This window comes from Mesorhizobium sp. SARCC-RB16n (assembly GCF_008520305.1).
Classification (GTDB): Bacteria; Pseudomonadota; Alphaproteobacteria; order Rhizobiales; family Rhizobiaceae; genus Mesorhizobium.
On the sequence record NZ_ML703283.1, the window covers coordinates 1 to 55,207 of the forward strand.

Below are 55,207 nucleotides of genomic sequence, written 5' to 3' on the forward strand. Positions count from 1 at the left end.
GCTCACAACAGGTTGACACAGGAAGTCTCATGCGCGTGCCTCCTTCTCGCGGATGGCCGCCAGGATGCGACTTGGCGTTGCCGGCACCTTGGTGACCAGCACGCCGGTGGCGTGGCGGACGGCGTTGAGGATCGCCGGCGCCGTCGGGATCAGCACGTGCTCGCCCAGGCCCTTGGCGCCGAATGGGCCCTCGGGATCGGGCACCTCGATAAGGATAGTCTCGATCGGCGGCACATCGCCAATGGTCGGGATGAGATAGTCGTGCAGGTTCTCGGTGCGGCCGGGGATGTATTCTTCCATCAACGCCATGCCGATGCCTTGCGCGATGCCGCCTTCGATCTGACCCTCGACCAGCAGCGGATTGATCGCCTTGCCGACGTCATGCGCGGCGATGATCTTGATCAGCTTGATCGTGCCGAGCCTGAGGTCGACCTCGAGCTCGGCGATCTGCGCGCCATAGCCATAGACCGCATAGGGCTTGCCCTGGCCCTTGGCATCGAGCGGCAGCGTTGGCGGATCGTATGTCTCCTCGGCGCGGAAGACGAAGCCGCCGGCGTCCGCATCGAGCGAGACCAGATCGATACGGCGCGTCGCCTCGCCTTCGCGGATGACGATCGCCGATCCATCCAGGCGAAGGGAAGCCTTGTCCGAGACATTGGCAAAGCGCAGGATTTTTTCGCGCAGGGCGCGGCCCGCCTTCTCGGCCGCCTTGCCGGTCACGAAAGTCTGTCGCGAGGCCGAAGTCTTGCCGGCGTCGGGACTGATCGCCGTATCGGCGCTCTTCAGCCGGAATTTTTCCAGCGGCAGGCCGAGCGCGTCGGCGCAGATCTGCGTGATGACGGTGTTGGACCCCTGGCCGATATCGACGGCGCCCTGGTGCAGGATGACCGTGCCGTCAGCCGCGATGCCGACCCTAATGGTCGACGGATTGGGGAGCGAGGTGTTGCCGCAGCCATACCAGCACGAAGCGACGCCGACGCCGCGCTTTCTATCGATACTGGCGCTGTTGAAAGCATCCGCATCGGCCATCGTCCGCACCCAATGCGGCCGCAGGGCTTCGAGGCATTCGGCGATGCCGACGCCAGACTCCAGACGCTGCCCGGTAACCGTTTCGGATCCGTTCCGAAGGCAGTTCTTCAAGCGAAACTCGAGCCGATCCATGCCAAGCTTGCCCGCGAGCTCGTCATAAAGCGTCTCTTGCATGATCGTTGCCTGCGGCACACCGAAACCGCGAAAGGCACCGGCGATCGGCCCATGGGTGTGGATTGCACGGCCCTCGGCGCGGTAGTTGGGCGTCACATAGGGCCCGGAGGCATGCACGGGCACGCGGTTGGCCACCGTTGGCCCCCAGCTGGCATAGGCGCCGGTGTTGAAATCACCTTCGAAGATCATGCCGATGACATGGCCCTCGGCATCCGCGCCGATGGTGGCCTTCATCTGCGTCGGATGGCGCTTTGTGGTCGACATCATGGATTCGTTGCGGGTGTAGGCAAGGGCCGCGGGCCGCCCGGTCTTCAGCGCCACCAGGCCGATGAGAGGCTGCAGGGAAACGTCGAGCTTGGACCCGAAGCCGCCGCCGGTCGCGGTCGGCACGATGCGCACCTTGTCGACGGTGAGGCCGAGCACTTTTGCCGTATCGTCACGGTCCATGTAGGGCGCTTGCGTGCAGGCGACGACGACAAGCGTGTCGCCGTCGAGATATGCATAGCCGGCTTCCGGTTCGATATAGGCGTGCTCGACATAGGAGGTATCGATCGCGCCGCTCGCGGTAAAAGCCGCACCGGCAAGTGCCGACTCGGGATCGCCGCGTTCGACGAAGCCCTTGGTCAACAAATTGGCCGGGCGATTTTCATGGATCAGCGCGGCACCTTCGGCCTGTGCGTCGCAGGGCTGCAGAACATGCGGCAGTTCGGTCCAGCGGATGGGGAAATCCGACAGATCCAGGTCGAGGATCGCCTCGCGCTCGCCGGCGACCAGGGCGACAGCTTCGCCGCGAAGCCGGGCAAAGCCCTCGGCCAGCGCCGGCTGGTCGGCAAACGGGCCGATCACGCCAAAACAGTTTTTTCCCGGGATGTCGGCGGCCGTGAAAACGCCCAAGATACCGGGATGGTTGCTTGCCCAGCTATCGATGTCGCCGAAGGCGAAGCCGGCATGATAATGCGGCGAGCGGATCACCAGCACGGCAAGCGCATCGGCCGGAAAGGAATCGCCGCCGAATTTCTCGGCCCCGGTCACCTTTGGCACACCGTCGAGCCGGACCGGTGACGCGCCGATGGCGTGGCCGGACCGGGGCAGGCGGAAATCCAGGCTCGCGGCCTGGAGAGAAGCCTCCATCACCGCCGCGATGATCTTCCGGTACCCGGTGCAGCGGCAGAGAATCCCACCCAGCGCATCCTGCACCTCGATCTCGGTCGGCCTGGGTTTCGTGTCCAGCAGCGCGGTTGCCGAGACCAGCAGCGCCGGCGTGCAGATGCCGCATTGCGCGGCACCATGCGCCAGGAACGAGGCCTGCAGCGCCGACAGCCGGCCATTGGCGAGGCCCTCGACCGTTGTCACCGCGGTGCCGGCGGCTGAGGCCGCCGGCATCAGGCAAGCGCAGATGGGGTCGCCGTCGACCAGCACCGTGCAGGCGCCGCAATCGCCGGCGTCGCAGCCGACCTTTGTGCCGGTGAGCCGCAATTCGTCACGCAGCACCGAGGACAGCCGGCGCAGCGGCGGCACGTTGACCGAGACGGCGGCGCCATTGACCGCAAAGGCGATATCGGCGCGATCCATGCTCATGCGGCCACCTTGTCGCCTGTCGGCTTTCCCGCGGCCTCAAGTACGGCGCGAGCAGCGATTTCGCGCACCGCCTCGAGCCTGTATTCGGCGCTGCCGCGCACATCGGCGATCGGCGACAGCTCGGCCATCGACGCCGACCTGACCGCGTCAACAAGCCCGGCGTCCACGACAAGCCCGCGCAACGCCGCCTCGACACCGGCAAGCCGCTTGGCGACAGCCGAACACGATCCAACGGCAATCGCTGCCTCGGTGACAATGCCGTTTTCCACCACCAGACGCGCCGCCACCATGGCGATGGAAATGACGAGATAGCGCCGGGCGCCGAGCTTTACGAAGGCCGACATGCCTCTCGGTTTCGGCACACGGATGGCCGTCACCATCTCGCCAGGCTGCAATGCCGTGCGGCGGTTGCCGAGTACGAAGTCCGACAAGGGCAAATGGCGCGTCGCCGCTGCCGAGCGCAACTCGACCTCGGCGTCGAGCACGAGCAGCCCCGGCACGCCGTCGGCGGCCGGTGAAGCGTTGCAGAGATTGCCGGCGACCGAGGCGACGTTCTGGATCTGCGCCGAGCCGACCTCGCGCGCTGCCTGTTTCAGGGCATCGAAGGCCGCGGGCAACGGATAGCGAATGACATCGGTCCATGTTGTGCGCGCGCCGATGACCCAATGACTGCCGGTCTCGGCGATGCCGCGCAGCGCTGTCAGGCCGTTGATGTCGAGGACATTGTCGCGAAACGGCTTGCTGCCCTGCGCCGGATAGAAGTCCGTGCCGCCCGCAAGGATACGCCAAGTGCCCCCGCCAAGCAGCGCGAGCGCCTCGTCGACCGTGGTGGGTTTCGCGTAACGGATCACGCCTGCCTTCCCAACAAAACGGGCCTTCCCAACATGATGGGCCATCCCCGAGATTGGCCCTCCCAAGGCGTTTTGCCCGGAGATATCTTGCCGGTTTTCGATCCGGCAAATTCATTCGTATGCAAATGATATCAAGACGGTGGAAATTGTCAAAGCCAGAGTTTACGCCGGCACTCATCTGACTGGCATCGCCACGCATTTGTTATGCCGCTGGAGGTTGACGCGGCCCGCCATCTGGTCAAGTTTCTCCCCTCCGGTCGCGCCAGCGGCTTTTTCTTTCGCCCGGTCCCTTATTCGGAGCCCGAGCCCTAGCCTGACAGGAAGGAAACCCCATGGCCGACGAAGCGCTCGTTGTCATCGACCTGCAGAACGATTTTTGCCCGGGCGGCGCGCTGGCCGTTGCCGGCGGCGACGAGATCGTGCCACTGATCAATGACATGATCCGGCGAACCGACCATGTCGTGCTGACGCAGGACTGGCACCCCGCCGGCCATTCCAGCTTTGCCTCCAGCCATCCCGGCGCGCAGCCCTATTCGACAATTGAGATGCCCTACGGCCCGCAGACGCTGTGGCCGGACCATTGCATTCAGGGCAGTCTCGGCTCGGATTTCCATTCCGGCCTGGCCTGGACCAAGGCCGAGCTCGTCATCCGCAAGGGCTTTCGGCCCGCCATCGACAGCTACTCCGCTTTTTTCGAGAACGATCACGCGACGCCCACGGGGCTCGCCGGCTATCTCCGGGAGCGCGATATCGACACGCTGACCCTGGTCGGCCTGGCGACCGATTTCTGCGTCGCCTTTTCGGCGCTGGACGCAGTCAGCCAGGGTTTCAAAACCACCGTCCGGTTTGATGCCTGCCGCGGCATCGACCTCAACGGATCGCTCGAGACAATGCTGGCGAAAATGCGCGATGCCGGCGTGATGCTCCAAGATCACACGTCGGACTGACCGCACCGTGGGGAGCACAAGGGGATACATGCCGATAGCGATCGGCGCGGCCGGCGCGATCATCGTCGCAATGCTGTTTCCGGCACAGGCCTTCGCGGCCGAGGAGCATGGCCTGCCGGGCGCCACGATGTCGCTCTGGTGGGCGCTGCCTTTTGCCGGCCTGCTTTTGTCGATCGCCACCGGTCCGCTGCTGTTCCACCATGTCTGGGAACACCACTACGGCAAGATTGCTGCCTTGTGGGCGGCGCTGGTGATCGTGCCGCTCGCCATTGCCTTCGGTGCCCCGGCGGCAACCGAGGCGGTGCTGCACGCCCTGCTCACCGAATACATGTCGTTCATTGTGCTGCTGTTTGCGCTCTACACGATTTCAGGCGGCATCCTGCTTGCCGGCAACATCCACGGCACACCGCTGGTCAATGCCGGACTGCTGATCGTGGGCGCGCTGCTTGCCTCGGTGATCGGCACGACCGGCGCCTCGATGATCCTGATCCGGCCGATCCTGCGCGCCAACGACAACAGGCCTTTCAATGCCCATGTCGTCATCTTCTTCATTTTCCTGGTGTCCAACATTGGCGGCTCGCTGACGCCGCTCGGCGACCCGCCGCTGTTCGTCGGCTTCCTGCGCGGCGTCGATTTCTTCTGGACGACCACCAACCTCTGGCGCGAGACGCTGTTCGTCGCCGCCGTCGTGTTGGCGGTGTTCCTGGCGATCGAGGTCATCCTGCACCGGCGCGAGGCTGGCGCGCCGAAGATCAAGGATCCAACCCCGGATACGAAGGTGCGCTTGCGCGGCCTGGCCAATCTCCCGCTGCTGGTCGGCGTGATCGGCGCCATCCTGCTGTCGGCGGCGTGGAAGCCGGGCGTGAGCTTTTCCGTGTTCGGCGTCAGTCTTGAGCTGCAGAACCTGGTACGCGACGCGATCATCCTCGCGCTGGCCCTGCTATCGCTTCCCCTCTCTTACAAGAGCCACCGCCAGGCGAACGGTTTCAACTGGGGTCCGATCGCGGAAGTGGCCAAATTGTTCGCCAGCATCTTCATCTGCATTGTTCCGGTCGTCGCCATTTTGAGGGCCGGCCATGACGGCGCGCTGGCGCCGCTGGTCGCGCTCGTCACCTCGGCGCAAGGCACGCCCAACGACCTCGCCTACTTCTGGCTGACCGGGGCGTTGTCGTCCTTCCTCGACAATGCGCCGACCTATCTGGTGTTTTTCGAGCTGGCAGGCGGCGACCCTCAGCACCTGATGACGGAGTTCGCCTCGACGCTTGCCGCGATCTCGGCGGGCGCCGTGTTCATGGGCGCCAACACCTATATCGGCAACGCCCCTAACTTCATGGTCTATGCGATTGCCAGGCATCGCGGCGTCAAGATGCCGGGCTTCTTCGGCTACATGCTGTGGTCCGGGCTGGTGCTGGTCCCGACCTTCTTGATCGCCGGGTTTTTGTTTTTCCGTTGATCAACCGACGCCGACATAGCGCCGAACCGCGGACGGGTCCGCGCGCAGGGCCTCGACATCGACCGTTTCGCGGTTGCGGCCGTTCTCGATGAAGCAAACCCGGTCGGCCACCGACAGCACCGCATCGACGCGCTGCTCGACCAGGATGGTGGAGACCCCCATCTCGCGCAGCTTCGACACCGTCTCGCGGATCTTGGCGATCATCGACGGCATCAGCCCTTCGGTCGGCTCGTCGAGCAAAAGCACCTGCGGCTCGAGGCAGAGCGCACGCGCCATGGCCAGCATCTGCTGCTCGCCGCCGGACAAGGTGCCCGAGCGCTGCCGCAGCCGCTGGCGCAGCAGCGGGAAGAGGCCGAGCACGTTTTCGCGCGTCGCCTTGCCCTTGCCGCGCGCCATCAGGCCGATTTCGATGTTTTCGGCCACCGTCATCTCGGCGAACAATCGCCTTCCCTGCGGCACATAAGCGATGCCGGCCTTCGGCACTTCATGCGCCGGCAGGCCGGTCAGTTCCCGGCCGGCGAGCCGGATCGAGCCGGCACTGGCCCGAACCAGGCCCATGATCGCTTTCAGCGTCGTCGTCTTGCCGGCGCCGTTGCGGCCGAACAGGCACAGCACCTCGCCCTCGTTCAGCACGAGGTCGAGCCCATAGAGCACCTGGACCTGGCCGTAGAAGCAGTCCAGTCCTGAGATCGCCAGTGCTTCAGTCATGGGGCGGTCCCCAGATAGGCGTCCTGCACCGCGGCGTCTTCCCGGATCGCTTCGGGCGTGCCCTCGGCCAGGATCCTGCCGGCGTTGAAGACGGTGATGCGGTCGGCAAGTTGCATGACGACCGGCATGTTGTGCTCGATCAGGAGCACGGTGGCGTTCTTGGCGATGTCGCGCACGAGTTCGATGAAATTGTCGATCTCGCTGTCGGCCAGACCTTGCGTCGGCTCGTCGAGGATCAGAAGGCGCGGCTTCAGCGCCAGCCCCATTGCCACTTCGAGCAATCGTTGATGCCCGTAGGACAATTGCCCGGCCGGCATATGGGCGCGGTCGGCCAGCCCTGTACGTTCGAGCGCCGTCATGACGCCGGCACGCAGCGCACCCATCGAGCGGCTATCGCTCAGCGTGAGCTGCGCCGGCAGCGCGACATTGTCATAGGCGCTGAGATTGGCAAAGACGCTGGTGATCTGGAAGGTGTAGGCGATGCCCCGGCGGACCCTGGCATAGGTCGGCAGACCGGTGATGTCGGCACCGTCGAAGACGATCGCTCCCGAAGATGGCTGGATGCGGCCGCTGACCAGGCTGACGAAGGTGGTCTTGCCGGCGCCGTTCGGGCCGATGACGGCGCGTATCTCGCCGGGCATCAAGGTAAAATCGACATTGTCGACGGCGCGCAGGCCGCCGAAGCTGCACGACAGGCCCTTGGTGGTCAGCAGCGGCGTCATGGCAGCCATCCGAGCCAGCGCTGGCGGACGGTGCCGAGAATGCCTTTCGGGAAGAACAGCACCAGCAGGATGAGCGCCACGCCGACAATCAGCAGATAGGCCGATGTGTAGCCGCTGGTGACGTCGATGACGTAGTACATGAACAGCGTGCCGAGCAGCGGCCCGAGCGTTGTGGCCGCGCCACCGAGCAGCACCCACAGCAGCGGCAGGATGGAATATTGCACCGATGCGAAGCTCGAGCCGACATAGCCGAACAGCAGCGCGTAGGCGGCGCCGGACGTCGCGCAGATCGTGCCGGAGACGATAACAGCGGCAAGCTTGTTGGAGAAGGTGTCGTAGCCCAGCATCTTCGTGCGTTCCTCATTCTCCCTGATCGCGACCAGCACGCGGCCATATCTGGAGCGGACGACGGCAAGCGTGATCAGCAGCACGAGCGAGAACAGCCCGAGTGCCGCCATGTAGCGCACGGTCGGATTGGTGAGATCGAGCGAGGTCGCGCCGAAAGTGAGGACACGCGTCGGCTGCGGCACGACCATGCCCTGGTCGCCCCCGGTCCAGGCCGCAAAATAGAGGATGGCAAGGTAAACCACCTGGGCAAACATCATGGTGACGATCATGAAGGCGACACCCGTGGTGCGCAGCGCCAGGAGACCGATGATCAGCGAAAGAACGGCGCCACAGCCAAGGCCCGCAGCGAATGCCGCAGGCACGCTCCAGCCGAGCTGGATGACGGCAAGCCCGGCGCCATAAAGGCCTGCGCCAAAGAACATGGCATGGCCGAGGCTGAGCAGGCCGACATAGCCGAACAGCATGTTGTAGCCCATGGCGAAGACCGCCAGCACCATGATGCGGGCGAGCAGGCCGTGATAATAGTCCGGCAGCAGGAAGCTAAGCACGAAGAGCAGGGCAATCACGCCGAGATGCAGCGCATAGGCCTTTGCCGGCGAAGCTTCGCTCATCGCGATGCCGTCCCGAACAGGCCTTGCGGACGGAACACCAGCACCATGGCGACCAGCAGCGTGGCGATGATCTTGGCCAGCGTCGGCGAGAAGAACATCGAGATGATGCCGTCGGACAGGCCGATCAGCACGGCGGCGACGACGGTGCCGCGCAGCGAGCCGAGGCCGCCGATGATGACGACGATGAAGGAGAGCAGCAGCGGGTCCTGCCCCATCAGGTAATGCGCCTGGCTGATCGGCACGATCAGCACCGCGGCGATGGCCGCCAGCATGGCGCCGAGCGCGAAGACGCCGCCATAGACACGGCCGACCGGGATGCCGAAGGCCTGCGCCGTCTCGCTGTCATACTGCGTGGCACGCATGATCAGGCCGATCCTGGTGCGCGTCAGCACCAGCCATGTCGCGATCAACAGGAGAGCGGATGCGGCGATGATCGACAGCTTGTAGCCGGAATAGCCGAACCACGGCAAAAGGATGCGATAGCTGAACGGCGGCTCGACCGGCCGCGCTTCCGGACCATAGAAGGTCAACGCCAGCTGCTGGATGATGTAGAGCATGCCGATGGTGGCGACGATGGTGGCTTCAGGGTTGTAGTTGAGCCGGCGCAGCACCAGCCGTTCGGCGACCAGCGCGATGGCGCCGACGATCAGCGGCGCAATCACCAGCGCCGCCAGGAAGCCGAGCGCGGGGTGGCCGCCTATTGCCGATGTGATCGCCCAGGCAAGCACGGCGCCGAGCATGAAGAACTCGCCATGCGCGACATTGACGACACGCATGACGCCAAACACCAACGACAGGCCAAGCGCGGTCAGCGCCAGCACGGCTGACGTGACGAGGCCTTCGAGGGCGGCGAGGAGGAGATGGGGGCCGAAGTGCATGGGTTATACGCCCGATAGGGTGACGCGAAGCGCCCCCCTCTGTCCTGCCGGACATCTCCCCCTCAAGGGGGGTGAGAAGTGGTCCGCGCAGCGGACGGAAAACCAATTGCTTGGCTTTCCGAACGACGAACGCCCGGAGCGATAGCGCAGGGCCGGGTCCGGCAGGACAGAGGGGGGTGGCTTGGCGCTCACGCTTGCTGGTTAGCCAAACTCAAAGCGCCTGCGTCGTGTAATCCCCTTCGGCCTCGTAAAGCCCTTCCTCGATCTTGGTCTTGTGGACGACCTTCAGCTTGCCGCCCTCGACCTTGGAGATGTTCTGGATGCCGAAGCACTGGTGGATCTTGCCGTTGAAGGTCTTCGGTCCCTGCGGATGCTCCGGCCCTTCGGCGAACTCTTTCAGCGCTTCAGTCGCCTCGACCAGCTTGGCGCGGTCTTCCGGTCCCTTGTAGCCGGCGTCTTCCATCGCCTTCTTGACGACGTAGAGCGTTTCCCAGCAGCCGAACATGTGCGCGGCCGTCGAGACGTCCTTGGGGTCGCCGACGGCGGCGCCATTGTCGTCGATGCCGACGGAGGCGCGATAGGCTTTCTGCGCTTCGGTGTCATCGGGCTGGGCATAGCGGGGCGAGCCTTCCCAGAAATGGCTGCCGTCGAGGAATTCCAGCCCGGGGCTGTTGATGTCGACGGCTTCCAGCGAATCGATGAAGCCGAACAGTTGCGGCCGGTTGGAGCCGTAGAACTCGCCGAGTTCCTTGACGAAGGTGAGCACCGCCGGGCCGACCATGACGTGATAGATCACCTCGGTCTCGGGCGGGATCTGCGGGAAGTATTTGGTGAAGGACGATTCCGTCGGCGGAATGGCGATCTGCGCGATCACCTCGGCCCCTTGCGCCTTCAGCGCCGGCGGCAGGTAGTCGCGATGGTCGTAGCCGAAGGCGAAATCGGGGAAGATCTGCGTCACCTTCTTGCCGGCATTGGCCGCGATCCACGGCGCCATCGACTGGATCTGGCTTTTCACGTCGGTGATGCCGGGCTGGAAGACATAGCGGTTGAGCTTGGTCGAGGCGACGTGATGGCCTTCGCTGACGACGAAATAGGGCATCTTGGCTTCGCCGGCCGCGGGAGCAGAGCCGATCACGACATGCGAGAACAGCGTGCCGAAGACGATGTCGGTCTTGTGCTGGGTGGCGAACTTGCCGACCACTTCGGCGCCGCGGCCCGGATCGGTACCGTCATCCTCGATGATGACCTCGACCTGACGGCCATTGATGCCGCCCGCGGCGTTGATCGCCTTGATCGCGGCGGCGGTGGTCTTCTCGTACCAGCGGCCATAGGCGGCGCCGATGCCGGTGCGGTGCGACTGGAAACCGATCTTGATCGGCGCGGAGCTTTGCGCCTGGGAATAGCGGACGAAGCCGGGCGCCACGGCGAGACCGGCGCCGGCGGCGAGACCCTTGAGCGCGGTGCGGCGGGTAAGTGTGGTTTTGGAGAGGTCGAAAAATCCGTTCTTGTCAGTCACGTTCGTTCCCCTGTTTGTGCGTTTTGACCAACGATAAGGCGGCTCGAACATCCTCGGCAAGAGGATGCAAAATTGCATGTGTACAAACTAAATCACCAAAGGGCTGGCCTGGCAAGCGAGCTTTCCGTCAGGGCAAGCTTGTCTCATCCGACCGTCGGCGTGGCAAGCAGCCAGAGACCGAAAATGGTGTAGGCGATCATCAAGACGGTGAGCGGAAACTGGCTGAGCGCGGCGCGGGCGGGTTGGGGATGCAGGCGCCAGGCAAAGCCGTGGGCGACGAGAACCGCCAGGACATGGCCAAGGATGATCGCGCCGGCCTGGACGTTCCACAGCCACCACGCGGAGACCGCGCCGGCGACGACGCCGGCCTCGACCTGCATGTCGGCGGTGCCGAACAGGTTCCAACCCAGCGCGAACGGATCGGACAGGGAGACCAAAGCATATTGGCCGTCGACCAGCAGTGCCGTCAGATAATGCGCGACATGATAGGCGAGCGCGATCGGCACGATCGACCACACCAGCAGTCCCGCCGCCTGGGCGAGAGGCCGATCGCTGCCGGCAAGGCGCTGGCCGAGGATCACCGCAAGCAGGAACACTGCCGCGAGCAGCACGAATGTCAGGACAAGGCCAAGGCTGCTGCTGCCGATCACCGCCGTGCGGCCCGGGAAATCCAGTGGGTTGATGCCGAACAGGCCGAGCCAGAAGAAGGTCTTCGACAGGCCGTCGAAGGAGACCGAGGACAGAGCGAGCAGCAGGAAGGCGATACCGCTTGTCGGCAGGGGTTCAGCCGCCAGCAGCTTGGCGCCCGGCCAGCACAGCGCAAGACGGTCATGGCCGTCGCGCGCGATCGGCGCGAAGCGCGCCACCATCGAGAAGAAGATGCCGAGGAATTCACCGCTGCGGCTCCACTTGTCGTAGCCGAACACCAGCATGGCGAGGAAGCTGAACAGCCAATAGAGACCAGCGGCCCATGCGAGCCGCGCCGAATCGTCGGGCGCCGGATCGATGAGTTCGAACCAGGCAAAGGCGAAGAAGAACACGACGGCCGGCCAGCGACCAAGCCATTGCGGAAGTTGCCAGGCCGCTTCATCGCTTCTGCCGGTCAGGCGCGACAGCAGACGCCACGGGCCGTACCAGGGGTTGAGCCAAGACCAGAGATCGCCGAACACGCCTTGCAGCAGCGTCAGGCCTGCCCATAGCAGCGTCCAGATCACCAACGGCAGCGGGTTGGAGAGGGGGTCGCGGCTGCCAAGGACGCCGGAGGCGAGGAGAATTGCAAAGCCGGCAAAAGATATCAGGCTGACGGCGGTGCGGGCGGCGTCGCTGAAGGCGAATAGCGGTAAGCGCCGACGCCAAAAACGGTCAATCCAATCCGCCGGCAGCAGCGCCAGCACGAGAAAACTGACAGCCACGGCGAACGCGCCGCCGATCAGGTAATAGCCGGTGGGGAGAAGGAGGACATGGCCACGGTCGGAGGCGTGGGCGAAGGCGGGAGTGGGTGAGGCGAACCAGAGGGCGGCAAGCGGGAAGGCTAACGACAGACGGCAGCGCTCTACGGCGCCCCCCTCTGTCCTGCCGGACATCTCCCCCACGAGGGGGGAGATTGGCTGCCCGTGTCGTCGGCTTTTTTCTTGCAACGTCGAAGATTGGCGAAAGCGGAGGTGAAGTCCAATCTCCCCCCTCGTGGGGGAGATGTCCGGCAGGACAGAGGGGGGCGCGACGGAACTCGAACTGTCCAAGAGTCCGCCCCTCAGCCTCAAACCTTGACCAGTTGCTCCACGCGATCCTTTTGCCCGAATATCCTCAAATACCGCTCGATCTCCTTGGCATCGCCGGTAGCCTTGGCCGGGTTGTCGGAAAGCTTGACCGCCGGCCTGCCGTTGGCCTCGGTGACCTTGCAGACCAGCGATATGGCGTCGAGGCTGTTGGTTTGCGTCGGCGCGCAGCCTTCGAAATCATTGGTCAGATTGGTGCCCCAGCCGAAGGACATGCGCACCTTGCTCTTGAAGTGGCGGTAGGTCTCCTCGATGGTTTCGACCTCGAGCCCGTCGGAGAAGATCAGCAGCTTCTGCTTGGGGTCCTTGCCCTTCTCGCGCCACCACGACAGGATCTTTTCGCCGCCTTCGATGGGCGGGGCGCTGTCGGGACGGAAGCCGGTCCAGTCGGCGACCCAGTCCGGCGCGTCGCGCAGGAAGGAGGCGGTGCCGAAAGCGTCGGGCAGCACGATCAGCAAATTGCCGCCATAGTAGCGCTGCCAGTCCTGCAGCACCTTGTAGGGCGACTGCTTCAGCTCTTTTTCCGAATTGGCCAGTGCCGCGAACACCATCGGCAGCTCATGCGCGTTGGTGCCGAGCGCTTCGAGGTCGTTGTCCATGGCCAGCAGCACATTGGAGGTGCCGGTAAAGGCCTCGCCGATGCCTTCCTTCAGCGCCTCCACGCACCAGCGCTGCCACAGGAAGGAATGGCGCCGGCGGGTGCCGAAGTCGGAAATGCGGATGCCGGGCAGCGCCTTCAGCCGTTCGGTCTTGGCCCACATCTTGGCCTTGGCGCGGGCATAGAGCACGTCGAGCGTGAAGGGCCCGAACGATCGCAAAGCGGCGCGCGAGCGCAGTTCGTTGATGATGGCAAGCGCCGGGATTTCCCACAGCGTCGTGTACATCCAGGGGCCGGGGAAAGTCAGTTCGTATTGTCCGTCATGCCTGGAGAGCTCATAGTCGGGCAGCCGAAAACCTTCCAGCCAGGCGAGGAACTCCGGCTCGAAAATCTGCTTGCGGCCGTAGAAATTGTTGCCGCCCAGCCAGATCATCTCCTTCTTGGAGAAGCGCAGCGTGCGGGCATGGTCGAGTTGTTCGCGCAACTCGCCTTCGTCGATCTCGTCGGCGAGCCGCACCGAGGTGGTGCGGTTGATCAGGGAGAAGGTCGCATCGACCTTGGGATACATGCCCCAGATCATCTGCAGCATCAAAAGCTTGTAGAAGTCGGTATCGAGCAGGCTGCGCACGATCGGGTCGAGCTTCCAGGTGTGGTTGTAGACGCGCCGCGCAATATCGGTCCTGGCCATGTCTCGTTACCGCCTTCGCTGCCCTGCCACCACAAATAGCGACAGGCCTCATAGCATCGAATTGACCAAAACGCTGCCTGGTTTCAGGCTGGCCCGACAAAAAGAAAGTCCTGCGTGCGGCTACGGGAGTTTGCCGCCCATCACCTTGAGCGCAGGGCGTTTGCGGCGGGTGACGAGGCGGCCCGCCACCGGGGCGTCGGCGCGGCTGTCGTCCCCGGCCTTCTCTGCGAACAGCCAGTCTATGAACACCTGCACGATCGGCGTCGCCCGCATTTCGTTGCGGCAAACGACATAGAAATCGTCGACCGCCGGCACAGACAGGCTGAATGGCGCGACCAGCATGCCCCTGGCCAGCAGCGCGCTTGCCGTCACGGAATCGCCCAGCGCCACACCATGGCCATGGACGGCGGCTTCCGCCGTCATGCGCGCATCGCCGAGATGATGGCGCCGGCCGCGCTCCAGGTCCAGCGCATCGGCGGCGGCCAGCCAGGTGTGCCACTCGCGGCCATCGTCACCATGCAGCAAGACATGGTCGGCAAGGTCGCGAACATTGCGGATCGGCCGGTTGTTGATCAGCGTCGGGCTGACCACCGGGAACAGCTCCAGGCCCGACCATTTGCGCATCCAGCAATCGGCCCAGCTGCCGTCGCCATAGTGCACGCAGACATCGATATGCGGCGCCCGGATATCCCTGGGGTCGTTGGAGGGGATGAGCGTCAGCTGGATGTCGGGATATTGCGCGGTGAAGCTGCCGAGCCTCGGCGTCACCCACAAGAGCAGCAGCGCCGGCACGCAGGACACCGACAGCGCGCCGCTGCTTGCCGGCCGCGTCAGCCGTTGCGTGGCGGCGGCGATGCCGTCGAAGGCCGTCGACACCGCCGGCAAAAGTTCGGCGCCATGCGGGGTCAGCTTGACCCGCTGGCCGGCGCGCTCGAACAGCTTGACGCCAAGCGATTGCTCCAGCGCCTTGATCTGGTGGCTGACGGCGCCATGCGTGACATTCAGCTCACTCGCCGCCTTGGTCAGCGAGGCATGGCGCGCCGTGGCCTCGAAGGCGCGCAGCGGGTTGAGAGGTGGCAAGCGCTTGGCCATGGTTGCTCGGCTTCGTTGTGAGATTTTCTCACAGGAACCACCCTAACAATATCAATTGCTTTTTCAAAGCGGCTGCCGGACACTTTGATCTGGAACAACATCAAGACGTGGAATCTGCAGACAGCCAGCGGGACAGCGGCCCGGCCGGATGACGGTCGGCTCGCCCGAGGTCACCGACGGCAACACTGCATCAGCTGAGGAGGAGCGGATATGGGATATGATCGCGGCAAGCTCGACGCGTTGCGCCGCAAATATAGCGAGAGCCATGGCGGCGAGATGTTCGACCCGAAGTTCCGCAAGGTCGCCGACAAGATCTTTTCCAAGAGCGGCACACGGCTGGCGCCCTATTCCGGCATCCCGACTTTCCTCACCGCGCCCTACCGCGAGATCGCGGCGGACAATCCGGACTTCGGCGACCTGCAGGTGGCGATCATTGGCGTGCCGATGGACCTCGGCGTCACCAACCGGCCGGGCTCGCGCTTCGGGCCGCGCGCATTGCGGGCCATCGAGCGCATCGGCCCCTACAATCATGTGCTGGAATGCGCTCCGACGCATGAGCTCAGGGTTGCCGACATCGGCGATGTTCCGTTCCAGAGCCGTTACCGGCTGGAGACCAGCCATGAGGATATCGAGCGCCGCATCAACCAGATCGTCGACGCCGGCGTCATCCCGTTGTCGGTCGGTGGCGATCACTCGATCACGCACCCGATCCTGAAGGCGGTCGGCAAGAAGGCGCCGGTCGGCCTGATCCACATTGACGCCCACTGCGACACCAGCGGCCTGTTCGACCTGACCAAATTCCACCATGGCGGCCCGTTCCGCAACGCCGTGCTCGACGGCGTGCTCGATCCGACGCGCACCATCCAGATCGGCATCCGGGGTGCTGCCGAATATCTGTGGGAGTTCACCTACGAATCCGGCATGACGGTTGTCCACGCCGAGGAGGTGACCGGGCTCGGCATCCCAGCAATCATCGAGAAGGCGCGCAAAATAGTCGGTGACGGCCCGACCTATGTGTCCTTCGACATCGACAGCGTCGATCCGGCCTTCGCGCCGGGCACCGGCACGCCGGAAGTCGGTGGGCTGACCACGCGCGAAGTCCTCGAATTGCTGCGCGGCCTCAAGGGTCTCAACATCGTCGGCGGCGACGTCGTCGAGGTGGCGCCGCAATATGACGCGACCACCAACACCGCGCATGCCGGCGCCCAGGTGCTGTTCGAGATCCTGAGCCTGATGGTGTTCAGCCCGGCCGTGGCCGGCAAGGGAGCCTGACGGTCGGAAAGCAAAGGCGGCCGCCGCGCTGGAGCCGGCGGCCGACCCAAACAATCAAAAAGCTTCCAGAAGGGGAATGACAATGACAATCCGTTCGACATTCACATCATCCATCGCCGCCGTCCTGGTCCTGGGCGCGGCAGGCCTCGGTCTTGCCACGCAGGCGGCCAAGGCTGATGCGCTGGCCGACATCACCAAGGCCGGCACCATCAATGTCGGCGTCTTCGCCGATTTCCCGCCCTTCTCCTCGGCCAGCGCCGACATGAGCCTCAAGGGCTATGACATGGACGTCGCCCAGTACATCGCCGACACGCTCAAGGTGAAGCTCAATCCGATCGCCGTCACCGGCCAGAACCGCATCCCCTATTTGAACGACCATCGCGTCGACATCCTGATGAGCGTCGGCTACTCGAAGGAGCGCGAGCAGGTGATCGACTTCGCCGCCGCCTACGCACCCTATTACATCGCAGTGATCGGTCCGGCGGCAATGTCGGTCAAGGGCAAGGAAGACCTTGCCGGCAAGTCGATCGCCGTCAATCGCGGCACGCTGGAAGACAGCTCGCTGACCGAGGCAGCGCCCGCCTCGGCCGACATCAAGCGCTTCGACAACTACAATTCGGTGATCCAGGCCTTCATTTCCGGCCAGACCCAGCTGATGGTCGTCGGCAACGACGTCGGCGCGCAGGTGCTGGCCAAGCAGGATGCGCTGAAGCCGGAGCAGAAGTTCCAGCTTCTGACCTCGCCTTCGCATATCGGCCTCAACAAGAATGAGGACGGCCTCAAGAAGGCGGTCAACGATGCCATCGCCAAGATGCTGGCCGACGGCAAGCTGGACGAAAGCTCGAAGGCCTGGCTGAAGACGCCGCTCAACCCCGACAACCTCAAGGATTGAGTTGCCGTGGCCTTCGGCTGGCTTCCGGGTGCCGTAGGCGACATCGCGCACGGCGCGGCGACGACGATCCTTTTGATCGCCGTCACCACGCTGGCGGGAACGCTGCTCAGCATCCTCGGAGCGGCAGGACGGCGAAACGGCCCAGCGCTGCTGCGCCGGGCCATCGGCTGGTATGTCGAGGTGATGCGCAACACACCGTTCCTGGTGCAGCTGTTCTTCATCTTCTTCGGCCTGCCGAGCCTCGGCATCAGGCTCGATCCGATCCTGGCCGCCATGCTGGCGATGACGCTCAACATGGCAGCCTATACGATCGAGATCGTCGGCGCCGGGCTCGACGCCGTGCCGCGCGGGCAGACGGAGGCGGCCCTGGCGCTGGGACTGCGGCCGCGCCAGGTGTTCATCAAGATCGTGCTGCCGCAGGCGCTCAAGATCATCTATCCCGCGCTGACCAGCCAGATCGTCATCATGATGCTCGAATCCGCCGTGGTGTCGCAGATCGCGGTGCGCGAGCTGACCTATGAGGCCGACATGCTGCAGGCGCGCACTTTTCGCTCGTTCGAGACCTATTTCGTCGTGACGCTGGTCTATCTCTTGATGTCGATGGCCTTGCGGCGGCTGCTGGTTGCAGGCGGGCGCCGCGCGCTCGGAGCGGGCGTGTCATGATCGAGTTCACGCTTTGGGACATCGTGCGCAACCTGCTGCTCGCCGCCCGCTGGACGGTGCTTTTGTCGCTGGCTGCCTTCGTCGGCGGCGCGCTGGTCGGGATCGCGGTGCTGTTCTTCAGGATCTCTGAGAATAAGTGGAGCCGGCGCATTGCCTCCGGCTACATCGCGCTGTTCCAGGGAACGCCGCTGTTGATGCAGCTTTTCCTGATGTTCTTTGGGCTTCCCATGCTCGGTCTTCGCATCGAGCCATGGACCGCGGCGGTGCTCGGCCTGACCTTCTTCGCCAGCGCCTATCTCGCCGAAATCTGGCGCTCCGGCGTCGATGCGCTGCCATTGGGCCAATGGGATGCCGGCGCCAGCCTCGGCCTGCACTATCTGCAGGAACTCAGGCTGATCATCCTGCCGCAGGCGTTCGCGATCACCCGCGCGCCGACCGTCGGCTTCCTGGTGCAGCTGATCAAGTCGACTGCGCTGACCTCGATCATCGGCTTCGAGGAATTGGTGCGAACCTCCAACGCCATCAACAACGCGACTTTCGAACCGTTCAAGGTCTATGGGTTGGTGGCGCTGATTTTCTTCGTCCTGTGCTTTCCGTTGACCCAATATGCGCGGCGGCTGGAGAAGCAGGCAGCGGGCCACTGAGCCGCGAGCATGTTGCGCTGACCAACATCGACGGCCACTGCAAACTCCCGGCGATTAGCGTTCGAATGCCTCTTGTGGTCATTTGGTCATGCTGGCTGCATCAGCTTCGACAAGAGAGGGCCCCTTGCTCTTCGCCTTTTCCTGTCCTCACGGACGGACGCGGATGATCGTCTTCCCAGTGCGTCGCTCGGTCGGGTTGAAGGCGGCGACGGCATCGTGGAGGGGCGAGACGTTGCCGATGTTCGTCCGGAGTCGCCCGTCCCGCACCCGCTGGACGATCTCGCTCAGTTGGGCACGATCGGACTCGACAACGAAGTCGACCGCCAGGCCGTCGGTGGGCCGCGCCTCCGCCGGTCCAACGACGGTCACCAGCGTTCCGCCGGCTCGAATCAGGCCTGCGGACCGCTTTTGGATGTCGCCGCCGATGACGTCAAACACCAGATCGACTCCGCCAATGTCTTCCAGGGCGTCGTTGTCGAGGTCGATGAACTCCTTCGCGCCGAAGTCGAGCGCCTTCTGACGGTCGGCGGCGCGTCCGGTGCCGATGACATGGGCGCCGGCCTCTCGTGCGAGTTGCGTCACCATAGAGCCGACTGCGCCGGCCGCGCCGTGCGCGAGGACGCTCTGGCCCGCCTGGAGGCGGCCATGCTGGAATAGTCCCTGCCACGCGGTGAGGCCAGAGATCGGCAGGCTCGCGCCCACCGTGAAATCGACGTCGCCCGGCAGCGGCGCAAGGTTACGTGCCTCCATGGCTATATACTGCGCCAGGGTGCCGTCGCGATGCCAGTCGGCGAGGCCGAAGACTCTCTGCCCTACCGACAGTCCCGTCGTGCCGTAGCCGAGAGCGACGACAATTCCGGCCAGCTCGTGCCCAAGGATTGACGGTGTTCGGTCACGGCCGCGGCGGTCGGCCCAGGTAGAGGGCCACGCCAGTTCAGTCGGGACAAAACCCGACGCATGAACCTGAACGACGACGTCGTTTATCGCTGCCTGCGGCTCGGGCCGCTCCGCCAGCTTCATCCCGGCCATTCCCGCAGCCTGGTCCGTCACCACAATTGCCTTCATGACAGTTTTCTCCTCGGTCATTTGTCTCTTGGTGGAAACGTTGCCGCGTTGGAATGCCCGTTCAACATCTCATGCCAGGGGCTATCGCCCAGCGAACGTCCGTAGGCCGATCGGAAGGCGTCGTTTAGTTAGCTGCAATGGTAGGACGTGACGGCCAGTTGGCAACCGGGCCGCCTGGTTCAGTGTCCGAACGCCAGCGACGGCGCGATGCGGTCGCGGCGCAGCCAGCGCGCCAGCAGCAGCGCCGCCACCACGGCCAGCCCGGACGACAGGCCGATCCAGATGCCGACGCCGTGGAAGCCGAAATGGAAGGCGAGCAGCACGCCGAGCGGCAGGCCGACGCCCCAGTAGCCGATCGCGGCATAGATCATCGGCACCTTGGTGTCGTGCAGGCCGCGCAGCATGCCGGAGGCAACCGCCTGCGCGCCGTCGAAGACCTGGAACAGGGCGGCAAACACCAGGAACGACACGGCAAGCGCGATCACCCTGGCATTGGCTGGATTGGCGAGATCGATGAAGGCGCTGATCAGGAGGTGCGGCCAAAGCACCATCACCAGTCCCATCAGCGCCATGAACGAGACGCCGATGACAAAGGCGGTCCAGCCGGCGCGCGACACGCCCTCGGGATTGCCGGCGCCATGCGCGAGCCCGACCCGCACCGTCACCGCCTGATTGAGGCCGAGCGGCACCATGAAGGAGATCGAGGCGATCTGGATGGCGATGGCGTGCGCGGCCAGCGAATCGGCGTCGATCAGGCCCATCAGCAGGGCAGCGGCATTGAAGATCGTCACCTCGAAGGCAAGGATGCCGGCGATCGGCAGACCGAGCCGCAGCAGTCCCTTGAAGCGCGGCCAGTCGGACCGCCAGAAGCGGCCGAACAGACGGTAGCGCCGGAATTTTTTCTCCAGCATCACCACCACAGCCATGCCGACGAACATCAGCGTGCTGGACAGCGTGGTGGCAAGACCGGAGCCTGCGATGCCCATGGCCGGAACACCGAGATTGCCGAACATGAACAGCCAGTTGAAGAAGGCGTTGCAGGCGACGGCGACGAAAACGATGATCAGCGCCCAGCCCGGCCGCTCCAGCGCCGAGATGAACGAACGCAGCACGATATAGCCATAGAAGGGCAGCACCGCCCACTCCAGCCAGCGCAGATAGATGCCGGCCTGACGCGCCAGCGCGGGCTCCTGGCCCATGGCCAGCAGAATGGCCTCGCCATGCCAAAGCACCAGCCAGATCGGGACCGAGATCAGGATCGCCAGCCACAGGCCCTGGCGCACGGTGCGGCGCAGATCGCGTACGGAATGGCGGCGACGGCCGAGTTCGGTGGCGATCATCGGCGAGGTCGCCAGCATCAAGCCGAGGCCGAAGATCAGCGGCATGAAGTAGAGGTTGGCGCCCAGCGCGCCGCTGGCCAGGGTGTCCGCGCCAAGGCGTCCCATCATCATGACGTCGGTGGCGGTCATCGCCGTCTGGCCGAGATTGGTCAGCACCATCGGCCAGGCGAGCGCCAGCGTCGCCCTGATTTCCTGGCGCCAAAGATTTTCCGGCGCGCGCGCGCCGGCTTCGATCGCAGACATTGTCCTGCTCTTTCAGAACACGGCGCGTCGGGCCACGCCCGGAAGCCGCACAGCAACGGCACAAAATGGCGCCGTTTGCGCCGTCTATTGAACGAAATGCGACATGAAGGCAAGGGAGGAGGCGACGGAACAGATTGAGCCAGCGCATTGCATGGGAGCTTCCACCTCGTTCCCTTGCCGGCCGGGGACTGCTACGACAGACATCGGCAACCGGCGAATTGTGGGAGGCAGGATGGCGTTCAGACGCAGGAAGAACACGGCCGCGATCCCGCGCACGGCGCCTTCCTTCGAGCATATCGTTACCGAGGCGAGCGACAGTTTCCTGTGGCGGCTGGACGACTATCCCTGGGAGCGCAATGTCTGGAACTTCCACCCGGAATACGAGATCCATCTCTTGCGGAAATCCTCCGGCGTGGTCCTGGTCGGCGACCATATCGGCGAGTTCGGGCCGGGCTACCTCACCATCGTCGGTGGCGGCTTGCCGCATGACTGGGTCACCGCGGTGCAGCCCGGTGAATTGATCGAGGGTCGTGACATCGTGCTGCAATTCGATCCTGAGCGGCTGCGCGGATCGGCTGACATGCTGCCCGAACTGCGCGAACTGGAGCCGTTCCTGGAACGGTCGCTGCGCGGCATGGTCTTCCATGGCCGGACGGCCCTCGACGGAGCCGCACTGATGGAGCGGATGGGCACGGTGCAAGGGTTGGCCCGGTTCTGCCTGTTCCTCGAACTGGTGGATCTCCTGGCCCAGACCGACGAGTACGAACTGTTGTCATCGCCGGACTTCCAGCCGATTCTCGACGCCGCCTCGCTCGACATCATCCAGCGTGCGCTGACCTATCTGTTCCAGCACTTCGCCGAAGATCTGAAGCTGCCTGACGTGGCCGACCTGGCCGGCATGAGCGAAAGCACCTTCTCGCGCTTCTTCCAGAAGAACACCGGCAATTCCTTCAGCGACCATCTTGCCAAGCTCAGGCTCTGGCAGGCGTGCAAGCTGCTGGCCGATACCGATGTCCCAATCACCGATATCTGTTTCCAGGTCGGCTACATGAACATCTCCAACTTCAACCGCGCCTTCCTGCGCAAGCACAAGATGACGCCGTCATCCTATCGCAAGCTGTCGCGGCAGCGTCTGGCGATGCGCGCATAAGCGCATCCTGAATCATCGTTTTGAACCAGATCGATACTCGTGTGACGAGCTCCGTAAATGGACGCCGGTTTTTGCGCTGCACAATGCATAAAAGTACAGGTCGGCTGCAACGGGGCTTCTAGCTTGCCCCATCGCAACTGCGCATTTTGGCGATGGGTGGCAGTCGTTCGGGCGATGGTGAGGATCGCGTGACCCGAGGACCTACGCTTCCTGCGACGTATTCCTGGAGGAGAAAAGATCATGAAACCAGTTCGGCTCGCTGCCAGCCTTGGCGCAGCTTTCGTGCTTTCCGCTACCGTTTCAACCCTAGCCCTGGCGCAGGCACCGGTCTGCTCGGCACCGGTCAAGGTGCTGGCGCAGCCACGCGACGGCCTGACGCTTCTGGAGGACTCCAAGGCCGAGTTCGAGAAGCTTGCCGGCGCCAGCTTCAAGATCGATTACCTGAACGAGAACGACCGCCGCGCCAAGTCGCGGGCGGACGCCTCCACCGTCGGCAATTACAACGTCTACTATGTCGATGAAGCGAATGTGGCGCTCTTCGCCTCGTCGAAGTGGATCGTGCCGCTGACCGATTATTATCCGGCTGACTATGACTATGCCGACTTCGATCCCGGCCGCCAGAAGGTCGCCACCTATGACGGCAAGGTCTGGTTCGCGCCGCTGACCGGCGGCGGCGACCTGATGGTCTACCGCAAGGATGTGCTGGAGGCCGCCGGCATCCAGCCGCCGAAAACGCTGGACGAACTGATCGCCGACGTGCCGAAGCTGACCAATGCCGACAAGGGCATGTACGGCATCGCGCTGCGCGGCGCGCGCGGCTCGGGCGCCAATGTCTGGCGTTGGATGCCGTTCTTCAAGGCCTATGGCGGCAAGTGGTTCGACGGCGACAAGCCGGCTTTCAATTCGGAAGCGGCTGTCAAGGCAACCGAGACCTACCTGAAGCTGTTCAAGGATTCGGCGCCCGGCACGCAGACCGGCAGCTGGGATGAATCGACCGGCGCCTTCCTGTCCGGCCAGGTCGCGATCCTTGTCGAGTCGACGCCGCTTTCGGGCATGGCGGTCGACCCGAAGACCTCGCAAGTGGTCGGCAAGATCGGCTTCCTGCCGCCGCCCTCGCCACTTCCCGGCGGCGGTTATGGCCATGGCCTCGCCATCGCTGCGAAAGCCAATGCCGACGACGCTTCGAAGAAATGCGCCGGCCTGTTCATCGCCTGGGCAACATCGAAGGAAAACGAAAAGCGCCGGCTCGACGCCCACCAGTTCGGCGAGCTGAACCGCACCAGCATCCTGTCCAGCAAGGAGTTCGCCGATATCTACGGCGCCGATCTCGGCCAGGCGCTTGCCGAGACCGGCAAGGTCACTGCGGTCAACTTCTGGCAGGATCCGCGCTGGCCTGATCTCGGCGACCGCTGGGGCATCATCCTCGAGGAACTGATTGCCGGCACCCGCACCGACGTCAAGGGTAGCCTCAACGAACTCGAGGCCTATGCCAACGGGCTGGTGAAGAAATAGGCCCTCCCTCTTGCGGCGCACGGTTTGCGGCATTTCCTCGGAATGCCGGGACCTGTGCGTCGCAGGAGGGTCTGCCTTTCCTGAAGCGCACGACGGTTCCGCCCATGTCCAGATATCAGAGACGCAGCAAGGCCTGAGACCAATGCCTCGACGTTCATCCCTGCCGGTCACCTTCGTCGTGCCGACGCTGGTCATTCTGCTGATCCTGTCGATGGTGCCGACGCTCTACGCGATCATCATCGCCCTGCAGAACCGCGAGCTGAGCTCAACGGCCTATTCCTGGGTCTGGTTCTCGAATTTTGTCGACCTGTTCTCCGACCGCCGCTTCCTAAACGCCGTCTGGGTGTCGGTGAAGTGGGAAGTCGTCACCGTCGTCGCGACGATGGTCGTCGCGATCGGGCTCGGCGTGCTCATGTTCGAGGTCGCCGCGCCGCGCCTGCGCAATGTCTACTGCCTGCTGTTCATCATTCCGGTGCTGTTGCCGCGCGTCTCGGCGGCCTTCGTGTGGAAGTTCGCCTATCACCCGCTCTATGGCATCGCCACCTACCCATACCGGCTGCTGACCGGCGGACTGATCTTCGACCCGCTGTCCAAGCCGTCGACGGCTTTGTTCGCGGTCGCTTCAGTCGATGTCTGGCAGTGGGGCCTGTTCTTCGCCGTCATCGTGCTGAAACTGCTGGAGACTTTGCCGCCGCAGCCGATCGAGGCGGCGCGGCTCGACCACGCCAAGCGCTGGCAGATCCACGCCTATGTGACCTTGCCGATGCTGAAGGCGCCGCTGGTCAGCCTGATGTTCGTCAAGATGATCGAATCGCTGCGCTCCTTCGACCTGATCTATGTGATGACACGCGGCGGGCCCGGCGTGGCCACCGAAACGCTCGACATGTATGCCTTCTCGCAAGGCTTCATCGAATCCGGCAAGGTCTCCTACGCCTCGGCGATGGCTGTGCTGATGATGATCGCCACCGTCATCACCTTCACCATGCTGTGGAAGCGGGTGCAGGCATGAGGCTCGGCCGCATCGTCGCCAAGGCCGTCCTGGCCTTCGCCGGTTTTCTCGCCGTATTCCCGCTGCTGTGGACGGCGCTTAATTCACTGAAGAACAGCGTCGATATCATCACGCGCGTTCCCCGCCTGGTGTTCACGCCGACGCTTGCCAACATCAGCTACATCCTTGGCCGCGACAGCGTCATCACCGGGCTCTACAATTCGGTCATCGCTTGCGGCACAGCCGTGCTGATCGGCGTCGTGCTCGGCCTGCCGGCGGCCTACGCGGTGGCGCGCTATCCCAATCGCTGGGCTGGCGACATCCAGTTCTTCGTGCTGTCGCTGCGCTTCCTGCCGCCGGTGGCGGTGGCGATCCCGCTGATGGTGATCTGGCTGCAACTCGGCCTCTACGACACTTTGCCGGCTTTGATCGTCACCTACTCACTGCTCACCATCTCGGTGATCATGTGGCTCGCCATCCCTGCCTTCCAGAGCGTGCCGAAGGAGATCGAGGAAGCCGCCTTCGTCGACGGCTATGGCGCTTACGCGGTGTTCTGGCGGATCGCGCTGCCGGTCGCTGCCCGCTCGCTGATCGGCGCGGTCGCCTTCAGCTTCGTGCTGGTCTGGAACGAATTCCTGATCGCGCTGATGCTGTCGAGCTCCAACGCCAAGACCTTGCCGATCGTCGCCTCCGAACTCTCCCAGCAAGGCATGAACGTGCCGTGGGGAATCCTGAACGCCTCGGTCGTGCTCCTGTCGCTGCCGCCGCTGCTGTTCCTCGGCGTGCTCAGCGGCTTCCTGAATTCCGTTTTCCGGCAAAAAAAGACTTGAAGTGAGGACTTACCCGATGCGGGCTTTGGTGCTTGAGAAACAAGGCGAACTGTCGCTGCGCGAGATCGCGTTGCCGCTCGATGTCGGACCCGACGATGTCAGGATCGCCATCCACACGGTCGGCGTCTGCGGCAGCGACGTGCACTATTACACCCATGGCGCCATCGGCAGCTATGTCGTGCGTGCGCCGATGGTTCTCGGCCACGAGGCTGCTGGCACAGTCGTCGAGGTCGGCGCCAATGTCACGAGTCTGAAGGTCGGCGACCGCGTCTGCATGGAGCCGGGCGTGCCGAACCTGTCGTCGCGCGCGACAAGGCTCGGCATCTACAATGTCGACCCTGACGTCACCTTCTGGGCGACACCGCCGGTGCATGGCATTCTTGCTCCCTATGCCGTGCACCCGGCCGCCTTCACCTACAGGCTGCCTGACAATGTCTCCTTCGCCGAGGGCGCCATGGTCGAGCCCTTCGCCATCGGCATGCAGGCAGCCAGCCGTGCCCGGATCGTTCCGGGTGATGTCGCCGTCGTCGTCGGCTGCGGCCCGATCGGCATCATGATCGCGCTTGCCGCCCTTGCCGGCGGTTGCTCGAAAGTGCTGATTTCCGATTTTTCCGCGCCCAAGCTGAAGATCGCCGCGCAATATGCCGGCATCGTGCCGGTCAATGTCGGCGAGCGGTCGCTGGTCGATGCCGTCGCGGCCGCGACCGACAATTGGGGCGCCGACATCGTCTTCGAGGCGAGCGGCAGCCCCAAGGCTTTCGCCGATCTGTTCGACGTCGTGCGGCCAGGCGGCGCGGTGGTGCTTGTCGGGTTGCCGGTGGAGCCGGTGGCCCTCAACGTGCCGGCGGCGATCTCGAAGGAAGTGCGCATCGAGACGGTGTTCCGCTATGCCAACATCTTCGACCGCGCCCTGCAGCTCATCGCCTCCGGCAAGGTCGATCTCAAGCCGCTGATCACGGGGACCTACGATTTCGCCGACAGCATCAAGGCGTTCGAACGGGCCGCCGAAGGCAACCCGCAGGACGTCAAGCTGCAGATCCTGCTGGCAGACGAAAAGGGCTGACCATGTCCGCGATCGTTTGCTCCCATGTCGACAAGGCCTATGGCGCAACCACGGTGATCCGCGATCTCAACCTCGTGATCGAGGAGCACGAATTCGTCGTGTTCCTAGGCCCGTCAGGCTGCGGCAAGTCGACCTTGCTCAGGATGCTGGCGGGGCTGGAGGACATCAGCGGCGGCGAGGTCTCGATCGGCGGCAAGGTGGTCAACGACCTCGAACCCGGCGACCGCGGCATCGCCATGGTGTTCCAGAACTATGCGCTCTATCCGCACATGACGATCTTCGACAACATCGCCTTCGGGCTGCGGCGCCAGAAGGTGCCGGCGTCTGAGATCCGTAAGCGGGTCGAAGCGGTGTCACGGACGCTCGGGCTCGACCCCTATCTCGGCCGCAAGCCGGCCGAGCTCTCCGGCGGCCAGCAGCAGCGCGTGGCGATCGCGAGGGCCATGATCAAGACGCCCAAGGTGTTCCTGTTCGACGAGCCCTTGTCCAATCTCGACGCCAAATTGCGCAACCATATGCGCGTCGAGATCGCGCGGTTGCACCAGTCGCTGAAGACCACCACCGTCTACGTCACGCATGACCAGCTGGAAGCGATGACGCTCGCCGACCGCATCGTGCTGCTCAAGGACGGCATCATCGAGCAGATAGGCTCGCCGGCGGAAATCTACGGGCGGCCGGGCAATATTTTCGTGGCCGGCTTCATCGGCACGCCGAACATGAACTTTGTCGAGGTGACGGTCGGCCGGGCCGGGAATGGCTGGACGCTGACCGGCGCCGGAACGGTGCTTTCGATAGACGGGGCGGGCTTTCATCTCCAGCCGGGCGATCGCGCCGTGCTGGGCATCCGGCCCCCCGACCTGAAGATGGCCGGTGCCGGCGCCGCCGGCATATTGCAGGGCACCGCCGATCTCATCGAATTACATGGCAATGACGCGCTGGTGACATTCGGCTCCGGAGGCAAGGAGATCAGCGCACTGGTTCCGGCACGCGAATGCCCGGTGCTGCACGCCCCCGTGCGCTATACGTTCGAGGAGGATGACATCCACCTGTTCGACGCGACGTCAGGGGCGTCCCTGCGCAGGCAATAGCGCAAAAGTCTACCGGATCGCGTCGAGCGCCTGCCGATGCCGATGCATCTCCAGGAAAACCCGGTAGTCGCGATCGAAGCGGGCGCCGCTGGCCGGGTTGGCGGCGCGTGTCTTGCCGCCCTGCTGCATGGCAAGGCAGGCGGCGTTGAGATCGGGAAACAGCCCGGCGGCGGTCGCCGCCACCATGCCGGTACCGAGCAGCACCGCTTCGTCGGCCAGTGGCTCGACCACAGTGCAACCGGTGGCGTCGGCGTAGAGTTCCATCAGCAGCGGATTCTTGGTGTGGCCGCCGGTGACATGCAGCGTGTCGATCAGGTAGCCGTTCTCGTTGAGCGCCTCCAGCACATGGCGCACGCCGAGCGCAATACCGACGGCGGTGCGCCAATAGAGCTTGCACAGGCTGTCGAAGGACGAGTCCAGCGTCAGCCCGCTGACGACGCCGACGGCATGCGGGTCGGCAAGCGGCGAGCGGTTGCCGTGGAAATCCGGCAGCACATGCAGCCGGCCGGCGAGGTTCTCGCCCTCGGCGGCACGCAGTTCGGCGACACGCGCGGCGATCCTGGCATGCATGGCCGCGTTCGGTTCGCCGCCGGCGCCGTGCCAGCGGATGATATGGTCGAGCAGCGCCCCGGTCGCCGACTGGCCGCCTTCCGACAGCCACAGCTTCGGCAGCGCGGCGCCGTAATAGGGGCCCCAGACACCCGCGAAAGGTTGCGGGTCGGGCGACATCGCCATGACGCAGCTCGATGTGCCGGCGATCAGCGCCAGATGGCGGCCGATATTCTGGTCGTCGCCGGCAAAGCCGCCGAGCACGCCAAGCGCCCCGGCATAGGCATCGATGACGCCCGCGCCGACGCGACAGTTTTCTGTCAGGCCGAGTTCTGCCGCTGCCCGCGCCGTCAGCGAGCCTATATAGGCGCCGACCGGGCTGGCCCGTTCCGGCAGATTGCCGTGGTCGAAAAGATTGTCGAGGCCGACGAGTTCGAAGAAATCGCGTTGCCACGCGGTTTCCTGGTGCGCCAGGTAGGTCCATTTGGCGGTCAGCGTGCATTGCGAGCGCGCCAGCGAGCCGGTCGCCTGCCAGGTCAGGTAATCGGTCAAATCAAATAGATAGCCGGCTTCATTCCATTTAGCGGGCAGATTGCGCTTCAGCCACATCAGCTTCGGCGTCGCCATCTCGGGCGACATGACACCGCCGATATAGTTCAGCACCTCGTGGCCGCTCGCCGTGCATTCGTCGGCCTCGGCAATGGCGCGATGATCGAGCCAGACAATGGTGTCCCAGCGCTTGTCGCCGGTGGTCGACACGCTGAGCTGGCCGCCTTGCCTGTCACGCACGACCAGTGAACAGGTGGCATCGAAGGATATACCGGCAACATCCCCGGCGGCAACGCCGGCCTTTTCCCGCGCGGCACGCACGGCGGTGCAGACGGCGGACCAGATATCGCGTGAATCATGCTCGGCATGATCGGGCTTCGGCTGGTTCATGGCGATCGGCCGCTCGGCACGGCCAAGCAAGGTGCCACTGGCGTCGAGAATGCCCGCGCGAGCGCTCCCGGTGCCGACATCGACCGCGCAGACAAACTGTTTCGTCAAGATGCTCTAACTCTCGCTCCCAGGCCTGCAATCAGATCGGGCAATTGCAGCATGTCAGCGAATATAAAGTCCGGTTCGGTCGACGCAAGCCGCGCTTTCAATCCCGGATTGCCGGCGTGCGCGCCGCCGGTGAAGGCGAAGACGCGCATGCCTGCCGCTCGTGCCGCGGCGACGCCGGCCGGGCTGTCCTCGACGACCAGGCAGTTTCGCGGTTGCGCCCGCATGGCGGCGGCGGCGTGGAGGAAAAGGTCCGGTGCCGGCTTGCCCCTGGCGACCATGGCGGCGCTGAACAGATGCGGCTCCATCAGCATGAGCAGGCCGGTGACGTCGAGCGCGTAGCGAATACGTTCCAGCGTGCCGGAAGAGGCGACGCAGTATGGCAGGCCGAGCTTTGGCAGCATCTCCTTGACGCCAGGGATCGGCTTCAGCTCCTCGCGGAATTTTCGCATGAGGTCGACGCGCATGGCGGTGAGATGCTGATCGCTGATCTCCAGGCCGAAGTCGCGGCCTAGGATCTCGCGCACGCTTTTCATGCTCTTGCCGAGGAAATGTTCGTAGGCGGCGTCTTCACTGAGACTACCACCGGCAAGTTCGATCATGCCAAGCAGGGCGGAGACGGAGAGCGCCTCGCTGTCGACCAGCACGCCGTCGCAGTCGAAGATGACCAGTTCGGGCGTCATGATGCCGGCTGGCTCTTAGAGCTTGCCGGCGAGATAGCGCGTCAGCGTGGCGCGCGCGCCATTGGCCCAGAGCACGTTGAGCGCGTGGGCGAAGGCCTCGACGAAGGCCGTGGCGCGGCCGACATCGCCATAGATGTCGTCCATCGCAAGCCAGGCGGCGGGCGCGTCCTTTGCCGCCTTTGCCGTTGCCTGCATCCGATCCCAGCTCGGGTCGTTGGGTTCGATAATGGCGCCGCTGTCCGTCGTGCCGAAGCAGTAGCGGCACCACAACGCCGATTCCAGCGCCAGTCCGACTACACCTTTGCCGGCCTTCAGCCGGTCGGCAATGGTCGGGATGATGAATTTCGGCTGGCGGTTGGAGCCGTCGAGGCAGAGCCGGCGCACCGTGTCGCCGATCTTGGGATTGGAGAAGCGCTTCTCGATGAGCTGGTAATAGTCTTCAAGCACCGTGTCCGGCACCGGCGGCACGGTCGGGATGATCTCGTCGTGCTCGAGCTTGTCGAGGAAGCCGCGCACCAGCGGCTCCTGCATCGCCTCATGGACGAAGTGGATGTCCATCAGCCCGGCCGGATAGGCAATGGTGGCGTGGCCGCCATTGAGGATGCGGATCTTCATCAGTTCGTAAGGGGCGACATCCCTGACGAACTGCACGCCGACCTTTTCCAGCGGCGGGCGGCCATCGGTGAAATGGTCTTCCAGCACCCATTGCCGGAACGGCTCGCAGAACACCGGCCAATTGTCCTCGAGGCCGAAATCATCGGCGAGGATCTTGCGCTCGCGGTCGCTGGTTGCCGGCGTGATGCGGTCGACCATGGCGTTTGGGAAGGCGACGTGGTCGCTGACCCAGCTCGCCAGGTCCTCGTCGATCAGGCGGGCAAGGCCGATAACGCCGTCCGACGTGACATGGCCGTTGTGGGGAATGTTGTCGCAGGACATGACGGTGAACGGCACGATGCCATCCTCGCGGCGTCGCATGAGGCCGGCCAGGATGATGCCGAACACAGTCTTTGGCGTGGCGCCCGGCTGCGCGTCCGCGACGATGTCGGGATGGGTCGGGTTGAACACGCCTGAGGCCGGATCGATGAAATAGCCGCCTTCGGTGATGGTCAGCGAAACGATCCTGATTGCCGGGTCGGCCAGCCGCTCGATGATGCCGGCAGCATCGCCCGGCATCAGGAAATCGATCATCGCTCCGGTGACGCGTGCACTCATATGACCTTCGTCCTGCTCGACCACCGTCGTCAGCCAATCCTGCTCCTCAAGCTTGCCGCGGCCGATCTTCTCGCCGTCGAACACGCCTGCGCCGACCAGCGCCCAATCATGGCCGACGCCTTGACCGAACAGGTCGTCGAGATAGACGGCCTGGTGCGAACGGTGAAAATTACCGACGCCGAAATGCACGATGCCGGCTTTCAGCGCCGACCGGTCATAGTTCGGACCTGCGACCTTGGACGGAAGCGTGGCGAGGCTCGAGGAAGAGAGTTTCACGGTCATCTGCTTTACCCTTTGGCCGATTTGCGAGCCCGACTGTTTCGCCTCCTTCGGGAGGGCGAGGATGAGGGGCCGCACCTGGTGTTCCAGTATGCTGCCCCTCACCTGCCCCCGTGGCGCTTCTCCGGAGGAAAAGAGAGAAGCGCCTTCCCCCCTCAACTCATCCCCTTCAACTCATCCATTGACCGCCATCGACGTTGTAGGTCTGGGCGACGATGTATTCGGCCTCGTCGCTGGCGAGGAACACGGCCATGCCGGCAAGGTCTTCCGGCTTGCCCATGCGGCCATACGGCACGCCCTCGCCGACCAGCCGTTTCTTTTCGCCTTTCGGCCGGTTCTCGTATTTGGCGAACAGGGCATCGACCTCGTCCCACATGTCGCTGTCGACGACGCCGGGCGCGATGCCGTTGACGTTGATGCCGTGCTTGATCAGGTCGAGCCCGGCCGACTGGGTCAGCGAGATGACGGCGGCCTTGGTGGCGCAATACACAGCGACCAGCGGTTCGCCGCGACGCCCGGCCTGGCTCGCCATGTTGATGATCCTGCCGCCCTTGCCGCGCGCGATCATCGAGCGGCTTGCTGCCTGCAGCATGAACAGCGTGCCGGCGACGTTGACGGAGAAAAGCTTTTCGTAGCTCGCCCGCGATATCTCCACGATCGGCGCCAGGTCGAACAAAGCGGCGTTGTTGATCAGGATGTCGAGGCCGCCAGTCCTGCTCTCCACCGCTTTGACCGCGGCATCGATGGATGCCTGGTCGGTGACGTCGAGCTTTAGCGCATAGGCATGGTCGCCGATTTCAGCCGCAGTCTTGCGCGCCGCCTCCAGGTTGATATCGGCAATCGCCACCGTGGCGCCTTCGCGCACATAGGCTTCGGCGAAGGCTCTGCCTATGCCGCGCGCCGACCCGGTGATCAGCGCCGATTTGCCTTTCAGCCTCACTGTCCCATCCTCACTGGACCATCGCCTTGCCGTCGGCGCCGAAGCGGTGCAGCTTGGACTTGTCCGGCGTCAGATAGATCGTGTCACCGTGACGAACGGCGAGTTCGCCGTCGGCGCGCACTGTCAGCGGACCGACGCCATCGGCCTGGACATGAAGGAAGGTGTCGGAGCCCAGATGCTCGGCCACGCCGACGGTGGCCTTCCAGTCGCCCGCCGTGGTCGATATCTGCATATGTTCTGGCCGAATGCCGATCGTCTTGGAGCCGTATTTCGCGGCCGGCGCGCCCTCGATGAGGTTCATCTTCGGCGAGCCGATGAAGCCGGCGACGAACAGGTTGCGCGGCGTCTTGTAGAGCTCCATCGGCGAGCCGACCTGCTCGATGTTGCCGGCGTTGAGCACGACAATCTTGTCGGCCATGGTCATGGCCTCGACCTGATCGTGGGTGACATAGATCATCGTCGTCTTGAGTTGATGATGCAGTTCGCTGATTTCGAGCCGCATGGTGCCGCGCAGTGCGGCGTCGAGGTTGGACAGCGGTTCATCGAACAGGAAGGCCGAGGGCTGGCGCACGATGGCGCGGCCGATGGCGACGCGCTGGCGCTGGCCGCCGGAGAGCTGGCCCGGGCGGCGTTCGAGGTAGTTGGTGAGGTTCAAGACGCGCGCCGCGTCCTTCACCTTCCTGTCGATGGTCGCCTGGTCCTCGCCCGCCATCTTCAGCGGGAAGGCGATGTTCTTGGCCACCGTCATATGCGGGTAGAGCGCATAGGACTGGAACACCATGGCGAGCTTGCGCTTGGCCGGCGCCTCGCCGGTGACGTCACGGCCATCGATGTTGATGGTGCCGCCGCTGGTGTCTTCGAGGCCGGCGATCAGCCGCAGCAATGTCGACTTGCCGCAGCCAGACGGGCCGACGAAGACGACGAACTCGCCATTCTCGATCACAAGGTCGAGGCCGGGGATGATGGACGTCGATCCAAAGGATTTGGAGACGTTCTTGAGTGTGATGTTTCCCATGGTTTCCTCCCCGAGAGCTATTTTTCGCCGATCGCTTCAGGCAATTTCCGTTACTTCACCGCACCAAATGTCAGGCCGCGCACCAGCTGCTTCTGGCTGAACCAGCCCATGATCAGGATCGGCGCGATGGCCAACGTCGAGGCCGCCGAAAGCTTGGCCCAGAATAGGCCTTGCGGACTGGAGAAGGAGCTGATGAAGGCGGTCAGCGGAGCAGCGTCCGTAGTGGTCAGCCGGATCGTCCAGAACGCCTCGTTCCAGGCCAGGATGATGTTGAGGAGCATGGTTGAGGCGATGCCCGGTACTGCCATCGGCGTCAGCACGTAGATGATCTCGTTCCACAGCGACGCGCCGTCCATGCGGGCCGCTTCCAGGATCTCGCCTGGGATTTCACGGAAGTAGGTGTAGAGCATCCAGACCACGATCGGCAGGTTGATCAGCATCAGCATGACCATCAGGCCGATGCGCGAGTCCAGCAGGCCGAGATTGCGGAAGATCAGGTAGATCGGGAACAGCACGGCGACCGCGGGCATCATCTTGGTGGACAGCATCCACATCAGGATGTCCTTGGTCCGCTTGGTCGGCGAAAACGCCATCGACCATGCCGCCGGAATGGCGACAAGCAGCGCCAGGACGGTCGAACCGACGGAGAGTAGCACCGAGTTGAAGAAGAACTTGAAGTAGCCGCTCTGCGCCTGGACTTCGGCATAGCTCTCGAAGGTCCCGGACGGGATCAGGTTGAAACCCTGGATCGCTTCCTGCTCCGACTTGAACGAAGTGATGATCGTATAGAGGATCGGGAAGAAGATCAGCAGCGCGACGATCCAGGCGGCGACGGTCGCGATTGTCTTGTGCTGGGTGGTGACTGAGCGTGCCATGATCAGGTTCTCCCATATCGGCGATGGTGGCGGCAGGGTCGACCCCCACTCCGGTTTGCTGCGCAAACCACCTCTCCCCCGATCGACGGGGTAGAGGAAAGGCGCAGCTTCAATGCAGGCGTTTCCTCTCCCCCGGGCAGGGGGAGAGGTGTCCCGCGCAGCGGGACGGAGTGGGGGTGGTTCAGCGCGCGTGCCATCGTCTCCCCCTACTTGTCCAGGTTCTTGCCGACGGCGCGCATGGCGAAGAAGGCGACGATGTTGGCTAGAATGACGGCGATCACACCGCCCGCGGATGCCTGGCCGATTTTGAACTCCAGCAGCGCCTTCTGGTAGACGAGGAAGGGCAGGTTGGTGGAGGCATAGCCGGGGCCGCCATTGGTGGTGACCAGGATCTCGGCATAGACCGAGAGCAGGAAGATCGTCTGGATAAGGATGACGACGGTGATGGCGCGCGACATGTGCGGCAGTGTCAGATAGATGAAGCGGCTGATGAAGCCGGCGCCGTCCATCTCGGCGGCTTCCTTTTGCTCGCCGTCGAGCGACTGCAGCGCAGTGAGCAGGATCAAGGTCGCGAAAGGCAGCCACTGCCAGGCGACGATGATGATGATCGCCGTCATCGGATGCTGCCCGAACCAATCGATCGGCTGCATGCCGAAGAAGCGCGCTATGTCGGCGAAGACGCCATATTGCGGGTGCATGATCATGTTCTTCCAGACCAATGCGGCTACCGGCGGCATGACGAAGAACGGCGAGATGACGAGGATGCGCACGATCCCTTGTCCCCACATCGGCTGATCGATGAGCAGCGCCAGCAGGATGCCGCCGATCACCGTGATCAGCAGCACGCTGACCACTAGGACAAGCGTGTTGAGGATCGACTGCAGGAAGGCCGGGTTGGAATAGAACAGCGCGTAGTTGGAGAGGCCGACGAAGCCATCGCGAACCGGATTGAGCGGATTGTACTGCTGGAAAGAGAACCACAGCGTGAGAGCAAGCGGAACAACCATCCAGACCAGCAGCAGCACCACGGATGGCGCCATCATGAATCGGGCAAGCGAACGGGTCTGCTGAGTAGCCATGACGGTCACCCTTCAAGGATCAGACTGAATTTTCACAGGCGTTGGAGAGGCGGCCGCCCGAACTGGGTTTCGGGCGGCCGTTGCCGGTCATGGTCGTCGGCCGGCATTCGGCACCGGGAGGAGCCTTACTTGATATACCCGCCCTCGGTCATCGTCGCGGTCGCCGCGTCCTGGGCCTGCTTCAGCGCATCGTCGACGCTCGACTGACCGGCAAGAGCCGCCGAGAAGAGCTGGCCGACGGTGGTGCCAAGGCCCTGGAATTCAGGGATGGCGACGAACTGCACGCCGACATAGGGCACCGGCTTGACGGTCGGATGCGTCGGGTCGGCGGCGTTGATGGAGTCCAGCGTCATCTTGGCGAACGGAGCCGCCTTCTGGTACTCCGGATTGGCGTAGAGCGAGGAGCGCGTGCCCGGAGGTACGTTGGCCCAGCCTTCCTTCGAAGCGACGAGTTCGGCGTAGTGCTTGCTGGTTGCCCACGACACGAACTTCTCGGCGGCGTCAGCCTTCTTGGTGCCGGCGGGAATCGCAAGCGACCAGGCCCACAGCCAGTTGCCGCGCTTGCCCAGGCCGTTGTCGGGCGCCAGGGCATAGCCGACCTTGTCGGCGACCGTCGAGTTCTTCGGGTCAGAGACGAAGGAGGCGGCGACGGTGGCGTCGATCCACATGCCGCACTTGCCCTGCTGGAAGAGCGCCAGGTTCTCGTTGAAGCCGTTGGAGGAGGCTCCCTCAGGGCCGTCGGCCTTCATCAGGTCGACATAGAACTGCAGCGTCTTCTTCCATTCCGGCTGGTCGAACTGCGGCTTCCAGTTCTCGTCGAACCAGCGGGCGCCGAAGGAGTTCGACATGGCGGTCAGGAAGGCCATGTTCTCGCCCCAGCCGGCCTTGCCGCGCAGGCAGACGCCGTTCACGCCATTGGCGCGGTCGGTCATCTTGTCGGCGGCCTGTCTGATGAAGTCCCAGGTCGGCGCGTCGGGCATCTTCAGCCCGGCCTTCTCCATCAGGTCCTTGCGGTACATGACGAAGGAGCTTTCGCCGTAGAAGGGCGCGGCATAGAGCTTGCCATCGACCGAGAGGCCACCGGCGATGGCCGGGATGATGTCCTTGACGTCGTAGTCGGCGCCGAGCTTGTCGAGCGGCAGGAGCCAGCTCTGCTTGGCCCAGATCGGAACCTCGTAGGTGCCGATGGTCATCACGTCATACTGGCCGCCCTTGGTGGCGATGTCGGTGGTGACGCGCTCGCGCAGCACGTTCTCTTCGAGCGTGACCCAGTTGAGCTGGATGTCGGGGTTGGCCTTGGTGAAGTCGTCGGTCAGCTTCTGCATGCGGACCATATCGCCATTGTTGACGGTGGCGATGGTGATGGATTCGGCATGTGCAGCGAAAGCCAGCGCGCTGGCCGAGCACAAGCCCAGGATGAGCGTACGAAGTTTCATCAAATTCCTCCCATGGACCAAGATGAGCATTTGCCTTGGCTGTGAGCAATTACTCACTTAGTCTTAATTATGTCAAGCCGAATTCGATGCTGCAGCGCAGCACACGGCCGGCGAAATAATGATGGAGGGTTGGCCACAGGGATCGGATTCCCGCCGGACGGGGTCCGGGCGGCAGGCCGAGAGCCTCTTGAGCGGGATGTCGTTTCTCGCCCGGTCTGCTGTCTGCTTGTCTGCCGGTCAGCAGGCGATCTCGGCCAGCAGCCAGTCGCGGAAGGCGCGGATCTTGGGCACGTTGCGGCGCGCCTCGGGGTAGACCAGCCAGTAGGCGTGGCCGTCGTCTCCGACCAGGTCGAAAGGCTGCACCAGCCGGCCGTCGGCGAGTTCGGCCTTGAACAGCGCCCTGGTCAGGATCGCCACGCCGTGGCCCGATATGGCCGCGTTGGCTTCATAGGCTTGCGCGCCCATGCTGCTGCCGGGCCGCCTGGCGAGGTCGTGGCTGTGCACGCCGGCGGCCTCGAACCATTGCGTCCACCAGATGTCGCTTGGATCGAGGATCGGCAGCTTGAGCAGATCGGCCGGTTCGTTGATGCCACCGATGCTAGCCGCGAGCTTCGGGCTCAGCATCGGCGTGAAATCGGCATCGAGCAGTTTGTGGGCTTCCAGCCCCGGCCATTTGCCGCCGCCGGAGCGGATGGCGAGGTCGACATCCTCGCGGGCGAAATCCGTCAGCCGGCTCGACGTTTCGAGCCGCACGGCAAGCGACGGATGTGCGATCTGGAACGCGCCAAGATGGTACGCCAGCCAGTTGGAGGCAAAGGTCAGCACCGTGGTGACACACAACAACCCGTCCGCGCCGCCGCGCGCGGCGGCATAGGCCTGGCCAAGAATGGCAAAGGCCTCGCTGACCGCCGGCGCCAGGCGCTGACCAGCTTCGGTCAGCTCGATCTGGCGCGGCCGCCGCAGGAACAGCGGCGCGCCGACGCGCTCCTCCAGCACCTTGATCTGATAGCTGACTGCCGCTTGCGTCATTGCGAGTTCCCCCGCGGCCTTGGTGAAGGAAAGATGCCGCGCCACCGCCTCGAACACCCGGATCGCCTGCAACGGAGGCAGTTGCGAAACCTGTGGCGCACTGAGGTCAGGCATAAAGCCTCCTTATGGGTCGTTATCGACGTTCGATTGGCAAAGGCGGCCGGCAAGGCCGACATTCATGCTCAACCCGTCATTCGGGTTCAGGATAACGAAGGTTGACGATCATGACCATGGCGCAGCAAAAATGCACTCCCGCTCCCGATCATCGCTGGATTTCGTGGCTTGTGGATGGATTCGGCTGGTTCGCGACCAGAAAAAAGGCGCATCTCGACATCAGGGACCTGTCGCCGCATCTGCAGCGCGACCTCGGTTTCCTCGACGGCAACGATCCTTTCGGCCGGCACCAATAGCCTTGCTGGCTTTATCGCCAAGCCGTCAAATGCTGGCCAGCAGGGCGGCGGCCGTCCGCTCGTCGGTGATGAGCCCGTTGACCAGCCGTCGGTTGACGGCCGCCAGGATACCGGGCAGCTTGCGCTCGCCCATGGCAAGCGCGATGACCAGCGACTTCTCGCGCGACGGCAGCGCCGCCGACGACACCCGGTCATTGGTGATGCCTTCGATCATGCGGCCTTCGCGATCGAACACCCAGCCGACGATTTCGGCAACGCCACCGGCCTTCTGCAAGGCTTTCAGTTCGCTTTCCGAAATGAAGCCGTCCTCATAGAGCGGCGCCTTCGGGCCGAGGTCGCCGATACCGATGAAGGTGACATCGGCCTCGGCGGCAAGCACCAGCGTCGGCTGGATCATCGGCTGGTTGAGCAGCATCTCGCGCTCCTGCGGCGAGGAGGCGATGACCGGCAACGGCATCGGGAAGGATCGCGCCTTGACCCTGTCGGCCATGGTGAAGATGACGTTGTAGAAGGCGGCCGAACCGTCCGGCGAGATGTTGCCGGTCAAGGACACCACCTTGTGCTGCGGGCATTCCATCGGCGGCAATTGTTCGATCGCCGCCTTCAACGTTCGCCCGGTGCCGATGCCCATGACGATCGGCGTCGGCGACCGCAGCCGCCGTTCGATCTCGGCGGCCGCCGCTTCGGCGATGCCGATGGTGGTGGAGGATGAATTGGGGTCGCTCGGGACCACCTCGACAAGGTCGAGCGCAAAGCGCGATTTCAGCCGCGCGGCAAGGTCCAGGCAGTTGGCGATCGGATGATCGACGCGGACCTTGATCAGACCTTCCGACACCGCCAGCGACACCAGCCGCTGCGCCGTCTGCCTCGATATGCCGAGTGTGGCGGCTATCTGGTCCTGTGTGTTGCCGGCAACATAATAGAGCCAGCCGGCGCGCGCTGCGTCGTCCAGCCTGTTGCTGCCGCCATCCTGCCGGGTATTCACGTCCTGCCTCCCGAACTCCGCCGATAGGCGGTCTCTATCAGTTTCGCAGGGAATGGCCGCCTGCGCAATTGTCAATCTCAAGAGCAAATGCTTGCATTGATGCGACGAAGGTTTTCTGTTCCGTTTCCATCAGAAGGCATGTTCTATGGCCGCCAAAGGTTTATCTCCCGGCGCAAACCCTTTAAGGGATCGCAGAAAGGAGCGCTGCATGACACTGAAGGCGGTTTTCTGGGACATGGACGGCACGCTGGTCGACAGCGAACCGCTGCACGCGGCAGCCCTCATTGCAGCGATGCGCAATGCTGGCCTCACGCCGCCTGACGATCTGCATGAGCGCGTGCTCGGCGTCGCCGCCTGGCCGGTCTACGAAATGATGCGCGACGAGTTCGGGCTGCAACTGCCCTTCGACGAATGGATCGTTCACAAATATGAGCATTACCTGCCGCTGGTCGAGGGGCTGAAGCCGCGCCCAGGCGCCATCGAGGTCTTCAATGAATTGCGCGCGCTCGGCGTGCAGCAGGCGGTGGTCTCCAATTCCGACCGGATGATCGTCGACGCCAATCTGCGCATGGTCGGCCTGACGTACCCCGGCATGAAGACGATCAGCCGCAACGACGTGCGCGAAGGCAAGCCGCACGCCGAGCCATTCCTGCGCGCCGCCTATCTGGCCGACGTCGATCCCGCGCACGCCGTCGCGGTCGACGACAGCTGGCCGGGCGCCATGGCGGGGCTGGCGGCGGGAATGAAGACCATCTTCTGGCCTGAAAAGCCGATGGAAGGACCGCCCGGCGCCGTCGTCATCAACAGCGCCGCGGAATTGCGGGCCCAGCTCGGACTGTAGCCCTCAGTTCCGGTAAACCGGCTCCTGTTCGTCGAGGATCGCCTTCAACTCGGCGAGATGACGTTCGGCCTGGCCGGGATAGTCGTCCATCTCGCTCGCCGTCTTCTCGGCGATCGCGTCGGAGAGCGTGCGCAGCGGCCGGCCGGTCCACAGCGCCTTGATGTAGGTCTCGGCGGCGCGCTCGAAATAGAACATGCGGTTGAAGGCGTCGGCGACGGTGTTGCCGATGACCAGCACGCCATGATTGCCCATCACCATCACCTTGACCTTGGGGTCGGCGAGAAGCTGCGAGCAGCGCTCGCCCTCTTCCTCGAAGGCCAGCCCGCCATAATGCGCGTCGACGACATGGCGGTTGAAGAACATCGCCGAATTCTGGTCGATCGGCGGCAGCGTCGAGTCGGCGAGCGAGGCCAGCACGGTGGCGTGGATCGAATGGACATGCATGACGCAGCGCGCGTGCGGCACATTGCGATGGACGGCGCCGTGCAGGCCCCATGCCGTCGGGTCGGGCGCGTTTGGGCCCGACAAGGTGTCGGGATCGCTGGCGTCGATTTCGATCAGGTCGCTCGCCTTGATGCGCGAGAAATGCACCTGGTTCGGGTTCATCAGGAACCTGGTGCCGTCGTCGTTGACGGCCAGCGAGAAATGATTGGCCACCGCCTCGTGCATGTTGAGCCGCGCCGTCCAGCGGAACGCGCAGGCGAGATCGACGCGCTCTTCGTAGAAGGGCAGGTTGGTCAGCGTTTCCTTCTGCAGGCGGGCAATGCTCATCCTAAAAATCCTCCGGTTTCGGCAAGAATGCCGTGCTCCGCTGGTGCCCGCAACCGCTTTCGCTTGGTGCAGAAGGCCAACTATGCCGCGGTGCTTGCGGAACCAAGGGTCCGAAGTCCGCCATGCTCGACGATGAAATCGATCACCTCCTGCAAGCCCTTGCCGCGCGAAAGATCCGTGAAGCCAAACGGGCGCTTGCCGCGCATGCGGCCGGCGTCGCTCTCCATGACATCGAGATTGACGTTCACATAAGGCGCCAGATCGCCCTTGTTGATGATGAGGAAATCGGAGCGCGTGATCGCGGGTCCGCCCTTGCGCGGAATTTCTTCGCCCTGGCAGACCGAGATGACATAGAGCGTAAGATCCGCAAGATCCGGCGAGAAGGTGGCGGCAAGGTTGTCGCCGCCGGATTCGATGAAGATGATGTCGAGGTCGGGAAACTTGCGGTTCAGCTCGGCGATAGCCTGCAAATTGATCGAGGCGTCCTCGCGGATGGCGGTATGCGGGCAGCCGCCGGTCTCGACGCCGACGATGCGCTCCTCCGGCAGCGCCTGCAGCCGGGCCAGCATCATGGCGTCTTCCCTGGTGTAGATGTCGTTGGTGACGACGGCGATGGAAAACTCGTCGCGCAGCGCCTTGCAGAGTTTTTCAGTGAGCGTCGTCTTGCCGGAACCTACGGGGCCACCAATGCCGATACGAAGAGGACCGTTAGCTTGTGTCATGTCGGAAACTCCATGATGGCAAGGCCCGCGAAGCCGAGCCCGATCAACAGGCACAGCGGCGAATAGAGACTGGTATCGAGCCGCGCGAAAGGCTGTTGCGGCGCCAGCCGGCGCCACCAGGTTGTGAAACCGGCAATGCCGCGTCCCAGGAACACCAGACCGATCAGCATCGACGTGGCGGCAAGCCCCTCCTTTGGAAAGGGCGAGGCAAAGAAACCGATGAGTGCCAGCGGCCACAGCGTTGCCAGGCCAAGGCAAGTGGCAACGGCGAAACTGGCGAATGGCGTCGGCATTTCGTCGACGCCGCGAAAACCGACGACGGCGTGGGCGCAGGACGCGGCATCCCTGCCTGGCCAAATGCCGCCGATGCCCCAATAGACGTGCAATGCCGTGATCAGCAGCAGGACGAATGAGAGGACGAAGGCGAGGAGGATCATGAGCGGAACAGTCGCGAATACTGGGTTTCGTGCTTCATCGCCGTGATGTCGGAGACGAAGGCGCAGCCGCCGAGATCGTCCGATGTCGAGCGGGACGCACGGGCGGCGGTCGAGAGCGCCAGTGGCTCGAACCCTGCGAGCAGCGTCGTGGCCTCGTTCTGGCCGATGACGCCGAGCCGGATCGCTGCCTGGACGAGGTTGGAGAAGAAGGCCTGCAGGAAGGCGGACAGCGCGTCATGCAGCGCAATGCCGTTGCCGCCGGCAACGGCGCCGACAGCGACGCAGTAGGCGCATTCGGCGGGCAAGCGCTCCAGCGCGGGATTGGGCCAGGCGCCGGCCGCCTTGAGGAAGGCCGCACCTTGCAGCATGGTCTCGCTGTGGCGCTCGCGCGAGCCGGCCAGTGCCTCGGCCAGTGCCGCCACCTCGCCGAGATCGCCGCCTTCACACGCGCGCCGCCAGCTTTCGGCGAACAGCACGGCATCGTTCCAGCCCGAGCCCATCTCGACCAGCGTCTCCAGCCAACCGGCAAGGCCGGCGGCATCGGTCACCAACCCATCATGCACCGCGCGCTCCAGACCATGGCTGTAGGCAAAGCCGCCGACCGGGAAAGCCGGAGACAGCCACGCCATCAGCCGTAGCAGGGCGATGCCGGACGGCTGGTCAGTCATGATGATGATCGTGAGGCGAATGCGCGTGGCTGTGCGAATGGGCTTCGTGGCCATGACTGTGCGCCTCCGCGTGGCTGTGCGCATGGCCGTGATCATGCCCGCCCGAGTACGCGCCGCGCACCGGCTTAAACGGTTCGGAAACGTCGCGCACGGTGGCGCCGAGCCCTTCCAGCATCGCCTTGATGACATGGTCGCGCAGGATGAGGATGCGGTGCGCCTCGATGCCGGCGGCGAGATGGCGGTTGCCGATATGCCAGGCGAGTTCGGTCAGATGGACCGCGTCGCGAGCGCGGATGTCATAGATCTCTTCGGGCGCCGCGACGATCTCGATATGGCCGCCGTCCTCCAGCACCAGCCGGTCGCCGTCGTTGAGGGCAACGGGCTCGGGCAGGTCGACCAGCACCTTGCTGCCGTCGGCAAGTTCGATGGCGCGGCGGCGCAGATGCCGCTCGTCATGGGCGAGGACCGCGCGGCCGGAGGGCGCTGTGGTCGCGACCGTGCCGGCGGGCAGCACCGAGACGGCGCGCGGGAATTTGGTGAAGTCGGTGTTGAGGTTGAGCTTCATTTCATGGAGCCTCCTTAGAGCGCCGCGTCCTCTTGGACGCGCAAAGGACGCTCTAATACTTTGAATCTATGCATCGTGCTTTCCGAAAATCGATTCCGATTTTCGGGCCGATGCATTAGCCTGCGCCCGCGCACGGGCAGGACGCGCCAGCACACGGTCGAAATAGGCATTGACGCGCTCGGAGTCGATCGGGAACCGGCCGGCACGCGCCCAGCCGCCCATGTCGCCGAGCAGCACGTCGACGGCGGAAAAGCGGTCGCCCAGCGCAAACGTCTTGTCGCCGAGCCGGCGATCCAGCGCCTTGACCTCCGAGGCGAAGTCATAGGCCGCGGCAGGGCCGACGTCGACCCGAACTTCCCTGGGTAAGAGGAAGCGATGGCGCAATTTGTTCCAGAGCGGCGCCTCGAACTCGCTCTGGGCAAAATGCATCCAGGAATTCACCTCGGCACGGCCGGCGAGACCGGGATTGGCGCCCATCCCTTTGTCGGCGTGCTTCTCCGCCAGATAGACGCAGATCGCCGCCGAATCCGTCACCGTCAGTTCACCGTCGATGAGAATCGGCACTTTGCCCGACGGGTTGAGCGCATAGGCTTCCGGCGAGCGTAGCTTGACCTCGACGAATTCATAGGGCTGGCCGAGTTCCTCCAGCATCCAGAGGACGCGGCTGACCCGGGACCCACGCGATCCGACGGCCTTGTACATCGTTGAACCTGCCTTTCTCCGGAACTCTAGATCATCGGCTGGTGTCATACGATCGTGTCGAAGAGCCGCAGGATGAAGGATATCTGATAGATAAGCGCCGCCGTGACAAAGGTGACGTGAAAGCGGCGGTCGCGCACCAGGATCGCGGCGATGCAGAGCGCGACGAACATCGGCGTGCGGAACAGATATTCGTTGCCGAAGCGGGCGAAATGCTCCGGCCCTTTCAGCAACGTGTCGACCACGTCGAGCAGATAGGTCGCCGCCAGCAGGCCGAAGAACCAGGCGCGGCGCGAATAGAAGAAATCCTCGTAGCTGGTGTAGTCCAGCATCGAATCCGGAAACAGCAGCGCGCAGAGCAGGAACAGCGTGATGGCGTAGAAAATGATGAAAAGATATTTGCCGAAGGTCCACGTTTCGATGGCGTAGAGGCCGAACTCCCACCACCAGAAATGCACCAGCATCAACAGCACCGAGGCGACCCAGGCCAGATGCACGGGATAGAGCCGGTACTGGCCAGGATGCTGGACGATGCGCGCCACCCCCGATAGCAAGCGGGCGACACCAAGCCCGATCACCATGCCCATGACGATGCGGATATGCGGGAAGATGTCGTGGGCGGAGGCTATTTCGGTCGCCATACTCGTCTACAATGTGCCGTTCGGAGCCGCATATTGCTGCGGCGAGTCTCCCGCTGCAACGGGTTTTACCCGGCGCGATCGCCGATCTGGTTTCAAAACAGAAAATACCGCTGGGCCATCGGCAGCACCGTCGCCGGCTCGCAGGTCAAGAGTTCGCCATCGGCGCGCACTTCGTAGGTTTCCGGATCGACCTCGACATGTGGCGTGGCGTCGTTGAGCACCATCGAGTGCTTGCCGATGCCGCCGCGCGTGTTTTCGACGGCGACGAATTGCTTGTCGACGCCAAGCCGCCCATGCAGACCTGACTCGAGCGCTGCTTTCGAAACGAAGGTCACGGACGAGTTGGTCCGGGCTTTGCCATAGGCGCCGAACATCGGCCGGTAGTGCATCGGCTGCGGCGTCGGGATCGAGGCGTTGGGATCGCCCATCGGGGCGGCGGCGATCATGCCGCCGATCAGCACCATGTCCGGCTTGACGCCGAAGAAGGCAGGGTTCCACAGCACCAGATCGGCGCGTTTGCCGACCGCGATCGAGCCGATCTCCTTCGACAGCCCGTGCGCGATGGCTGGATTGATGGTGTATTTGGCGATGTAGCGGCGGACGCGGAAATTGTCGTTGTCGCCGGTCTCCTGCGGCAATGCCCCGCGCTGGCGCTTCATCTTATCGGCCGTCTGCCAGGTTCTGATCGCCACCTCGCCGACGCGGCCCATGGCCTGAGAGTCCGACGAGATGATCGAGAAGGCGCCGATGTCGTGCAGTATGTCCTCGGCCGCGATGGTCTCCTTGCGGATACGGCTTTCGGCGAAGGCGATGTCCTCGGGGATCGACGGCGACAGATGATGGCAGACCATCAGCATGTCGAGATGCTCGGCCAGCGTGTTGACCGTGTAAGGCCGCGTCGGGTTGGTCGAGGACGGGATGACGTTGGGCAGGCCGCAGACCTTGATGATATCCGGCGCATGGCCGCCGCCGGCGCCCTCGGTGTGGAAGGCGTGGATGGTGCGGCCCTTGATGGCCGCGACCGTGTTCTCGACAAAGCCGCTCTCGTTCAGCGTGTCGGTGTGGATCATCACCTGCACGTCGTAGTCGTCGGCGACCGACAGGCAGCAGTCGATGGCCGCCGGCGTCGTGCCCCAGTCTTCGTGCAGCTTGAGCGAGCAAGCGCCGCCCAAAACCATCTCCTCAAGCGCGGCCGGCAGCGAGGCGTTGCCCTTGCCCGACAGGCCGATATTCATCGGGAAAGCGTCGAAGGACTGGATCATGCGCGCCATGTGCCACGGCCCCGGCGTGCAGGTGGTCGCCAGCGTGCCATGCGCCGGACCGGTGCCGCCGCCGAGCATGGTGGTGATGCCCGACATCAGCGCTTCCTCGATCTGCTGCGGGCAGATGAAGTGGATATGCGCGTCGAAGCCGCCGGCGGTGAGTATCTTGCCTTCGCCGGCGATAATCTCGGTGCCGGGACCGATGATGATGGTGACGCCGTCCTGCATGTCGGGATTGCCGGCCTTGCCTATTGCGGCGATGCGGCCGTCCCTGAGACCTATATCGGCCTTGAAGATGCCGGCCGAGGCATCGATCACCAGCGCGTTGGTGATGACGGTGTCGACCGCGCCTTGGGCCCGGGAAACCTGGCTCTGGCCCATGCCGTCGCGGATGACCTTGCCGCCGCCGAATTTGACCTCTTCGCCGTGGATGGTGAAATCCTTCTCGACCTCGATGATGAGCTCCGTGTCGGCAAGCCGCACTTTGTCACCAACGGTCGGGCCATACATCTGGGCGTAGGCGGCACGCGTTAGTCTGGCCATCAGCGATTGCTCCCGAAATGCGATGTGATCGAAGCCCGGCTGCACATTGCCGCCATCCAATGGTCACGCAATGACCCGCTGGCCGACACCTTCTGATCCCATTTGGCGGTTGAGGTTGGGACGTCACCCCAAAACGACCGTTTGCCAAATCGATGGAAGGAAAATCCATGCGCAAAACGACAGTTCTTGCAGCCGCCGCCAGCCTGATGCTGGCGGGCGCCGCCAGTGCCCAGCAGCAGCCCGCGCAACAGCCCGCCCCGTCCACGCCCGCCCCCACGGCGAAAACGCCCGCTCCCGGTGGCCAACAGGCCGCGCCGGCGATCCAAAGCGTCAACATTGTCGACATCACCGAGTTGCCGAAGGACACGCAGACGCAGGTCAACCAGGTGATCGCCCAACGTGGCGATGCCGGCCTGCAGAAACTGCGCAGTTCGATCGACGCCACCCCCAAGGTGAAGTCCGCTCTCCAGGCCAAGGGGATGACCTCGGCTCAGGTGGTCGCGGCCAGCATGGAGCCGAACGGCGCGCTGACCCTGATCACCAAGAAAGCCAGCTGACGAACCGGCGCGGCGGGCCGGTATCCGGTCCGCCCACCGAATAGGAGAGGGAACCGTGACAGGGCTGGGGGCGTTTCGTTTCACAGGTTTTGAAGCAAACTGCGAAAGCGAACGATGACCCTCGCCTCTCTGCCCGATTCCCGATGGCTGTCCGATGTCCGTTGGCTGCATGCCGTTGCCGCGGCCGCGTTTCTGGCAGTGAGCCTCCCCCAGACGGCGCTGAACGCGCAGGGCCTGCAAAGCCCGGAGACCGTCGACCGCATCGTCGGCTCGCAAGTCAACCAGGAAGAGGCCAAGACGACCGCTGAGATCGGCAAGGTCAATTCGGCGATCGACCGCACGCGAGAAAACATCAGCACGGTGCGCAAGACGTCCAAGCTCGACAAGGTCGATATCGTGTTCCTGACCGACGCTGCGCGCAGCGAAGGCGGCCCGCCGCCGGCCATCGAGAACAAGGTTCGGCAGCATCAGGACGATGTCACCGAGCTGCGCAAGGAGATCGAGGCCAACGCCCTGCTCTACAATGCCATCGAGTCGCGGCGCGTGCTTGCCGAGGACGTGCTCGCCGTCGAGTTCGACGATCCCGGAAAGATCGTCATCTATGCGGCCGCCAAGCCGTCGGGCTGAGCCGAAGGCATCGTTTGCCTTCAGGCTTACCCTGAAGCCATTAGCCGTCTTTGCATGCCAGGCATGAGACGCCCTCACAGCTTGCCCATCACCTTCTGCTGGAATCCATAGACTTCGCGCTTGCCGCCAAGCGGCACCAGCGTAACGTCGCGTTCCTGCCCCGGTTCGAAGCGCGTGGCGGTACCGGCGGCGATGTCGAGGCGCATGCCGCGCGCGCGGTCGCGGTCGAATGTCAGCGCCTCGTTGGTTTCGAAGAAATGGTAGTGGCTGCCGACCTGGACCGGCCGGTCGCCACTGTTGGCCACCTTCAGAGTGACCGTCGGCAGACCCTTGTTGAGTTCGATGTCGCCTTGGGCGGGGATGATTTCACCGGGGATCATGCGACCTCACACGACGCCGAAGGCGAGGCCGACGCCGATCGCCGCGCAGGCGGCACCCGCGATGCGGGCCACACCACGGAATCTCGTGCCAAGGCCAAGCCCGGCGGCGATGCCGATGGCGTGGAGCAGCACGGTGGCGACGGCAAAGCCGGCCATATAGTCGAGCCCGCCGGCATCTTCCGGCACTTCCGTACCATGGGCATGGCCGTGGAACAGCGCGAACAGGCCGATGATGGCGACACCGGCCGAAACGGGGAGATCGACCGCCAGCGCGACCAGCAGGCCGAGCGCCACGACCGAAGCCAGTATGCCCGGCTCGACGAAGGGCAGCGGCATGTGCAGCATGCCGAGCGCGCCACCGGCCAACACGACGCCGACAAACGCAGCCGGCCAGATCCAGATCGCCTTGCCGCCCTTGACTGCCGCCCAAAGGCCGACAGCCAGCATCACCGTCACGTGGTCGAGGCCCGACAGCGGATGCGCGAAGCCGGCCATGAAAGACGATGTCGTGCCGATACCGACATGGGCGTAGGCAGGCATGGCGGCCGCCAAGAGCAGGATCGCCGAGAGGCACAGGCGTTTGACAGGGATCATTTTACTTGCCTTTCGTTTTGCGATGTCAGGCGGCCCTGCGGGGGCCGCAACCCTCGGCCTTGAGCACGCGTTTGGTCGATGCGGGATATTTCTTCAGCATCGCGGCGGGGCGAATCGGCCGGGCTGTAAAATTGCCGCCGCAGTTCGGGCAGACGCCGCCAAGCACGTTTTCGACGCAGCCGGCGCAAAAGGTGCACTCGAAGGTGCAGATCAGCGCATCCTTCGCTTCCGGCGGCAGGTCCTTGTCGCAGCATTCGCAGTTCGGGCGCAGCTCAAGCATGTCGGTCTCCTCACCTGATGGGTTCGTGCACGGTCACCAGCTTGGTGCCATCGGGAAACGTTGCTTCCACCTGCACGTCATGGATCATCTCGGCGATGCCTTCCATCACCTGCGCGCGGCTGACGACATGGGCGCCGGCCTCCATCAGCTCGGCGACCGGGCGGCCGTCGCGGGCGCCCTCGACGACGAAATCGGTGATCAGCGCGATCGCTTCCGGATGGTTGAGCTTGACGCCGCGCTCCAGCCGTTTGCGCGCCACGACCGCCGCCATGGCGATGAGCAGCTTGTCCTTTTCCCTCGGCGTCAGGTTCATGCGTCTTCCTGAAATGATGCGGACACAGTCACAGTGACCATAATTTGGGCAGCCCGGCCTTTCCGTTGAGCAATCCGACGAGCGGGACCAGCCGCTGGCGCAGCTGGTAGCCGTCATCAGCATAGAGCCTCGCAAGAAGCTTGCCAGATGTCTTCACGGTCCAGACGCTGGCGCCACCCCGGTCGCCAACGATCTCCCGGACCGGGTCGAGCAGGGCTTCTGCCCGCAGCGACACGAGCAGCAGCGTGGCCACGGCAATCGCGCCACCTGATATCGCCGTACGGGCCAGGATGTCGGCGATATCGGGTCCGATGCGGAAATCCTCGGCATGAATGAGCGTTCCTTCCCTGCGGATACGCCAGCGGTCGCGAAAAGTGCCCTGTGCGGCACTTTCGCCCATGGCCAAGCGGCCGAAGACGGCCGCTTCCAGCACCAGCGCCTCGGCTCCCGCCGCGAGCTCGACATCGAGCGTGCGGGCAAAGGCGGCGCGGTCGAAGACGATGGTCTCCTGCGGCAGCCAGGCGATGCTGCCGTTCTCGCCGACGGTCAGATTGACCCGCACTTCGGCATGGTCCGATGCGGCGCGATAGACTTTTTCGCAGGCCTGGGTCGTTATCGCCGCGCTGGCTTCCGCGCCGACGTCGACATCCCAACTCAGGCGGTCGCCGCCGGTCAGCCCGCCGGCGGTGTTGATCAGGACGGCCTCCAGCGGACCGGCCGAAACGGCCGGCAGTCTTATCTTGGCGGAGCCGTCCTGATAGAGGCGCCGCAGCCGCGTGCGGTCGTCGATGCTGGCGCACCCAAGCTGCGCCTTGCCCGCCGCGCGCTGGGCCAACTGGCCTGAAAACTTCGTATTTTCGATCGTATCCACACCGTCAGGTTAAGCACTGTGGCGCTTTTGTCGACATATAGCTTGTTGCTTGATGGCGTTTCCGTTTCTATAGAGGGAACCACCTTGGTACGGTCAGGCGACGCTTGGCGGGGGTATAAGGCGAAGATCGCGGCCTGATATCGAGGACAAGATGGCGCTGTTCAGTTGGCGTCGGGAAACGACACGTGGGGAAGAAACCGAATGGCTGACCAGCTGGCAACGGACATCATCGAGAAGATCAAGGCCCATGCCGAGCCGGGTGGCGAGGAAATCACCACCACTACCGAATTGACGGCGCTCGGCATCCATTCGCTGGAGCTGACCGAGATCATCTTCGACCTCGAGGAGCAATATGGCATCGAGATCGAGATGAACACGGTCGATGCCTGGAGCAATCTGAAGAATGTCGGCGACATGGTCGAGGCTGTTCGCGCTCTGATCGCGAAAAAAGCCTGACCGAATGCTGAAGCGCGTCGTCATTACCGGCATCGGCGGGCTGTGCGGATTGGGCACCGATGCGCAGGCAATCTGGGCCGAGATGCGGGCCGGCCGGTCGGGGATCGGCCCCATCGACAATCCCTTCCTGCACGACCTGAAGGTCAAGACCGGCTGCGAGATCAAGGCGCTGCCGGATCACGGCATCGAGCGCAAGCAACTGGTGTCGATGGACCGCTTCAGCCTGCTGGCGGTGCTCGCGGCGAAAGAAGCCATGCGGCAGTCCGGATTGGCTCCGCATGCGGACAATACCTATCGGATGGGAACCATTGTCGGCGTCGGCGTCTGCGGATTCGAGACGATCGAGGAGAATTATCGCGCCATCCTGATCGAGGGCAAGAACCGTGCCGGCATCTTCACCGTGCCCAGGGTCATGCCCGGCGCCGCCGCCGGGCAGGTCAGCATGCATCTGGGTCTGCGCGGACCGGTATTCGGCGTCACTTCGGCCTGTTCGTCGGCCAATCATGCCATCGCATCGGCGGTTGACCAGATCAGGCTCGGCCGCGCCGACGTCATGGTGGCCGGTGGCACCGATGCGCCGCTGGTGTGGGGAGTGCTGAAGGGCTGGGAGGCGCTGCGCGTGCTGTCACCCGACACGTGCAGGCCGTTCTCGGCCGACCGCCAGGGCCTGGTGCTGGGCGAAGGCGCCGGCATGGCGGTTCTGGAAAGCTACGACCACGCGATGGCGCGCGGCGCCACCATTTTGGCTGAAATCGCCGGCGCCGGCCTTTCGGCCGACGCCTCCGATATCGTCGCGCCGACCGTCGAGGGGCCGGAAGCCGCGATGCGCTTCTGCCTGGTCGATGCCGGGCTCAATCCCGAGGATGTCGACTATCTCAACGCGCACGGCACCGGCACCAAGGCCAACGACCAGATCGAGACCCTCGCGATCAAGCGTGTCTTTGGTGACCATGCGCGCGCGCTGTCCGTCTCCTCAACCAAGTCGATGCACGCTCATTGCCTTGGCGCCTCGGGCGGGCTGGAGATGATCGCCTGCGTCATGGCGATCCGCGAAGGCGTCGTGCCGCCAACGGCGAACTACCGCGAGGCCGATCCCGACTGCGATCTCGACGTAACGCCGAATGTCGCGCGCGAGCGCAAGGTGCGCGTCGCCATCAGCAATGGCTTTGCCTTCGGCGGCACCAATGCCGTGCTGGCCTTCAAGGCCATCTAATTCGGGCGGTCACCACCTGCCCCGGGCGGTTACTACCTGCCCCGGGCGGTCGCCACCTGCCCGGGCGGTCCCCACCGTTAGCGCGGTCCGAATCGGTTGACTGTCCGTGCAGGATGAAAGCGTCGCCGCCATATTGATCCCGCCCGACCGCAGCCCTAATTCTTGGCCGACCCGCCAACACCGCGCCGCTCGGTGCGAATCCCCCCGCTCAGGAGTTCTCGATGGCCGACCTGTCCGCCTTTCCGATCGCAACCCGTTGGCCGGCCAAGCATCCAGACCAGATCCAGCTCTATTCGGCAACGACGCCGAACGGCGTGAAGATATCGATCGCGCTGGAGGAAACCGGCCTGCCTTATGAGCCGCATCTGATCAACATCGGCAAGAACGAGAGCTGGACGCCGGAATTCCTGTCGCTCAATCCCAATGGCAAGATCCCGGCGATCATCGATCCCGACGGTCCGGACGGCGCGCCGATCGGCCTGTTCGAATCCGGCGCCATCCTGCTCTACCTCGCGGAGAAAACCGGCCTGCTGATGCCCGTCGACGCAGCGCGGCGCTATGAGACGATCCAGTGGGTCTTCTTCCAGATGGCCTCTGTCGGGCCGATGTTCGGCCAGGTCGGTTTCTTCCACAAATTCGCCGGCCGCGAGATCGCCGATAAACGGCCGCTGGAGCGCTACCGGGACGAATCGCGCCGTCTGCTCGGCGTTCTCGACGTCAGGCTGAAGGGCCGCAAATGGATCATGGACAATGACTACACCATCGCCGACATCTCGCTGCTCGGCTGGGTGCGCAACCTGATCGGCTTCTACGAGGCGCGCGAACTGGTCGGCTTCGATGATTTCACCAATCTGGCCGCTTGGCTGGAGCGCGGCCTGGCGCGGCCAGCGGTGCAGAAGGGCCTGACCATTCCGGCGCGGAGCTGAAACCCGCCAGCCGGGGAAGACGCTGCCCTACTTTGCTTTCGCCTTGGATCCGCCCCTGCCGACCACGGAGGCGGCGAGGGACGCGACACCCCGCGCCGTGGCCACGACCGCTCCGGCGGCAATGTTGGCTGCAGTGCGAACCTTCGAACCGCCGCCAGCGGCAGGCTTCCGCGCCTGGGCGGTCTTCGCTGCCGTTTTCGGCGCGGTCATTTTCGGCGCGCTGCCTGGCACGACTTTCTTAGGCGGTGCCTTGCCGAAGGCCGGCTTGGCATCCTTCGAGCGCTGGGCGACCGCCGGGCCGGCCCCGGCAGTCGATTGCGGCGCTTTCGGTTGGACCGACTTGGCCCTGGCGGGCTTTTTTGCCTTGGTTGCCATCGGACGGAATCCCTCTTCTGGCGTGATTGCCTTATTGGGATAACGCCTTTGAAAGTCTTAAGGTTCCCGTCGAAAAATACTGAAAATTAAGCAGGTTAATCGAGATTAACCCGGGTTAACCAATGACCAGGTCGGCAGCCCGGCGCCGGGCCAGCACGCGTTCGATGTTGGGCATGTCGTTGGAGGCGATCCAGGCGCGCGCATCCGCCTCGGAACGGCCATGCTCGTTCCAGCGTTCCATCAGGCGGCGCTCGAGCTCGTTGCGCGGCACATCGACGAAGATCGAGAAATCGAACAGCGGCGCCAGCCGCGACCACGGCTCCTCGTCGAGCAGCAGGTAATTGCCTTCGACCAGGATGAACTTGATCTCGGCGCCGACGATCGCCGCGGCGGCGCGCGACAATTCCATGCCGCGGTCGAAGACCGGAATGGCGACATCGTGCTCGCCGGCACGGATGCGCTTCAAAAGCGCCTCGAAGCCGCCGAAGTCGAATGTGTCGGGCGCGCCCTTTCGCGCCCGCAGGCCGCGCGCGTCGAGCACGATGTCGTCATAGTGGAAGCCGTCCATGGGCACGACTTCCACAGCGCCTTCCGGCAAAAGGTCATGCAGGCTTGCCGATAGCGTCGATTTGCCGGCGCCCGGCGGCCCGGCGATGGCGACGATAAAGCGCTTCGCCTTGCCGGCGCGCTTGAAGATGGTGGCGGCGAGGTGGGCGATTTCGGACATTTTGGCTCCTTCCGCACGATTTCAGACGCATCTTGTCGGCGGTCGCTGGAAATTTCAAACCGCGATTTGCACGATTTAGAGCGAACGGTCGTGAAGTCAGCGCTGGCGAATGCGATTAATCCTTTGCGGCTTTGCCCTTCAGCGTGCCGTGGGCTGGCCGATGCGCAGGAAATCGCTGTCGAACGGGACCTCCGATGCCGCGGCGCCAGTCAACCGCAGGCGGCCATCCGCCGTGGTGACCTCCCGCGGGGGCTCGCCACCCGACAGCGGCAACGCACCGATGACATGGCGGAACGAGACGCCGCGGCCCTCGCCGAGCGCAAATGCCGTCGCCACGCCTTCGCGCTTCAGCCAGTTGTCGCCGACCGAGGCGGCGTGGCCAATCGCCGTGCGCCCATCCTCGATGCCGAGCACGCCGAGATGGCGGCCGCTCCACGGCGCGTAGTCGCGCCCGCCATTGCTGAACCACAGCATGGTGACCGGCAGTTCGGCCGGGTTCTTCAGCACCAGCACCAGATCGTCCTCGGCCTGGCGCGCCAGTGCTGTCCAGCCGGGTCCACCGTGGTCGGCCTCGACCAGAGTGAGGAAATCCTCGCGCCGGTGCTCCATGCGGTAGTCGGTGAGATCCAGCGTGCCGCCGCCGACAGCGGGAAAATGCGCGAGGTCGGACGACCGCGCCGGATACGCCAGCATGAAGCGGCCGCGCGTGGGGTCCGGCTCCAGCGGATCGGCCGGCGTGGCGGCAAACCGCTTCGGTGAGAAAGCCAGCCTGCCGCCGCCTTTCATCGCCGTCATCGGGTGATGGGCGACCGAGATCGCGCCGGACCCACCGGAAATCAGATGTTCCTGGTAGAGGAAAGGATGGTCGTCGCGCAGCGTGAAAATCTTGTCGACGCTGGCGCCCATCACCTTGTGCCGCAGCCGGAAGACGGCGCGCCATCCGCCATCCGTCGCGCCGCTGTCGACCACATCCCAGGCGCTGTTGGCCGGCCAGCCATGCAGCGGTGCCTCCTCGACATCGCTGCGCGAAAACGGCGCGCAGAGAAAGTCGCCCGAGAGCCGGACGGTGCCCTGCGGCAGGTCTGGAGGCAGCGTCTCGCCCGCGTCTACCCAGGGTGCACGGTGCAGTGGCCGCAACTGGCGCCCGTTACTTTCAATGACCATGTCGGCGATGTGGCCGACCGTGAGATCGAGCGAAACCGAAATGCCCTTGGCGTTGATCGTGACCATATCCACCCTGCGATTCTGGAGCCGCCCACCAAAACCCGCTTGGCGCGCATTGCGCAAGCGCGGCGACAGGCATTTCGCATCAAGTCAGCGTCAGCGCCGCCCCTCACCCAGCCTCTTCGCCACGCCAAAGGCGGGGGAAACCAGATCGTGCTGCACTCGACATTCCCAGGCCTAACCGGCATTAACCAAATGGACGCATCCGCCGCGTTACGTTAGCTTCGCCTTATCTCAGCAACAGCATCGCTAGAACAGTCC

57 protein-coding genes are annotated in these 55,207 nt (G+C 64.2%); 19 read left to right on the plus strand and 38 right to left on the minus strand.

Annotated elements, in window-relative coordinates; genetic code table 11:
• Positions 1–27 precede the first annotated feature (27 nt).
• The gene (locus tag C7I87_RS25800; RefSeq protein ID WP_149906869.1) at positions 28–2,781 is read right to left on the minus strand and encodes a molybdopterin-dependent oxidoreductase; all 2,754 of its coding nucleotides are present in this window, start codon (positions 2,779–2,781) and stop codon (positions 28–30) included.
• Positions 2,778–3,632 carry an FAD binding domain-containing protein gene (locus C7I87_RS25805; RefSeq protein ID WP_149906870.1) on the minus strand — a complete coding sequence of 285 codons (855 nt, stop codon included), beginning with the start codon at positions 3,630–3,632 and terminating at the stop codon, positions 2,778–2,780. The genes C7I87_RS25800 and C7I87_RS25805 overlap by 4 nt, the downstream gene beginning before the upstream one ends.
• Positions 3,633–3,964: 332 nt before the next feature.
• Here C7I87_RS25805 and pncA point away from each other — a divergent pair, with 332 nt between their 5' ends.
• Together pncA and C7I87_RS25815 are read left to right on the plus strand one after the other, a co-directional pair.
• A complete protein-coding gene (gene pncA, locus C7I87_RS25810) occupies positions 3,965–4,579 on the plus strand; it encodes a bifunctional nicotinamidase/pyrazinamidase (protein WP_149906871.1) in 615 nt (204 codons plus the stop codon).
• 28 nt (positions 4,580–4,607) lie between these two features.
• Positions 4,608–6,032, plus strand: a complete 1,425-nt coding sequence (locus tag C7I87_RS25815) for a sodium:proton antiporter (protein ID WP_149906872.1) — start codon at positions 4,608–4,610, stop codon at positions 6,030–6,032.
• On the opposite strand, the gene C7I87_RS25820 is transcribed toward C7I87_RS25815, so the two are convergent.
• The 8 genes from C7I87_RS25820 to gcvA (C7I87_RS25860) form a co-directional block, all read right to left on the minus strand.
• Positions 6,033–6,740 carry an ABC transporter ATP-binding protein gene (locus C7I87_RS25820; RefSeq protein WP_149906873.1) on the minus strand — a complete coding sequence of 236 codons (708 nt, stop codon included), beginning with the start codon at positions 6,738–6,740 and terminating at the stop codon, positions 6,033–6,035.
• Positions 6,737–7,462: an ABC transporter ATP-binding protein gene (locus tag C7I87_RS25825; RefSeq protein WP_149906874.1), complete on the minus strand. Its 726-nt coding sequence runs from the start codon at positions 7,460–7,462 to the stop codon at positions 6,737–6,739. The genes C7I87_RS25820 and C7I87_RS25825 overlap by 4 nt, the downstream gene beginning before the upstream one ends.
• On the minus strand, positions 7,459–8,421 hold the full coding sequence (locus tag C7I87_RS25830; RefSeq protein WP_149906875.1) for a branched-chain amino acid ABC transporter permease: 963 nt from the start codon (positions 8,419–8,421) through the stop codon (positions 7,459–7,461). The genes C7I87_RS25825 and C7I87_RS25830 overlap by 4 nt, the downstream gene beginning before the upstream one ends.
• Positions 8,418–9,299, minus strand: coding sequence for a branched-chain amino acid ABC transporter permease (locus tag C7I87_RS25835; protein ID WP_149906876.1), 882 nt, complete (start codon positions 9,297–9,299; stop codon positions 8,418–8,420). Before C7I87_RS25835 ends, C7I87_RS25830 begins: the two co-directional genes overlap by 4 nt.
• A gap of 211 nt (positions 9,300–9,510) precedes the next feature.
• The gene (locus C7I87_RS25840) at positions 9,511–10,815 is read right to left on the minus strand and encodes an ABC transporter substrate-binding protein (RefSeq protein WP_149906877.1); all 1,305 of its coding nucleotides are present in this window, start codon (positions 10,813–10,815) and stop codon (positions 9,511–9,513) included.
• 143 nt (positions 10,816–10,958) lie between these two features.
• On the minus strand, positions 10,959–12,398 hold the full coding sequence (locus C7I87_RS25845) for a hypothetical protein (RefSeq protein ID WP_149906878.1): 1,440 nt from the start codon (positions 12,396–12,398) through the stop codon (positions 10,959–10,961).
• A gap of 173 nt (positions 12,399–12,571) precedes the next feature.
• Positions 12,572–13,876 (minus strand): nicotinate phosphoribosyltransferase, encoded by a 1,305-nt coding sequence (gene pncB, locus C7I87_RS25855; protein ID WP_149906879.1) that lies wholly within the window; start codon positions 13,874–13,876, stop codon positions 12,572–12,574.
• 120 nt (positions 13,877–13,996) lie between these two features.
• Positions 13,997–14,968 carry a transcriptional regulator GcvA gene (gene gcvA / locus C7I87_RS25860; protein ID WP_149906880.1) on the minus strand — a complete coding sequence of 324 codons (972 nt, stop codon included), beginning with the start codon at positions 14,966–14,968 and terminating at the stop codon, positions 13,997–13,999.
• 210 nt (positions 14,969–15,178) lie between these two features.
• Between gcvA (C7I87_RS25860) and speB the strand changes: the two genes are divergently transcribed.
• The 4 genes from speB (at position 15,179) to C7I87_RS25880 (ending at position 18,439) form a co-directional block, all read left to right on the plus strand.
• A complete protein-coding gene (gene speB / locus C7I87_RS25865) occupies positions 15,179–16,240 on the plus strand; it encodes an agmatinase (protein ID WP_149906881.1) in 1,062 nt (353 codons plus the stop codon).
• An 82-nt stretch (positions 16,241–16,322) separates the two neighbouring features.
• Entirely contained in the window at positions 16,323–17,132 is an 810-nt protein-coding gene (locus C7I87_RS25870) for a transporter substrate-binding domain-containing protein (protein ID WP_149906882.1), read from the plus strand.
• 6 nt (positions 17,133–17,138) lie between these two features.
• Positions 17,139–17,795: an amino acid ABC transporter permease gene (locus tag C7I87_RS25875; protein WP_149906883.1), complete on the plus strand. Its 657-nt coding sequence runs from the start codon at positions 17,139–17,141 to the stop codon at positions 17,793–17,795.
• On the plus strand, positions 17,792–18,439 hold the full coding sequence (locus tag C7I87_RS25880) for an amino acid ABC transporter permease (protein WP_149906884.1): 648 nt from the start codon (positions 17,792–17,794) through the stop codon (positions 18,437–18,439). Before C7I87_RS25875 ends, C7I87_RS25880 begins: the two co-directional genes overlap by 4 nt.
• 147 nt (positions 18,440–18,586) lie before the next feature.
• On the opposite strand, the gene C7I87_RS25885 is transcribed toward C7I87_RS25880, so the two are convergent.
• Both C7I87_RS25885 and C7I87_RS25890 read right to left on the minus strand, forming a co-directional pair.
• On the minus strand, positions 18,587–19,504 hold the full coding sequence (locus tag C7I87_RS25885) for an NADP-dependent oxidoreductase (RefSeq protein ID WP_149906968.1): 918 nt from the start codon (positions 19,502–19,504) through the stop codon (positions 18,587–18,589).
• Positions 19,505–19,683: 179 nt separating this feature from the next.
• Positions 19,684–21,087, minus strand: coding sequence for an MATE family efflux transporter (locus C7I87_RS25890; protein ID WP_149906885.1), 1,404 nt, complete (start codon positions 21,085–21,087; stop codon positions 19,684–19,686).
• A gap of 232 nt (positions 21,088–21,319) precedes the next feature.
• Between C7I87_RS25890 and C7I87_RS25895 the strand changes: the two genes are divergently transcribed.
• The 6 genes from C7I87_RS25895 (at position 21,320) to C7I87_RS25920 (ending at position 27,718) form a co-directional block, all read left to right on the plus strand.
• On the plus strand, positions 21,320–22,237 hold the full coding sequence (locus C7I87_RS25895) for an AraC family transcriptional regulator (RefSeq protein ID WP_149906886.1): 918 nt from the start codon (positions 21,320–21,322) through the stop codon (positions 22,235–22,237).
• Positions 22,238–22,477: 240 nt separating this feature from the next.
• The gene (locus C7I87_RS25900) at positions 22,478–23,749 is read left to right on the plus strand and encodes an ABC transporter substrate-binding protein (protein WP_149906887.1); all 1,272 of its coding nucleotides are present in this window, start codon (positions 22,478–22,480) and stop codon (positions 23,747–23,749) included.
• A gap of 142 nt (positions 23,750–23,891) precedes the next feature.
• The gene (locus C7I87_RS25905; protein WP_149906888.1) at positions 23,892–24,758 is read left to right on the plus strand and encodes a carbohydrate ABC transporter permease; all 867 of its coding nucleotides are present in this window, start codon (positions 23,892–23,894) and stop codon (positions 24,756–24,758) included.
• Positions 24,755–25,567 (plus strand): carbohydrate ABC transporter permease, encoded by an 813-nt coding sequence (locus tag C7I87_RS25910; RefSeq protein ID WP_149906889.1) that lies wholly within the window; start codon positions 24,755–24,757, stop codon positions 25,565–25,567. The genes C7I87_RS25905 and C7I87_RS25910 overlap by 4 nt, the downstream gene beginning before the upstream one ends.
• Before the next feature lie 16 nt (positions 25,568–25,583).
• Positions 25,584–26,630, plus strand: coding sequence for an NAD(P)-dependent alcohol dehydrogenase (locus tag C7I87_RS25915; RefSeq protein WP_149906890.1), 1,047 nt, complete (start codon positions 25,584–25,586; stop codon positions 26,628–26,630).
• Positions 26,631–26,632: 2 nt separating this feature from the next.
• Complete coding sequence (locus C7I87_RS25920; RefSeq protein ID WP_149906891.1) at positions 26,633–27,718, plus strand: ABC transporter ATP-binding protein; 1,086 nt, start codon at positions 26,633–26,635, stop codon at positions 27,716–27,718.
• Positions 27,719–27,727: 9 nt separating this feature from the next.
• On the opposite strand, the gene C7I87_RS25925 is transcribed toward C7I87_RS25920, so the two are convergent.
• The 9 genes from C7I87_RS25925 to gcvA (C7I87_RS25965) all read right to left on the minus strand — a co-directional run bounded on the left by C7I87_RS25925 (position 27,728) and on the right by gcvA (C7I87_RS25965) (position 37,973).
• Entirely contained in the window at positions 27,728–29,314 is a 1,587-nt protein-coding gene (locus tag C7I87_RS25925; RefSeq protein ID WP_149906892.1) for an FGGY-family carbohydrate kinase, read from the minus strand.
• Entirely contained in the window at positions 29,311–29,994 is a 684-nt protein-coding gene (locus C7I87_RS25930; RefSeq protein ID WP_149906893.1) for an HAD family hydrolase, read from the minus strand. Before C7I87_RS25930 ends, C7I87_RS25925 begins: the two co-directional genes overlap by 4 nt.
• Positions 29,995–30,009: 15 nt before the next feature.
• Complete coding sequence (locus tag C7I87_RS25935) at positions 30,010–31,488, minus strand: mannitol dehydrogenase family protein (protein ID WP_149906894.1); 1,479 nt, start codon at positions 31,486–31,488, stop codon at positions 30,010–30,012.
• A 166-nt stretch (positions 31,489–31,654) separates the two neighbouring features.
• Positions 31,655–32,425, minus strand: a complete 771-nt coding sequence (locus tag C7I87_RS25940; protein ID WP_149906895.1) for an L-iditol 2-dehydrogenase — start codon at positions 32,423–32,425, stop codon at positions 31,655–31,657.
• 10 nt (positions 32,426–32,435) lie between these two features.
• The gene (locus tag C7I87_RS25945) at positions 32,436–33,440 is read right to left on the minus strand and encodes an ABC transporter ATP-binding protein (RefSeq protein WP_149906896.1); all 1,005 of its coding nucleotides are present in this window, start codon (positions 33,438–33,440) and stop codon (positions 32,436–32,438) included.
• Between the two features lie 50 nt (positions 33,441–33,490).
• Positions 33,491–34,315, minus strand: a complete 825-nt coding sequence (locus tag C7I87_RS25950; RefSeq protein WP_149906897.1) for a carbohydrate ABC transporter permease — start codon at positions 34,313–34,315, stop codon at positions 33,491–33,493.
• Positions 34,316–34,521: 206 nt separating this feature from the next.
• Positions 34,522–35,394 (minus strand): carbohydrate ABC transporter permease, encoded by an 873-nt coding sequence (locus C7I87_RS25955; protein ID WP_149906898.1) that lies wholly within the window; start codon positions 35,392–35,394, stop codon positions 34,522–34,524.
• 125 nt (positions 35,395–35,519) lie between these two features.
• Positions 35,520–36,830 (minus strand): ABC transporter substrate-binding protein, encoded by a 1,311-nt coding sequence (locus tag C7I87_RS25960; protein WP_149906899.1) that lies wholly within the window; start codon positions 36,828–36,830, stop codon positions 35,520–35,522.
• 237 nt (positions 36,831–37,067) lie between these two features.
• Entirely contained in the window at positions 37,068–37,973 is a 906-nt protein-coding gene (gcvA, locus tag C7I87_RS25965) for a transcriptional regulator GcvA (protein WP_149906900.1), read from the minus strand.
• A 110-nt stretch (positions 37,974–38,083) separates the two neighbouring features.
• Between gcvA (C7I87_RS25965) and C7I87_RS25970 the strand changes: the two genes are divergently transcribed.
• Positions 38,084–38,269, plus strand: coding sequence for a hypothetical protein (locus C7I87_RS25970; protein ID WP_149906969.1), 186 nt, complete (start codon positions 38,084–38,086; stop codon positions 38,267–38,269).
• Positions 38,270–38,294: 25 nt separating this feature from the next.
• On the opposite strand, the gene C7I87_RS25975 is transcribed toward C7I87_RS25970, so the two are convergent.
• Positions 38,295–39,254, minus strand: coding sequence for a sugar-binding transcriptional regulator (locus tag C7I87_RS25975; protein WP_149906901.1), 960 nt, complete (start codon positions 39,252–39,254; stop codon positions 38,295–38,297).
• 208 nt (positions 39,255–39,462) lie between these two features.
• Between C7I87_RS25975 and C7I87_RS25980 the strand changes: the two genes are divergently transcribed.
• On the plus strand, positions 39,463–40,095 hold the full coding sequence (locus tag C7I87_RS25980; protein WP_149906902.1) for an HAD family hydrolase: 633 nt from the start codon (positions 39,463–39,465) through the stop codon (positions 40,093–40,095).
• 3 nt (positions 40,096–40,098) lie between these two features.
• Here the strand turns inward: C7I87_RS25980 and C7I87_RS25985 are convergent, their stop codons facing one another.
• From C7I87_RS25985 to ureC, 8 genes are all read right to left on the minus strand, one after another.
• Positions 40,099–40,866 (minus strand): class II aldolase and adducin N-terminal domain-containing protein, encoded by a 768-nt coding sequence (locus C7I87_RS25985; protein WP_149906903.1) that lies wholly within the window; start codon positions 40,864–40,866, stop codon positions 40,099–40,101.
• 80 nt (positions 40,867–40,946) lie between these two features.
• A complete protein-coding gene (ureG, locus tag C7I87_RS25990) occupies positions 40,947–41,588 on the minus strand; it encodes an urease accessory protein UreG (RefSeq protein ID WP_149906904.1) in 642 nt (213 codons plus the stop codon).
• The gene (locus tag C7I87_RS25995; RefSeq protein WP_149906905.1) at positions 41,585–42,025 is read right to left on the minus strand and encodes a DUF3995 domain-containing protein; all 441 of its coding nucleotides are present in this window, start codon (positions 42,023–42,025) and stop codon (positions 41,585–41,587) included. The genes ureG and C7I87_RS25995 overlap by 4 nt, the downstream gene beginning before the upstream one ends.
• Positions 42,022–42,693 carry an urease accessory protein UreF gene (locus C7I87_RS26000; RefSeq protein WP_149906906.1) on the minus strand — a complete coding sequence of 224 codons (672 nt, stop codon included), beginning with the start codon at positions 42,691–42,693 and terminating at the stop codon, positions 42,022–42,024. Before C7I87_RS26000 ends, C7I87_RS25995 begins: the two co-directional genes overlap by 4 nt.
• Positions 42,686–43,258: an urease accessory protein UreE gene (gene ureE, locus C7I87_RS26005; protein WP_149906907.1), complete on the minus strand. Its 573-nt coding sequence runs from the start codon at positions 43,256–43,258 to the stop codon at positions 42,686–42,688. Before ureE ends, C7I87_RS26000 begins: the two co-directional genes overlap by 8 nt.
• 66 nt (positions 43,259–43,324) lie before the next feature.
• Entirely contained in the window at positions 43,325–43,960 is a 636-nt protein-coding gene (locus tag C7I87_RS26010; RefSeq protein WP_149906908.1) for a glutathione S-transferase family protein, read from the minus strand.
• A gap of 44 nt (positions 43,961–44,004) precedes the next feature.
• Positions 44,005–44,598, minus strand: coding sequence for a hypothetical protein (locus tag C7I87_RS26015; RefSeq protein ID WP_149906909.1), 594 nt, complete (start codon positions 44,596–44,598; stop codon positions 44,005–44,007).
• Between the two features lie 92 nt (positions 44,599–44,690).
• Entirely contained in the window at positions 44,691–46,403 is a 1,713-nt protein-coding gene (gene ureC, locus C7I87_RS26020; protein ID WP_149906910.1) for an urease subunit alpha, read from the minus strand.
• Between the two features lie 167 nt (positions 46,404–46,570).
• On the opposite strand from ureC, the gene C7I87_RS26025 reads away from it, so the two are divergent.
• Complete coding sequence (locus tag C7I87_RS26025; protein ID WP_149906911.1) at positions 46,571–46,960, plus strand: hypothetical protein; 390 nt, start codon at positions 46,571–46,573, stop codon at positions 46,958–46,960.
• 114 nt (positions 46,961–47,074) lie between these two features.
• Positions 47,075–47,587, plus strand: coding sequence for a hypothetical protein (locus C7I87_RS26030; RefSeq protein ID WP_149906912.1), 513 nt, complete (start codon positions 47,075–47,077; stop codon positions 47,585–47,587).
• 74 nt (positions 47,588–47,661) lie between these two features.
• Here the strand turns inward: C7I87_RS26030 and C7I87_RS26035 are convergent, their stop codons facing one another.
• From C7I87_RS26035 to C7I87_RS26055, 5 genes are read right to left on the minus strand one after another with little or no spacing between them, the layout of a single operon-like run.
• Positions 47,662–47,967, minus strand: coding sequence for an urease subunit beta (locus C7I87_RS26035; protein WP_149906913.1), 306 nt, complete (start codon positions 47,965–47,967; stop codon positions 47,662–47,664).
• A 6-nt stretch (positions 47,968–47,973) separates the two neighbouring features.
• The gene (locus C7I87_RS26040) at positions 47,974–48,561 is read right to left on the minus strand and encodes a HupE/UreJ family protein (RefSeq protein WP_149906914.1); all 588 of its coding nucleotides are present in this window, start codon (positions 48,559–48,561) and stop codon (positions 47,974–47,976) included.
• A 25-nt stretch (positions 48,562–48,586) separates the two neighbouring features.
• Complete coding sequence (locus C7I87_RS26045) at positions 48,587–48,841, minus strand: DUF1272 domain-containing protein (protein ID WP_149906915.1); 255 nt, start codon at positions 48,839–48,841, stop codon at positions 48,587–48,589.
• Positions 48,842–48,851: 10 nt separating this feature from the next.
• Positions 48,852–49,154: an urease subunit gamma gene (locus tag C7I87_RS26050; RefSeq protein WP_140729614.1), complete on the minus strand. Its 303-nt coding sequence runs from the start codon at positions 49,152–49,154 to the stop codon at positions 48,852–48,854.
• 28 nt (positions 49,155–49,182) lie between these two features.
• Positions 49,183–50,025, minus strand: a complete 843-nt coding sequence (locus C7I87_RS26055; RefSeq protein WP_149906916.1) for an urease accessory protein UreD — start codon at positions 50,023–50,025, stop codon at positions 49,183–49,185.
• A gap of 201 nt (positions 50,026–50,226) precedes the next feature.
• Here C7I87_RS26055 and C7I87_RS26060 point away from each other — a divergent pair, with 201 nt between their 5' ends.
• From C7I87_RS26060 to C7I87_RS26070, 3 genes are all read left to right on the plus strand, one after another.
• Positions 50,227–50,481 (plus strand): acyl carrier protein, encoded by a 255-nt coding sequence (locus C7I87_RS26060; RefSeq protein WP_027145432.1) that lies wholly within the window; start codon positions 50,227–50,229, stop codon positions 50,479–50,481.
• Positions 50,482–50,485: 4 nt separating this feature from the next.
• Positions 50,486–51,694 carry a beta-ketoacyl-[acyl-carrier-protein] synthase family protein gene (locus C7I87_RS26065; protein WP_149906917.1) on the plus strand — a complete coding sequence of 403 codons (1,209 nt, stop codon included), beginning with the start codon at positions 50,486–50,488 and terminating at the stop codon, positions 51,692–51,694.
• A gap of 221 nt (positions 51,695–51,915) precedes the next feature.
• Positions 51,916–52,620 (plus strand): glutathione S-transferase family protein, encoded by a 705-nt coding sequence (locus tag C7I87_RS26070; protein ID WP_149906918.1) that lies wholly within the window; start codon positions 51,916–51,918, stop codon positions 52,618–52,620.
• A gap of 27 nt (positions 52,621–52,647) precedes the next feature.
• Here the strand turns inward: C7I87_RS26070 and C7I87_RS26075 are convergent, their stop codons facing one another.
• From C7I87_RS26075 to C7I87_RS26085, 3 genes are all read right to left on the minus strand, one after another.
• On the minus strand, positions 52,648–52,995 hold the full coding sequence (locus C7I87_RS26075) for a hypothetical protein (RefSeq protein ID WP_149906919.1): 348 nt from the start codon (positions 52,993–52,995) through the stop codon (positions 52,648–52,650).
• A gap of 115 nt (positions 52,996–53,110) precedes the next feature.
• Positions 53,111–53,722, minus strand: coding sequence for a nucleoside triphosphate hydrolase (locus C7I87_RS26080; RefSeq protein WP_149906920.1), 612 nt, complete (start codon positions 53,720–53,722; stop codon positions 53,111–53,113).
• Between the two features lie 138 nt (positions 53,723–53,860).
• Positions 53,861–54,958: a hypothetical protein gene (locus tag C7I87_RS26085; protein ID WP_149906921.1), complete on the minus strand. Its 1,098-nt coding sequence runs from the start codon at positions 54,956–54,958 to the stop codon at positions 53,861–53,863.
• Positions 54,959–55,207 lie beyond the last annotated feature (249 nt).

Excerpts from the sequence above, each read along its gene's own strand:
- C7I87_RS26050 (WP_140729614.1), bottom strand. The coding sequence starts at position 49,154 with ATGAACCTGACGCCGAGGGAAAAGGACAAGCTGCTCATCGCCATGGCG.
- C7I87_RS25885 (WP_149906968.1), bottom strand. The coding sequence starts at position 19,504 with ATGAAGGCAATTGTGGTGACGGACCAGGCTGCGGGAATGGCCGGGATG.
- C7I87_RS25980 (WP_149906902.1), top strand. The coding sequence starts at position 39,463 with ATGACACTGAAGGCGGTTTTCTGGGACATGGACGGCACGCTGGTCGAC.
- gcvA (WP_149906900.1), bottom strand. The coding sequence starts at position 37,973 with ATGCCTGACCTCAGTGCGCCACAGGTTTCGCAACTGCCTCCGTTGCAG.
- C7I87_RS25930 (WP_149906893.1), bottom strand. The coding sequence starts at position 29,994 with ATGACGCCCGAACTGGTCATCTTCGACTGCGACGGCGTGCTGGTCGAC.
- C7I87_RS26030 (WP_149906912.1), top strand. The coding sequence starts at position 47,075 with ATGACCCTCGCCTCTCTGCCCGATTCCCGATGGCTGTCCGATGTCCGT.
- C7I87_RS26065 (WP_149906917.1), top strand. The coding sequence starts at position 50,486 with ATGCTGAAGCGCGTCGTCATTACCGGCATCGGCGGGCTGTGCGGATTG.
- C7I87_RS26075 (WP_149906919.1), bottom strand. The coding sequence starts at position 52,995 with ATGGCAACCAAGGCAAAAAAGCCCGCCAGGGCCAAGTCGGTCCAACCG.
- C7I87_RS26045 (WP_149906915.1), bottom strand. The coding sequence starts at position 48,841 with ATGCTTGAGCTGCGCCCGAACTGCGAATGCTGCGACAAGGACCTGCCG.
- ureG (WP_149906904.1), bottom strand. The coding sequence starts at position 41,588 with ATGACACAAGCTAACGGTCCTCTTCGTATCGGCATTGGTGGCCCCGTA.
- C7I87_RS25960 (WP_149906899.1), bottom strand. The coding sequence starts at position 36,830 with ATGAAACTTCGTACGCTCATCCTGGGCTTGTGCTCGGCCAGCGCGCTG.
- C7I87_RS26070 (WP_149906918.1), top strand. The coding sequence starts at position 51,916 with ATGGCCGACCTGTCCGCCTTTCCGATCGCAACCCGTTGGCCGGCCAAG.
- C7I87_RS25820 (WP_149906873.1), bottom strand. The coding sequence starts at position 6,740 with ATGACTGAAGCACTGGCGATCTCAGGACTGGACTGCTTCTACGGCCAG.
- ureC (WP_149906910.1), bottom strand. The coding sequence starts at position 46,403 with ATGGCCAGACTAACGCGTGCCGCCTACGCCCAGATGTATGGCCCGACC.
- ureE (WP_149906907.1), bottom strand. The coding sequence starts at position 43,258 with ATGAAGCTCAACCTCAACACCGACTTCACCAAATTCCCGCGCGCCGTC.
- C7I87_RS25970 (WP_149906969.1), top strand. The coding sequence starts at position 38,084 with ATGACCATGGCGCAGCAAAAATGCACTCCCGCTCCCGATCATCGCTGG.
- C7I87_RS25910 (WP_149906889.1), top strand. The coding sequence starts at position 24,755 with ATGAGGCTCGGCCGCATCGTCGCCAAGGCCGTCCTGGCCTTCGCCGGT.
- C7I87_RS25905 (WP_149906888.1), top strand. The coding sequence starts at position 23,892 with ATGCCTCGACGTTCATCCCTGCCGGTCACCTTCGTCGTGCCGACGCTG.
- C7I87_RS25815 (WP_149906872.1), top strand. The coding sequence starts at position 4,608 with ATGCCGATAGCGATCGGCGCGGCCGGCGCGATCATCGTCGCAATGCTG.
- C7I87_RS25845 (WP_149906878.1), bottom strand. The coding sequence starts at position 12,398 with ATGTCCGGCAGGACAGAGGGGGGCGCCGTAGAGCGCTGCCGTCTGTCG.
- C7I87_RS26040 (WP_149906914.1), bottom strand. The coding sequence starts at position 48,561 with ATGATCCCTGTCAAACGCCTGTGCCTCTCGGCGATCCTGCTCTTGGCG.
- C7I87_RS25985 (WP_149906903.1), bottom strand. The coding sequence starts at position 40,866 with ATGAGCATTGCCCGCCTGCAGAAGGAAACGCTGACCAACCTGCCCTTC.
- C7I87_RS26010 (WP_149906908.1), bottom strand. The coding sequence starts at position 43,960 with ATGTACAAGGCCGTCGGATCGCGTGGGTCCCGGGTCAGCCGCGTCCTC.
- C7I87_RS25880 (WP_149906884.1), top strand. The coding sequence starts at position 17,792 with ATGATCGAGTTCACGCTTTGGGACATCGTGCGCAACCTGCTGCTCGCC.
- C7I87_RS25915 (WP_149906890.1), top strand. The coding sequence starts at position 25,584 with ATGCGGGCTTTGGTGCTTGAGAAACAAGGCGAACTGTCGCTGCGCGAG.
- C7I87_RS25830 (WP_149906875.1), bottom strand. The coding sequence starts at position 8,421 with ATGAGCGAAGCTTCGCCGGCAAAGGCCTATGCGCTGCATCTCGGCGTG.
- C7I87_RS25950 (WP_149906897.1), bottom strand. The coding sequence starts at position 34,315 with ATGGCACGCTCAGTCACCACCCAGCACAAGACAATCGCGACCGTCGCC.
- C7I87_RS25920 (WP_149906891.1), top strand. The coding sequence starts at position 26,633 with ATGTCCGCGATCGTTTGCTCCCATGTCGACAAGGCCTATGGCGCAACC.
- gcvA (WP_149906880.1), bottom strand. The coding sequence starts at position 14,968 with ATGGCCAAGCGCTTGCCACCTCTCAACCCGCTGCGCGCCTTCGAGGCC.
- C7I87_RS25955 (WP_149906898.1), bottom strand. The coding sequence starts at position 35,394 with ATGGCTACTCAGCAGACCCGTTCGCTTGCCCGATTCATGATGGCGCCA.
- C7I87_RS26025 (WP_149906911.1), top strand. The coding sequence starts at position 46,571 with ATGCGCAAAACGACAGTTCTTGCAGCCGCCGCCAGCCTGATGCTGGCG.
- C7I87_RS25800 (WP_149906869.1), bottom strand. The coding sequence starts at position 2,781 with ATGAGCATGGATCGCGCCGATATCGCCTTTGCGGTCAATGGCGCCGCC.
- C7I87_RS26080 (WP_149906920.1), bottom strand. The coding sequence starts at position 53,722 with ATGTCCGAAATCGCCCACCTCGCCGCCACCATCTTCAAGCGCGCCGGC.
- C7I87_RS25995 (WP_149906905.1), bottom strand. The coding sequence starts at position 42,025 with ATGATCCTCCTCGCCTTCGTCCTCTCATTCGTCCTGCTGCTGATCACG.
- C7I87_RS25825 (WP_149906874.1), bottom strand. The coding sequence starts at position 7,462 with ATGACGCCGCTGCTGACCACCAAGGGCCTGTCGTGCAGCTTCGGCGGC.
- pncA (WP_149906871.1), top strand. The coding sequence starts at position 3,965 with ATGGCCGACGAAGCGCTCGTTGTCATCGACCTGCAGAACGATTTTTGC.
- C7I87_RS25895 (WP_149906886.1), top strand. The coding sequence starts at position 21,320 with ATGGCGTTCAGACGCAGGAAGAACACGGCCGCGATCCCGCGCACGGCG.
- C7I87_RS25870 (WP_149906882.1), top strand. The coding sequence starts at position 16,323 with ATGACAATCCGTTCGACATTCACATCATCCATCGCCGCCGTCCTGGTC.
- C7I87_RS25835 (WP_149906876.1), bottom strand. The coding sequence starts at position 9,299 with ATGCACTTCGGCCCCCATCTCCTCCTCGCCGCCCTCGAAGGCCTCGTC.
- C7I87_RS25900 (WP_149906887.1), top strand. The coding sequence starts at position 22,478 with ATGAAACCAGTTCGGCTCGCTGCCAGCCTTGGCGCAGCTTTCGTGCTT.
- C7I87_RS25935 (WP_149906894.1), bottom strand. The coding sequence starts at position 31,488 with ATGACCGTGAAACTCTCTTCCTCGAGCCTCGCCACGCTTCCGTCCAAG.
- C7I87_RS26035 (WP_149906913.1), bottom strand. The coding sequence starts at position 47,967 with ATGATCCCCGGTGAAATCATCCCCGCCCAAGGCGACATCGAACTCAAC.
- pncB (WP_149906879.1), bottom strand. The coding sequence starts at position 13,876 with ATGGCCAGGACCGATATTGCGCGGCGCGTCTACAACCACACCTGGAAG.
- C7I87_RS25890 (WP_149906885.1), bottom strand. The coding sequence starts at position 21,087 with ATGTCTGCGATCGAAGCCGGCGCGCGCGCGCCGGAAAATCTTTGGCGC.
- speB (WP_149906881.1), top strand. The coding sequence starts at position 15,179 with ATGGGATATGATCGCGGCAAGCTCGACGCGTTGCGCCGCAAATATAGC.
- C7I87_RS26000 (WP_149906906.1), bottom strand. The coding sequence starts at position 42,693 with ATGACTGACCAGCCGTCCGGCATCGCCCTGCTACGGCTGATGGCGTGG.
- C7I87_RS25945 (WP_149906896.1), bottom strand. The coding sequence starts at position 33,440 with ATGGGAAACATCACACTCAAGAACGTCTCCAAATCCTTTGGATCGACG.
- C7I87_RS26015 (WP_149906909.1), bottom strand. The coding sequence starts at position 44,598 with ATGGCGACCGAAATAGCCTCCGCCCACGACATCTTCCCGCATATCCGC.
- C7I87_RS26060 (WP_027145432.1), top strand. The coding sequence starts at position 50,227 with ATGGCTGACCAGCTGGCAACGGACATCATCGAGAAGATCAAGGCCCAT.